At 63.9% G+C, this 53,145-nt stretch carries 72 protein-coding genes and 2 tRNA genes (1 of these 74 only partly in view); 59 read left to right on the forward strand and 15 right to left on the reverse strand.

What is annotated here, in order from left to right:
• Positions 1-3: 3 nt before the first annotated feature.
• Both M3G19_RS08010 and M3G19_RS08015 read right to left on the reverse strand, forming a co-directional pair.
• Positions 4-80: transfer RNA gene (locus M3G19_RS08010), tRNA-Pro, on the reverse strand.
• Between the two features lie 82 nt (positions 81-162).
• Entirely contained in the window at positions 163-1,089 is a 927-nt protein-coding gene (locus tag M3G19_RS08015; RefSeq protein WP_259902093.1) for a metallophosphoesterase, read from the reverse strand.
• A 41-nt stretch (positions 1,090-1,130) separates the two neighbouring features.
• Between M3G19_RS08015 and M3G19_RS08020 the strand changes: the two genes are divergently transcribed.
• Complete coding sequence (locus M3G19_RS08020; protein WP_259902094.1) at positions 1,131-1,580, forward strand: GatB/YqeY domain-containing protein; 450 nt, start codon at positions 1,131-1,133, stop codon at positions 1,578-1,580.
• Here the strand turns inward: M3G19_RS08020 and M3G19_RS08025 are convergent.
• A complete protein-coding gene (locus tag M3G19_RS08025) occupies positions 1,577-3,970 on the reverse strand; it encodes a penicillin-binding protein (RefSeq protein WP_259902095.1) in 2,394 nt (797 codons plus the stop codon). The two genes, M3G19_RS08020 and M3G19_RS08025, sit on opposite strands and share 4 nt — an antisense overlap.
• Before the next feature lie 167 nt (positions 3,971-4,137).
• Between M3G19_RS08025 and M3G19_RS08030 the strand changes: the two genes are divergently transcribed.
• From M3G19_RS08030 to M3G19_RS08050, 5 genes are all read left to right on the forward strand, one after another.
• On the forward strand, positions 4,138-4,515 hold the full coding sequence (locus tag M3G19_RS08030; RefSeq protein WP_396121771.1) for a WhiB family transcriptional regulator: 378 nt from the start codon (positions 4,138-4,140) through the stop codon (positions 4,513-4,515).
• A gap of 10 nt (positions 4,516-4,525) precedes the next feature.
• Positions 4,526-4,678, forward strand: a complete 153-nt coding sequence (locus M3G19_RS08035) for a DUF4177 domain-containing protein (RefSeq protein ID WP_087117007.1) — start codon at positions 4,526-4,528, stop codon at positions 4,676-4,678.
• The gene (locus tag M3G19_RS08040) at positions 4,678-5,154 is read left to right on the forward strand and encodes a RidA family protein (protein ID WP_259902096.1); all 477 of its coding nucleotides are present in this window, start codon (positions 4,678-4,680) and stop codon (positions 5,152-5,154) included. The genes M3G19_RS08035 and M3G19_RS08040 overlap by 1 nt, the downstream gene beginning before the upstream one ends.
• Before the next feature lie 53 nt (positions 5,155-5,207).
• Entirely contained in the window at positions 5,208-6,020 is an 813-nt protein-coding gene (locus M3G19_RS08045) for an MBL fold metallo-hydrolase (protein ID WP_259902097.1), read from the forward strand.
• Positions 6,021-6,088: 68 nt separating this feature from the next.
• Positions 6,089-6,520, forward strand: coding sequence for a hypothetical protein (locus tag M3G19_RS08050; protein ID WP_259902098.1), 432 nt, complete (start codon positions 6,089-6,091; stop codon positions 6,518-6,520).
• An 87-nt stretch (positions 6,521-6,607) separates the two neighbouring features.
• Here the strand turns inward: M3G19_RS08050 and M3G19_RS08055 are convergent, their stop codons facing one another.
• Complete coding sequence (locus tag M3G19_RS08055) at positions 6,608-7,675, reverse strand: HNH endonuclease signature motif containing protein (protein ID WP_259902099.1); 1,068 nt, start codon at positions 7,673-7,675, stop codon at positions 6,608-6,610.
• 125 nt (positions 7,676-7,800) lie between these two features.
• Positions 7,801-8,484 (reverse strand): CRP-like cAMP-activated global transcriptional regulator GlxR, encoded by a 684-nt coding sequence (gene glxR, locus M3G19_RS08060; RefSeq protein WP_259902100.1) that lies wholly within the window; start codon positions 8,482-8,484, stop codon positions 7,801-7,803.
• Between the two features lie 236 nt (positions 8,485-8,720).
• Here glxR and nth point away from each other — a divergent pair, with 236 nt between their 5' ends.
• The 4 genes from nth to M3G19_RS08080 are packed head-to-tail and all read left to right on the forward strand — an operon-like array spanning position 8,721 to position 11,965.
• Positions 8,721-9,521, forward strand: coding sequence for an endonuclease III (gene nth, locus M3G19_RS08065; protein ID WP_259902101.1), 801 nt, complete (start codon positions 8,721-8,723; stop codon positions 9,519-9,521).
• A complete protein-coding gene (locus M3G19_RS08070) occupies positions 9,518-10,066 on the forward strand; it encodes a TlpA disulfide reductase family protein (protein WP_259902102.1) in 549 nt (182 codons plus the stop codon). The genes nth and M3G19_RS08070 overlap by 4 nt, the downstream gene beginning before the upstream one ends.
• Entirely contained in the window at positions 10,067-10,753 is a 687-nt protein-coding gene (locus tag M3G19_RS08075; RefSeq protein WP_210575357.1) for a CoA pyrophosphatase, read from the forward strand.
• A gap of 27 nt (positions 10,754-10,780) precedes the next feature.
• Complete coding sequence (locus M3G19_RS08080) at positions 10,781-11,965, forward strand: MarP family serine protease (RefSeq protein WP_259902103.1); 1,185 nt, start codon at positions 10,781-10,783, stop codon at positions 11,963-11,965.
• Here the strand turns inward: M3G19_RS08080 and M3G19_RS08085 are convergent.
• From M3G19_RS08085 to M3G19_RS08095, 3 genes are all read right to left on the reverse strand, one after another.
• Positions 11,962-12,861, reverse strand: coding sequence for an alpha/beta fold hydrolase (locus M3G19_RS08085; protein WP_259902104.1), 900 nt, complete (start codon positions 12,859-12,861; stop codon positions 11,962-11,964). The two genes, M3G19_RS08080 and M3G19_RS08085, sit on opposite strands and share 4 nt — an antisense overlap.
• A gap of 68 nt (positions 12,862-12,929) precedes the next feature.
• Positions 12,930-13,490 carry a phage holin family protein gene (locus tag M3G19_RS08090; protein WP_259902106.1) on the reverse strand — a complete coding sequence of 187 codons (561 nt, stop codon included), beginning with the start codon at positions 13,488-13,490 and terminating at the stop codon, positions 12,930-12,932.
• 78 nt (positions 13,491-13,568) lie between these two features.
• On the reverse strand, positions 13,569-14,408 hold the full coding sequence (locus tag M3G19_RS08095) for an HAD family phosphatase (RefSeq protein WP_259902107.1): 840 nt from the start codon (positions 14,406-14,408) through the stop codon (positions 13,569-13,571).
• A gap of 308 nt (positions 14,409-14,716) precedes the next feature.
• Here M3G19_RS08095 and ssd point away from each other — a divergent pair, with 308 nt between their 5' ends.
• The 7 genes from ssd (at position 14,717) to M3G19_RS08130 (ending at position 19,291) form a co-directional block, all read left to right on the forward strand.
• Entirely contained in the window at positions 14,717-15,775 is a 1,059-nt protein-coding gene (ssd, locus tag M3G19_RS08100; RefSeq protein ID WP_259902108.1) for a septum site-determining protein Ssd, read from the forward strand.
• A complete protein-coding gene (locus tag M3G19_RS08105; RefSeq protein WP_259902109.1) occupies positions 15,768-16,913 on the forward strand; it encodes a TadA family conjugal transfer-associated ATPase in 1,146 nt (381 codons plus the stop codon). Before ssd ends, M3G19_RS08105 begins: the two co-directional genes overlap by 8 nt.
• A complete protein-coding gene (locus tag M3G19_RS08110) occupies positions 16,910-17,689 on the forward strand; it encodes a type II secretion system F family protein (RefSeq protein ID WP_259902111.1) in 780 nt (259 codons plus the stop codon). Before M3G19_RS08105 ends, M3G19_RS08110 begins: the two co-directional genes overlap by 4 nt.
• Positions 17,686-18,291 (forward strand): type II secretion system F family protein, encoded by a 606-nt coding sequence (locus M3G19_RS08115; RefSeq protein WP_259902112.1) that lies wholly within the window; start codon positions 17,686-17,688, stop codon positions 18,289-18,291. The genes M3G19_RS08110 and M3G19_RS08115 overlap by 4 nt, the downstream gene beginning before the upstream one ends.
• A gap of 132 nt (positions 18,292-18,423) precedes the next feature.
• Entirely contained in the window at positions 18,424-18,624 is a 201-nt protein-coding gene (locus M3G19_RS08120; RefSeq protein ID WP_210576092.1) for a DUF4244 domain-containing protein, read from the forward strand.
• 8 nt (positions 18,625-18,632) lie between these two features.
• Entirely contained in the window at positions 18,633-18,947 is a 315-nt protein-coding gene (locus M3G19_RS08125) for a hypothetical protein (RefSeq protein ID WP_259902113.1), read from the forward strand.
• The gene (locus M3G19_RS08130) at positions 18,944-19,291 is read left to right on the forward strand and encodes an Rv3654c family TadE-like protein (RefSeq protein WP_259902114.1); all 348 of its coding nucleotides are present in this window, start codon (positions 18,944-18,946) and stop codon (positions 19,289-19,291) included. The genes M3G19_RS08125 and M3G19_RS08130 overlap by 4 nt, the downstream gene beginning before the upstream one ends.
• Here the strand turns inward: M3G19_RS08130 and M3G19_RS08135 are convergent.
• Complete coding sequence (locus tag M3G19_RS08135) at positions 19,288-21,642, reverse strand: DEAD/DEAH box helicase (RefSeq protein WP_259902115.1); 2,355 nt, start codon at positions 21,640-21,642, stop codon at positions 19,288-19,290. The two genes, M3G19_RS08130 and M3G19_RS08135, sit on opposite strands and share 4 nt — an antisense overlap.
• 168 nt (positions 21,643-21,810) lie before the next feature.
• On the opposite strand from M3G19_RS08135, the gene M3G19_RS08140 reads away from it, so the two are divergent.
• Positions 21,811-22,014 (forward strand): cold-shock protein, encoded by a 204-nt coding sequence (locus M3G19_RS08140; protein ID WP_076598122.1) that lies wholly within the window; start codon positions 21,811-21,813, stop codon positions 22,012-22,014.
• An 80-nt stretch (positions 22,015-22,094) separates the two neighbouring features.
• On the opposite strand, the gene M3G19_RS08145 is transcribed toward M3G19_RS08140, so the two are convergent.
• On the reverse strand, positions 22,095-22,721 hold the full coding sequence (locus tag M3G19_RS08145) for a DedA family protein (protein ID WP_259902172.1): 627 nt from the start codon (positions 22,719-22,721) through the stop codon (positions 22,095-22,097).
• A gap of 219 nt (positions 22,722-22,940) precedes the next feature.
• Between M3G19_RS08145 and topA the strand changes: the two genes are divergently transcribed.
• The gene (gene topA / locus M3G19_RS08150) at positions 22,941-25,877 is read left to right on the forward strand and encodes a type I DNA topoisomerase (protein ID WP_259902116.1); all 2,937 of its coding nucleotides are present in this window, start codon (positions 22,941-22,943) and stop codon (positions 25,875-25,877) included.
• 17 nt (positions 25,878-25,894) lie between these two features.
• Here the strand turns inward: topA and M3G19_RS08155 are convergent, their stop codons facing one another.
• Positions 25,895-27,421, reverse strand: a complete 1,527-nt coding sequence (locus tag M3G19_RS08155; protein WP_259902117.1) for an adenylate/guanylate cyclase domain-containing protein — start codon at positions 27,419-27,421, stop codon at positions 25,895-25,897.
• 74 nt (positions 27,422-27,495) lie between these two features.
• Here M3G19_RS08155 and M3G19_RS08160 point away from each other — a divergent pair, with 74 nt between their 5' ends.
• The gene (locus M3G19_RS08160; protein WP_259902118.1) at positions 27,496-28,728 is read left to right on the forward strand and encodes a DNA polymerase III subunit delta'; all 1,233 of its coding nucleotides are present in this window, start codon (positions 27,496-27,498) and stop codon (positions 28,726-28,728) included.
• 79 nt (positions 28,729-28,807) lie between these two features.
• Positions 28,808-28,883 (forward strand) — tRNA-Thr (locus M3G19_RS08165).
• A gap of 193 nt (positions 28,884-29,076) precedes the next feature.
• Here M3G19_RS08165 and M3G19_RS08170 read toward each other — a convergent pair.
• From M3G19_RS08170 to M3G19_RS08185, 4 genes are all read right to left on the reverse strand, one after another.
• Positions 29,077-30,297, reverse strand: coding sequence for a tyrosine-type recombinase/integrase (locus tag M3G19_RS08170; protein ID WP_259902119.1), 1,221 nt, complete (start codon positions 30,295-30,297; stop codon positions 29,077-29,079).
• Positions 30,298-30,407: 110 nt separating this feature from the next.
• Positions 30,408-30,761: a hypothetical protein gene (locus M3G19_RS08175; protein WP_259902120.1), complete on the reverse strand. Its 354-nt coding sequence runs from the start codon at positions 30,759-30,761 to the stop codon at positions 30,408-30,410.
• A complete protein-coding gene (locus M3G19_RS08180) occupies positions 30,758-31,159 on the reverse strand; it encodes an ImmA/IrrE family metallo-endopeptidase (RefSeq protein ID WP_259902121.1) in 402 nt (133 codons plus the stop codon). Before M3G19_RS08180 ends, M3G19_RS08175 begins: the two co-directional genes overlap by 4 nt.
• Complete coding sequence (locus tag M3G19_RS08185; RefSeq protein WP_259902122.1) at positions 31,134-31,565, reverse strand: hypothetical protein; 432 nt, start codon at positions 31,563-31,565, stop codon at positions 31,134-31,136. Before M3G19_RS08185 ends, M3G19_RS08180 begins: the two co-directional genes overlap by 26 nt.
• A 454-nt stretch (positions 31,566-32,019) precedes the next feature.
• Here M3G19_RS08185 and M3G19_RS08190 point away from each other — a divergent pair, with 454 nt between their 5' ends.
• The 38 genes from M3G19_RS08190 to M3G19_RS08375 form a co-directional block, all read left to right on the forward strand.
• Entirely contained in the window at positions 32,020-32,832 is an 813-nt protein-coding gene (locus tag M3G19_RS08190; RefSeq protein ID WP_259902123.1) for an antA/AntB antirepressor family protein, read from the forward strand.
• Entirely contained in the window at positions 32,825-33,016 is a 192-nt protein-coding gene (locus M3G19_RS08195) for a helix-turn-helix domain-containing protein (RefSeq protein WP_259902124.1), read from the forward strand. The genes M3G19_RS08190 and M3G19_RS08195 overlap by 8 nt, the downstream gene beginning before the upstream one ends.
• Positions 33,017-33,045: 29 nt before the next feature.
• Positions 33,046-33,333 (forward strand): hypothetical protein, encoded by a 288-nt coding sequence (locus M3G19_RS08200; RefSeq protein WP_259902125.1) that lies wholly within the window; start codon positions 33,046-33,048, stop codon positions 33,331-33,333.
• A 222-nt stretch (positions 33,334-33,555) separates the two neighbouring features.
• Positions 33,556-33,909, forward strand: a complete 354-nt coding sequence (locus M3G19_RS08205) for a hypothetical protein (RefSeq protein ID WP_259902126.1) — start codon at positions 33,556-33,558, stop codon at positions 33,907-33,909.
• Positions 33,906-34,088: a hypothetical protein gene (locus M3G19_RS08210; RefSeq protein ID WP_259902127.1), complete on the forward strand. Its 183-nt coding sequence runs from the start codon at positions 33,906-33,908 to the stop codon at positions 34,086-34,088. Before M3G19_RS08205 ends, M3G19_RS08210 begins: the two co-directional genes overlap by 4 nt.
• Positions 34,085-34,258 (forward strand): hypothetical protein, encoded by a 174-nt coding sequence (locus M3G19_RS08215; RefSeq protein WP_259902128.1) that lies wholly within the window; start codon positions 34,085-34,087, stop codon positions 34,256-34,258. Before M3G19_RS08210 ends, M3G19_RS08215 begins: the two co-directional genes overlap by 4 nt.
• On the forward strand, positions 34,255-34,509 hold the full coding sequence (locus M3G19_RS08220; RefSeq protein ID WP_259902129.1) for a hypothetical protein: 255 nt from the start codon (positions 34,255-34,257) through the stop codon (positions 34,507-34,509). The genes M3G19_RS08215 and M3G19_RS08220 overlap by 4 nt, the downstream gene beginning before the upstream one ends.
• Entirely contained in the window at positions 34,493-35,410 is a 918-nt protein-coding gene (locus M3G19_RS08225) for a YqaJ viral recombinase family protein (protein WP_259902130.1), read from the forward strand. The genes M3G19_RS08220 and M3G19_RS08225 overlap by 17 nt, the downstream gene beginning before the upstream one ends.
• A complete protein-coding gene (locus tag M3G19_RS08230) occupies positions 35,411-35,797 on the forward strand; it encodes a hypothetical protein (RefSeq protein ID WP_259902131.1) in 387 nt (128 codons plus the stop codon).
• Positions 35,790-36,665, forward strand: a complete 876-nt coding sequence (locus M3G19_RS08235; RefSeq protein WP_259902132.1) for a hypothetical protein — start codon at positions 35,790-35,792, stop codon at positions 36,663-36,665. The genes M3G19_RS08230 and M3G19_RS08235 overlap by 8 nt, the downstream gene beginning before the upstream one ends.
• Positions 36,665-37,219: a hypothetical protein gene (locus tag M3G19_RS08240; protein WP_259902133.1), complete on the forward strand. Its 555-nt coding sequence runs from the start codon at positions 36,665-36,667 to the stop codon at positions 37,217-37,219. Before M3G19_RS08235 ends, M3G19_RS08240 begins: the two co-directional genes overlap by 1 nt.
• 3 nt (positions 37,220-37,222) lie before the next feature.
• Positions 37,223-37,603, forward strand: coding sequence for a hypothetical protein (locus M3G19_RS08245; RefSeq protein WP_259902134.1), 381 nt, complete (start codon positions 37,223-37,225; stop codon positions 37,601-37,603).
• A complete protein-coding gene (locus M3G19_RS08250) occupies positions 37,600-37,899 on the forward strand; it encodes a hypothetical protein (RefSeq protein ID WP_259902135.1) in 300 nt (99 codons plus the stop codon). The genes M3G19_RS08245 and M3G19_RS08250 overlap by 4 nt, the downstream gene beginning before the upstream one ends.
• Complete coding sequence (locus tag M3G19_RS08255) at positions 37,896-38,279, forward strand: hypothetical protein (RefSeq protein ID WP_259902136.1); 384 nt, start codon at positions 37,896-37,898, stop codon at positions 38,277-38,279. The genes M3G19_RS08250 and M3G19_RS08255 overlap by 4 nt, the downstream gene beginning before the upstream one ends.
• Before the next feature lie 259 nt (positions 38,280-38,538).
• On the forward strand, positions 38,539-38,709 hold the full coding sequence (locus M3G19_RS08260; RefSeq protein WP_259902137.1) for a hypothetical protein: 171 nt from the start codon (positions 38,539-38,541) through the stop codon (positions 38,707-38,709).
• Positions 38,706-38,933, forward strand: a complete 228-nt coding sequence (locus M3G19_RS08265; protein WP_259902138.1) for a hypothetical protein — start codon at positions 38,706-38,708, stop codon at positions 38,931-38,933. Before M3G19_RS08260 ends, M3G19_RS08265 begins: the two co-directional genes overlap by 4 nt.
• Positions 38,926-39,345: a hypothetical protein gene (locus M3G19_RS08270; RefSeq protein WP_259902139.1), complete on the forward strand. Its 420-nt coding sequence runs from the start codon at positions 38,926-38,928 to the stop codon at positions 39,343-39,345. Before M3G19_RS08265 ends, M3G19_RS08270 begins: the two co-directional genes overlap by 8 nt.
• Positions 39,338-39,973, forward strand: a complete 636-nt coding sequence (locus tag M3G19_RS08275) for a site-specific DNA-methyltransferase (RefSeq protein ID WP_259902140.1) — start codon at positions 39,338-39,340, stop codon at positions 39,971-39,973. The genes M3G19_RS08270 and M3G19_RS08275 overlap by 8 nt, the downstream gene beginning before the upstream one ends.
• Positions 39,925-40,170, forward strand: coding sequence for a site-specific DNA-methyltransferase (locus tag M3G19_RS08280; protein ID WP_259902141.1), 246 nt, complete (start codon positions 39,925-39,927; stop codon positions 40,168-40,170). Before M3G19_RS08275 ends, M3G19_RS08280 begins: the two co-directional genes overlap by 49 nt.
• Before the next feature lie 11 nt (positions 40,171-40,181).
• Positions 40,182-41,048, forward strand: a complete 867-nt coding sequence (locus M3G19_RS08285; RefSeq protein WP_259902142.1) for a hypothetical protein — start codon at positions 40,182-40,184, stop codon at positions 41,046-41,048.
• A complete protein-coding gene (locus tag M3G19_RS08290) occupies positions 41,045-41,173 on the forward strand; it encodes a hypothetical protein (RefSeq protein WP_259902143.1) in 129 nt (42 codons plus the stop codon). The genes M3G19_RS08285 and M3G19_RS08290 overlap by 4 nt, the downstream gene beginning before the upstream one ends.
• A 112-nt stretch (positions 41,174-41,285) precedes the next feature.
• A complete protein-coding gene (locus M3G19_RS08295; protein WP_259902144.1) occupies positions 41,286-41,708 on the forward strand; it encodes a RusA family crossover junction endodeoxyribonuclease in 423 nt (140 codons plus the stop codon).
• The gene (locus M3G19_RS08300; protein ID WP_259902145.1) at positions 41,705-42,307 is read left to right on the forward strand and encodes a hypothetical protein; all 603 of its coding nucleotides are present in this window, start codon (positions 41,705-41,707) and stop codon (positions 42,305-42,307) included. Before M3G19_RS08295 ends, M3G19_RS08300 begins: the two co-directional genes overlap by 4 nt.
• Before the next feature lie 96 nt (positions 42,308-42,403).
• Positions 42,404-42,694 (forward strand): HNH endonuclease, encoded by a 291-nt coding sequence (locus M3G19_RS08305; RefSeq protein ID WP_259902146.1) that lies wholly within the window; start codon positions 42,404-42,406, stop codon positions 42,692-42,694.
• A gap of 151 nt (positions 42,695-42,845) precedes the next feature.
• The gene (locus M3G19_RS08310; RefSeq protein WP_259902147.1) at positions 42,846-43,163 is read left to right on the forward strand and encodes a hypothetical protein; all 318 of its coding nucleotides are present in this window, start codon (positions 42,846-42,848) and stop codon (positions 43,161-43,163) included.
• A complete protein-coding gene (locus M3G19_RS08315; protein ID WP_259902148.1) occupies positions 43,150-44,835 on the forward strand; it encodes a terminase in 1,686 nt (561 codons plus the stop codon). Before M3G19_RS08310 ends, M3G19_RS08315 begins: the two co-directional genes overlap by 14 nt.
• A 23-nt stretch (positions 44,836-44,858) precedes the next feature.
• Positions 44,859-46,142, forward strand: a complete 1,284-nt coding sequence (locus M3G19_RS08320; protein WP_259902149.1) for a phage portal protein — start codon at positions 44,859-44,861, stop codon at positions 46,140-46,142.
• Positions 46,139-46,492: an RNase adapter RapZ gene (locus M3G19_RS08325; protein ID WP_259902150.1), complete on the forward strand. Its 354-nt coding sequence runs from the start codon at positions 46,139-46,141 to the stop codon at positions 46,490-46,492. Before M3G19_RS08320 ends, M3G19_RS08325 begins: the two co-directional genes overlap by 4 nt.
• Positions 46,489-47,667 carry an HK97 family phage prohead protease gene (locus M3G19_RS08330; protein ID WP_259902151.1) on the forward strand — a complete coding sequence of 393 codons (1,179 nt, stop codon included), beginning with the start codon at positions 46,489-46,491 and terminating at the stop codon, positions 47,665-47,667. The genes M3G19_RS08325 and M3G19_RS08330 overlap by 4 nt, the downstream gene beginning before the upstream one ends.
• Positions 47,667-48,944: a phage major capsid protein gene (locus M3G19_RS08335; protein ID WP_259902152.1), complete on the forward strand. Its 1,278-nt coding sequence runs from the start codon at positions 47,667-47,669 to the stop codon at positions 48,942-48,944. Before M3G19_RS08330 ends, M3G19_RS08335 begins: the two co-directional genes overlap by 1 nt.
• A 17-nt stretch (positions 48,945-48,961) precedes the next feature.
• The gene (locus M3G19_RS08340) at positions 48,962-49,141 is read left to right on the forward strand and encodes a hypothetical protein (RefSeq protein WP_259902153.1); all 180 of its coding nucleotides are present in this window, start codon (positions 48,962-48,964) and stop codon (positions 49,139-49,141) included.
• A gap of 13 nt (positions 49,142-49,154) precedes the next feature.
• Positions 49,155-49,685, forward strand: a complete 531-nt coding sequence (locus M3G19_RS08345; RefSeq protein WP_259902154.1) for a hypothetical protein — start codon at positions 49,155-49,157, stop codon at positions 49,683-49,685.
• On the forward strand, positions 49,682-50,050 hold the full coding sequence (locus M3G19_RS08350; protein ID WP_259902155.1) for a hypothetical protein: 369 nt from the start codon (positions 49,682-49,684) through the stop codon (positions 50,048-50,050). Before M3G19_RS08345 ends, M3G19_RS08350 begins: the two co-directional genes overlap by 4 nt.
• A 273-nt stretch (positions 50,051-50,323) precedes the next feature.
• Positions 50,324-50,704, forward strand: a complete 381-nt coding sequence (locus tag M3G19_RS08355; RefSeq protein ID WP_259902156.1) for a hypothetical protein — start codon at positions 50,324-50,326, stop codon at positions 50,702-50,704.
• Positions 50,705-50,727: 23 nt separating this feature from the next.
• Positions 50,728-51,492 (forward strand): hypothetical protein, encoded by a 765-nt coding sequence (locus tag M3G19_RS08360; RefSeq protein ID WP_259902157.1) that lies wholly within the window; start codon positions 50,728-50,730, stop codon positions 51,490-51,492.
• Between the two features lie 84 nt (positions 51,493-51,576).
• Complete coding sequence (locus M3G19_RS08365; RefSeq protein ID WP_259902158.1) at positions 51,577-51,987, forward strand: hypothetical protein; 411 nt, start codon at positions 51,577-51,579, stop codon at positions 51,985-51,987.
• A gap of 68 nt (positions 51,988-52,055) precedes the next feature.
• Positions 52,056-52,361 carry a hypothetical protein gene (locus M3G19_RS08370; RefSeq protein WP_259902159.1) on the forward strand — a complete coding sequence of 102 codons (306 nt, stop codon included), beginning with the start codon at positions 52,056-52,058 and terminating at the stop codon, positions 52,359-52,361.
• Positions 52,362-52,373: 12 nt separating this feature from the next.
• Positions 52,374-53,145: the beginning of a phage tail tape measure protein gene (locus M3G19_RS08375; RefSeq protein ID WP_259902160.1), read on the forward strand. 5,921 nt of this gene lie beyond the right edge of the window; the window shows 772 of its 6,693 coding nt (coding positions 1-772); its start codon is at positions 52,374-52,376; its stop codon lies beyond the right edge, outside the window.

Genomic DNA, 53,145 nt, shown 5'->3' on the forward strand with positions numbered 1-53,145 from the left:
AGTTGGTCGGGATAACAGGATTTGAACCTGCGACCTCTTCGTCCCGAACGAAGCGCGCTACCAAGCTGCGCCATATCCCGGTGCACTTATTGAGTACCCGGGATACTTTAGTCCACGCCCCCGCAAGCTCCAAAACGCCTGTTGGGCAGGGCTATGGCGCGCTTAACCGGCCGGCTCGTCCTCGCGAGGAGTGAGCGTCAGCAGGGCAGCGGACGGCCGGCAGAAGATACGCACGGGCGCGAATTTCGAGGTACCCAAACCATTGGAGACTTCGAGCCACATGTCGCCGTAACGGTGAAGACCGGAGGCGCGCTCACGGTCGATGTCGGCGTTGGTGACGATGGCGCGTTCGCCTGGCAGGCAAATTTGCCCGCCGTGGGTGTGGCCGGCCAAGGCCAAGGCGTATCCGTCGGCGGCGAAGCGGTCGAGGACGCGGCGGTAGGGGGCGTGTGTGACACCGATCGCGAGGTCGGCGTCGCGGTTGGGCGCGCCGGCGACGGAATCGTAATCGTCGAGGTCGTGGTGGGGGTCATCGGTGCCGGTGACGGCAAGCCGCAGGCCGCCGGCTTTGAATTCGAGGCGCTGGTGGGTGGCGTCACGCCAGCCGTGCTCGATGAAGGCGGCGCGCATGCCTTTCCACGGCAGGTCGACGTAGCTGGGTTCGCGTTTCTGGTCGAGCAGGTATTTCAGCGGGTTGACCAGGCGCGGTGCCCAGTAGTCGTTGGTGCCGAATACGAAGACACCGGGGCGCGAAAGCAGCGGGCCCAATGCGGCAAGCACGTCGGGGACGGCGCGGGCGTCGGACAGGTTGTCGCCGGTGTTGACCACGAGGTCGGGGTTGAGTGCGTCGAGGGCGGACACCCACGCGATCTTGGTCTTTTGGCCGGGGATCATGTGCAGGTCGGCGACGTGGAGGATGGTGAAGGGGTCGGCGCCTGCGGGGAGGATCGGCAGTTCGTACTGCTTGAGCCGGAATTTGGTGAGCTCGCTGACGCCGTACGCGAAGGTCGCGGCGCCGAGGGCGAGGCCAGTTGCGGCGGCGAGTCCGACGCGCCGCAGCACGGTGCGGGTTGAGTGCTTTGTGGTCATTGCTCCGAGGGTACCGCCCCTGTCGCGCTACGCTCGTGGACATGAGTGATTTGAAGAATCAGATTCGCGCTGACTTGAAAGAAGCAATGAAGTCGAAGGAGAAGGAGCGTACGGGCACGATCCGTATGCTGCTCGCTGCGATCCAGACGGAAGAGACGGAGGGCACGAAGCACGAGCTGACGGATGAGGAAGTGCTGAAGGTCGTGGCGCGCGAGATCAAGAAGCGTCGCGAGTCCGCGCAGGTGTACGCGGACAACGGCCGCCAGGAGCTCGCGGACGCGGAGCTTGCAGAGGTTGCGGTCCTCGAGGGGTACCAGCCAAAGCAGCTTGACGACGCTGAGCTTGCAGAGCTTATCGACGACGCCATTTCCCAGACCGGCGCCACCTCCATGAAGGAAATGGGTCAGGTCATGAAGCTCGCCACGGAGAAGGCCGCCGGTCGCGCCGACGGCAAGCGTCTTTCTGCCGTGGTGAAAGAGCGCCTCTCCTAGCGGAAGAGGTTCGCCAACTCGTCGGCGAGCTGTCCCAGATCGACTTCTTCGGGGGCGGGCTCTTCTTCCGCCTCGGCTGCTGGGGAAGTGGGGGAGGCAGAAGGGGTGCTGGGGGTCGTCGATACGCGTTTTTTGGAACCGTCGGAAACGACGAGCGTGATGGTCGAACCTGGCCCTGCGTCCTCGGCCGAGCGGGTGTCCACGACCTGGTCGCGAGGTGCATCCGTGTCCGACTTCGTCGTCTCGCGGACCCGGAACCCGGCGTCCTCGAGCATCTTTCGCGCATCGTCCTTATTCATCCCCACAGCCCGCTTGAGCAGCTCGTCGCGCGCCTTCGGGTCGAACAGCGGGCTCGGATCCGGAAGCCCCGCATCCTGCGCGCCCGGAATCTGGTTCGCCATCCGGAACCACGAATGCGCCGCCTCCTGGCCACCGAACAGCGACCCGTTCGAGCATTGGCGCACAGGGCCCGTGCACAGCGGGGTGGTCTGTGTGCCGTCGTTATAGATATACGTCGCGGCCGCGACCTTCTTGTTGAACCCGAGGAACGCCGACGACTGGTGCGACTCCGTCGTGCCCGTCTTCGCCGCGACCGCGCCGCGCCAGCCCGTCGCTTCCGCAGCCTTCTTCGCGGTGCCCGATACAGCGTCTTCTGCCATGCCTCCCGCGAGTCCGGCTGCGAGCTCCGGCTCCACCGCCTGCTCGCAATCCGGGCGGTCGATGGCGACCTCGTCGCCGTAACGGTCCACGACGCTCTTGATCGGATTCGGCTCGCACCACATGCCTTCGGAGGCGAGCGTGGCAGCCACGTTGGAGAGCTCCAGCGGATTCACCGCCGTCGGGCCCAGCGTGAACGAACCGAGGTTGTTCTGGCGGAAATAGTCCGCGATCGAATTCTCCCCGTCGAATGTGCCCTGGTCCTCGTACGAACGCAGGCCGAGACGTACAGCCATATCGACGGTCGGCTCCACACCTACGCTCTCGATCAGCTTCACGAACGGTGTGTTCGGCGACTTCGCCAACGCGTCCCGCAGTGTCATCTCGCCCGGGTACTTGCCGGCGTTTTCCACGCAGTACGCCCCCGCCGGGCAATTGCGCGCGCCGCCTTCGCCCATGCCGTAGACCACCGCGCGGTCCGGCACCTCGAGCTTGGACTCCAAGTTGTAGCCGTTCTCTAGTGCTGCCGCGGCCGCGAAAATCTTGAACACCGAGCCGGCGCCGTTGCCCACCAACGTCGACGTCTGAGGCAGGACCGTCTGGCTTTCGTCCTGGTCGAGGCCGTAATCGCGTGACGATGTCATCGCCAAGATATCGTGGCTTTCCTTGCCCGGCTGTACCACGTTGATGACCTCCGCCACGCCCGGCTGTCCCTTGTTCACGGCGCTCGTCGCGGCTTCGTGGGCGATCTCCTGTACCTCGGGGTCGAGCGTCGTCGTGATGGTGTAGCCGCCGCGCTCGATTTCCTCCATGCTCAGACCTTTGTCCGTGAGGTAGCGCAGCGCGTAGTCGCAGAGGAAGCCCGCGCCACCTGCGGTGATGCAGCCGTGGGGTAGGAGCGCCGGCTCGTCGAGCACGCCGAGTGGCTCGCTCGCGTACTTATCCGCGTCAGCCTGGCTGAGGTAGCCCGACCCCACCATCGCCTGGAGCACTGTGTTGCGTCGTTCCTTCGCGCCGTCCGGATTCGTGTACGGATTCAGCATTTCCGACGACTGCAGCATGCCGACCAGCAGCGCCGACTGCGGCACCGTTAGCTTTGCGGCCGACGTGTCGAAGTACGTGCGCGCCGCCGCCTCAATGCCGTACGAGTGGTTGCCGAAAGACACCAGATTCAAATACCGCGCCAGAATCTCCTCTTTGGACAGCTGCTTGTCCAGGTCCGAGGCCATGCGCATTTCGCGCAGCTTGCGTGGAATTGACTGCTCCACGGCCGCCGACTGTTCTTCCGTCGTGTCGGCGTTGACGAGCAACAGGTAGTTCTTTACGTACTGCTGGTCGATCGTGGACGCGCCTTCCTCCACGCCGCCAGCGAGAACATTTTTCACCATTGCGCGGGCGAAGCCTTGCATATCGACGCCGTCATGCTCGTAGAACCGACGGTCCTCAATAGCGACCAGGGCATCCTTCGCGGACTGGGAGATCTCGTTGGGCTCCACCTCGTAGCGCCGTTGCGCGTACATCCACGCTATCGGGACGCCGTTGGTGTCGGTGATCGTCGTGACACCGGGTGCAGTGCCGTCGGTGAGGTCGGCGAGATTGGACTGCATCGTGTCGTCGACACGCGTTACTGCAGCCCCGCCGATTCCCGCCGCGGGGGCAAGGCACAGCGCGATGCCGAGGCCCGCCGCCAACAGGCCGACGAGCAGTTTTCCCAGGGAACTTAGCGCAGACACCTCACTTACACTACGGCCTTTAGTCCGTCAGCGGAATCACCACCTACCCCCACGTGTGTGATCTATTCGACAAAAAACTGCGCGCGTGAATACACTTACATAGGGACAGCATGGTGATAGCAGCCCTGCTGATAACGCATAGGTATAACGGCCGGAAGGAGACTGTGGTGACCACTACGATCAGAAACCGCGCACTGGAAAATGCAAGCTCTGCCCTACGACTTGGGCAGCAAGTACGACAGCGCTCCTCCGTAGACTCCGAGAGGTCCTTCGAACGTGGCGAGTGGGTCACCATGGCGGTCTGCCGCTCCGGCGATCCCGACGCCCTCTTTGTCCGCGGTGCCGAGCAGCGCAAAGCCGCAGCTATCTGCCGCAGCTGCCCCGTCCAGATGGAATGCCGCGCTGACGCCCTCGACAACAAGGTTGAATTCGGCGTGTGGGGAGGCCTGACTGAACGCCAGCGCCGCGCCGTCCTGCGCAAGAACCCCCACGTCACTGATTGGGCGGAGCACTTGGCGGAGGGCCGCGAGATTATCGGCCTGTAGGGTGGTGCCCATGAAGAAATGGGAATACGCAACAGTTCCGCTGCTCACACACGCAACAAAGCAGATCCTGGACACTTGGGGTGAAGACGGCTGGGAGCTCGTCGCTGTCACTCCCGGCCCGAACCCGGAGAATGTCGTCGCCTACATGAAGCGGGAGCTCTAATGGCTGCAGCGTCGACGTCGCCGAGCGGGCGCCTCGCTGAACTGGGCATCGAGCTCCCAGCGGTCGCGGCGCCCGTCGCCGCGTACGTCCCCGCGACCCGAGTGGGAAACCAGGTGTGGACCTCCGGCCAGCTTCCGTTCGTCGACGGCGAGCTGCCCGCCACCGGCAAGGTCGGCGCGGACGTCGACCCCGATAACGCGTACGGTCTCGCATGCACCGCGCTGTTGAACGCGTTGGCTGCTGTGGATGATCTTGTCGGCATCGACAAGATCGAACGGGTGGTCAAAGTTGTGGGCTACGTGGCGTCGGACGTCGGGTTCGCGGGACAACCGGGCGTCGTCAATGGCGCTTCCGACCTTATCGGCGCGATCTTCGGCGACGCGGGCGCCCACGTGCGTAGCGCAGTCGGCGTCGCCGTCCTCCCGCTCGACGCCCCAGTTGAAGTCGAGCTCATCGTCGAGGTCGCGGGCGCCTAACCGCCCTCGCCGCCGAATTACACATCCTGCCTATTGACGGTAGGGTTGAAGGCATGCAGCATCCTGCCTACAGCCAACTGCGTCCTGTCACTCCCTCCGCCGCTGTCGTGCTGGCTCCCAATCCCAGCTACGCCGCATTGGAAGGCACGAACTCCTGGGTCATCCGCGCCCCGGAAGACGAATTCAGCATCGTCATCGATCCGGGCCCGGAGGATGAAGGCCACCTCAATGTTCTGCAGTCCGCCGCAGACAAGGTGGCGCTGGTGCTGTTGACGCACCGCCACCACGACCACGCGGACGGTGCCCAGCGCTTCCGCCAGCTCACCGGCGTTGAGGTTCGCGCGTTCGACGAGCGCTACTGCATCGGCGGCGAACCACTCGAAGACGGCGAGGTCATCGCCGTCGATGGTGTCACTCCCCGCATCAAGGTCGTGCACACTCCAGGCCACACGCGCGATTCGGTGTCGTTCTACATCTACTCGGGCGACCCGGAGTCGTCGGAGCTTGAAGGTATCGTCACTGGTGACACGATCGCCGGTCGCCACACCACGATGATTTCCGAGACCGATGGTGACCTTGGCGCCTACCTGGAGTCGCTGGCCAAGCTCGAAGAAGAGGGCACGGGCATCACGTTGCTGCCGGGCCACGGTCCGGAGGGCGCAGATCTCTCTGAGTTCGCGCGCAAGTACATCGACCGCCGTAACTACCGCCTCGATCAGATCCGCAAGGTGCGCGAAGAGCGCGGAACGGATCTGAGCATCAACGAGCTTGTCGACGCAATGTATGACGACGTCGACCCCGTCCTCCGCGGCGCCGCTGAGCAGTCCACCCGCGTCGCACTGCGTTACCTCGACGGCAAGAACTAAGCCGCATACCCCGCGACGGGCCCCTTTTTCCCAAGGGGCCCGTTTTCGCTTTTGTATATACTTCCTGCATGGAACACTATGACGATCCGGAACTGAGCTTTTCGGAGGTATCCTTACCGCCGCGCTTGCGCGACTGCGGGATACTCAAGTGGCCGACGATCGAGTTTGCAGTTGTCTTCTTCCTCGCGGTCGCCTCTGCTGTCGATATGTCGGAGACCGGTACTGATGCTGGTTTCGCCGCAGTTTTCATGTACATCCCGGCGATCGTGTTAATCACTATCTGGTGGATTGTCTTCCTGCCCCTCTTGAACGTCAAGGTCAACAATTTCAGGTGGGACATCTTCCTCGCAGTCCTCATCTTCGACGTGGCACTCGTGTGCGTTCTCGTAGAGAGTTATTGGTTTATTGTCACGCCATGCGCGCTGCTTGTTGTTGTGGCCGTGATGGTGCGCAGGTTCATCGCGTTCAGGAAGTGGAAGAAAAGGGAGACCTTCGACTAGGAATCGACTTTTGGGCGTGCGGAAGTGGCCGTGGACATGCCTGATTCACGCGATGTGCGTGGTCAGACTGTGTCTGCGGCCTTTTCGCTATTTCCCGAACAGTAGGTGCATCGCACCGTATTGGTGTGTGCTGTTCGCCACTGGTGTTCCGCGCGGTGAGATCCATGTCGGTGTCCCATCGCGCACCTGTATTCGACCCCTGTTGTTCCTGTCGGGGTCATCGTCGTTGGTGCGGTTGTGATACCTGCACAACACCGACAGGTTATTCATGTTCGTCGGCCCACCGCGGGCCCACGGTTCAATGTGGTGGACCTCGCAGTTATCAGCAGCATGCCGACAATCCGGCACAGGACACGTCGTCAGTGTTGCCCGGGCGAGGTCCCGTTGTTTCTTATTAGCGAACCGCTTCGTGCTGTACAGGTTCACCGGACCTGCCTGCGGGTGGAACAGTGCCACCTCAAGGTCTTTGGAGTGATGGTGCGCCAAGTACTCCGCACCAGTCATCGTCGTGCCATCAGATAGCCCCAGGATGGTGTCATCGCCCTGGCCGCCAAGGATCTTGATGTAATCCGCCAGCGGGATCTGGACCAATGGGCGTGGGACAGCATCAGCGACAGCACCATCGCTGTGCAGCAGGTCGTGGAATGCTTCGTACATCTGCGGACCCTCAGGACGATTAGCATCCAGGTTTCGGCGCAGGGCGTACTCAAGAGCAGCGATATCACGCGCATCACCAGTAGCACTAAAAGTGCGTTTACCTTTCCGCTCCTTACCAAACCGCACCGACGACTCAGGAGCGGGTGTATCCACCTCGGGGACGATGTCTTTGGCGCGGCGTTTCAACGTCTCGTAGTTCCCGCGCACAGACAACAACGCCAGGCGGATCTTCCACTTCTCCTTCTCGGTACCCAACTTGCGGACTCGTTGCTCAATGAGCACCAACTGATCCAGTGACTTCGCAGTCTGGCGGGCAACACGAACAGCATTAGCCTGCTGGCGGGAAAACCGGGTCTTTCCGTAGTAGACCTCGTAGACGCCTTTCCAATCGGCAACGCGGGTGGGGTTGGCGCCGGCGTCGACAAGCTGCTGGGCGTTGAAACTACCCAGCAGGTCGATAGCATTGCCTGCGCCCACATGCGCCGCGAATTGGTTCATGACACAAACGTTAAACGCCCCGCAACCCATCGTCTACGAAACGATGTCTACTTCAGTAGACATCGCCTAAACGGGCAGGTCACAGGGTGTGAAAAACGGGCGAAAACCAGGGAAAGCGGCGTCGATTAGCGTGCGCGGCGCGCGAGGTGCTCGGTGTTGACGATGACGACGGACTTACCCTCGAGGCGAATCCAGCCGCGCTGGGCGAAGGTGGCGAGGGCCTTGTTCACGGTCTCGCGGGAAGCGCCGACGAGCTGGGCGATCTCTTCCTGGGTGAGGTCGTGGTTGACACGGAGGCCGCTGCCTTCCTGGATACCGAAGCGGTTCGCGAGCTGCAGGAGCGTCTTGGCGACGCGGCCGGGGACGTCGGTGAAGATGAGGTCGGCGAGCGACGCGTTGGTGCGGCGCAGGCGGCGCGCGAGGACGCGGAGGAGCTGCTGGGAGATCTCCGGGTGATCGTTGATCCACGTGCGGAGCATCTCGGAGTCCATGGTGGCGGCTTTGACCTCGGTGACGCATACGGCGGACGAGGTGCGGGGGCCCGGGTCGAAGATGGACAGTTCGCCGAACATATCGGAGGGGCCCATGACGGACAGGAGGTTCTCGCGGCCGTCGGGGGCGTGGCGGGCGAGCTTCACTTTGCCCTCGATGATGATGAAGAGGGTGTCGCCGGGCTCACCTTCGTCGAAGATGGTGGTGCCGCGGGGGAACGACTCCGTCTGCATCTGTGAGATCAGGTTGACCACTGCATCGGGGTCTACTCCCTGGAAGATCCCGGCGCGGGACAGTGTTTCCTGCACGCTTTGCATCGAAGCTCCTTGTATTTTTTGGTCCGTGTGGAGTTGGTCACCGGAATCTCAGCTCGCGGGCCATGTCACAATGGTCCACCCTAGCATCTCGCTATGAGTCGTTTGGCGTAGTTATGCGTCGGTGTGGACGACGGCGATTTCGAGGCGTTCCATGCCGACGAGGAAGACGGCGAGGAATGCGGGTGCGAGTAGCGCGAGGAGAGTGCTCAACATATGTGCCCAGTATAGTGAACGCCATGTCTGCTTCTGCTTCGAGGACGCCGCAGCGGTTTCGTCGGCCGGGTTCGCATCCGGCGGCAAAGGGTGCGGAGACGGACTTGGGGCGTACGCGTCGCGCGCGGAGGATCAATCGGACGTTAGCGGCCATGTTCCCGGATGCGCATGCTGAGCTGGATTTTTCGACGCCGCTCGAGTTACTTATGGCGACGATGTTGAGTGCGCAGACGACAGACGTGCGGGTCAACAGCGTCACGCCCGAGCTTTTTGCACGCTTTACGACGGCCGCGGCCTACGCCGCGGCTGACCCCGCCGAACTGGAGAGCATCATTAAGCCGGTCGGGTTTTACCGTGCGAAGGCGGGGCATTTAAAGGGGATCGGGGAGAAGCTGGTGGCCGAGTTCGGCGGCGAGGTGCCAGTGGCGATCGAGGACTTGGTGAAATTGCCTGGCGTGGGCCGGAAGACGGCACACGTGGTGCGGGGCAATGCGTTCGGGTTGCCGGGCTTGACGGTGGACACGCACTTTCAGCGGTTGGTGCACCGGTTGGGGCTGACGGACGAGAAGGATCCGGTGGCGATTGAGGAGGCGATCGGGGAGATGATCGAGAAGCGGGAGTGGACGATGTTCTCGCACCGGATCATTTTCTGCGGTCGACGGGTGTGCCATGCACGGAAGGCTGCGTGCGGGGCGTGCCCGTTGGCATATGACTGTCCGTCGTTCGGTCAGGCGGGACCCATCGGGTGGACCGAGGCGGAGAAGCTGGTGACGGGCACGGAGCGCGACCACATCCTCTCGATGGTGGGGGAGAGCCGCGAGTGAAAAAGCAGGTCTGGCTGAGCGTTGTGGTGCTGGCGGCAGTGACGGCACTCGTGGTGGTGGCAGCGGTGTCGTTGTTGCGGCCTGCGGACGAGCCGGCGGAAGAGGCCGTGGGAGAACATGAGGTTCCGGCTCGCCCGGACTGCCCAGGCGGGAGCGTCGGCTCGGTGGATCTGCCGTGTCTCGGGGGAGGGGACAGCGGGGACACCGCACAGGAAATCACGGTCGCGAATGTGTGGGCGTGGTGGTGCGAGCCGTGCCGGGAAGAGCTGCCGGCACTCGAGGAATTCGCGAAGGAGCACCCGAAATACACAGTGGTGGGGGTGCATGCGGACACGAATGCGGCGAATGGGGCAGCACTGCTGAACGATCTCGGAATCGACCTGCCGAGCTACCAGGACAGTGAGAATGCTTTCGCTGGGGAGTTGGGGTTGCCGGGGGTCGTTCCGGTGACGGTCGTCTTCCGGGGAGAGGAGAAGGTGGGGGTCGTGGGGAGGGCTTTGTCGTCGTCAAGCGAAATTGCGGAAGCTGTCGAGGAGGTGCTGTAGATGGCGCAGTGGCTGGATGGGCTGGCTGGCGTGCTGTCGGCGCCGGGCAACGCGAAGCTGGTGAACAAGATGCAGGGGCACATGCGGCTCGCGTCGCGGAAACCGCGCAGGTCGGCGGTGCTGATGTGTTTCACGGGCGATGCGCAGGCGCGGGAGCTGCCGCAAGACGCGCGGATTCTGCTGACGCACCGCACCCCGACGCTGCGCAATCACTCGGGCCAAATGGCCTTTCCCGGCGGACGCCTGGAACCGGACGACGCAGGCCCCGTCGACGCCGCGCTGCGTGAAGCGCACGAGGAAACGGGCCTGGAACCGTCGCGCGTGGAGACGCTGGCCGTGCTCGAGTCCATCGCCGTCGGCCCGTCGGGCCACCCGGTGAATCCGGTGCTCGCGTACGCGGAGGACCCAGGCGACGTGTGGTGCGCCAGCCCCGAGGAAAACGACGACGTCTTCTTCGTGGACCTCGAGCAGCTGATCGACCCAGACAACCGCTTCCGCGTCGCGCGACTGGGCTGGTCGGGGCCCGCTTTCGACGTGGGCGGCTACGTCGTGTGGGGGTTCACGGCGTCGCTGCTCGCAGTGATGATCCGCGAAGCGGGCTGGGAAGAGCCCTGGGAGCATAAGGACGCCGTGGATCTGCGGAAGGCGCTGCGTGCGTCGCGCAACGGCGAGGGACATGGGTTTTAGCGCGCCCGGCGCGTAGGGTGACTCCCCATGACCGCTCTCATCGTCGACCTCGTTCTCGTCGTGCTCTTTGGCGCGGCGCTCGCGGGCGGCCTGCGGCAGGGGGCGTTTTCGTCGGTGTTCGCGGTTCTCGGCGTTGTGGCGGGGCTCGTGGTGGGCCTCGGGGCGGCAGGGCTTTTGGTGAGCGTGTCCGATGTGGCGAGCATGCGCGTGCTGCTCCTTCTCGCCACGGTCGTCACGTTCGTCGGCGTCGGCAATATTGTCGGCGCGACGGTGGGTGCGGCGCTGCGCGACAGGTTGCGCTCGAAGTCGACGCAGGCGTGGGATTCGGCCTTGGGGGCGCTGCTGCAGCTCATCATGGCGGTCGTTGTGGCGTGGGTCGTGGCGGTTCCCGTCGCGGCGAACGTCGGCGGGCCGCTGGGTAGCGCGGTCCGAGGTTCGCGCATCCTCGGCGCGATCGACAGCGTCGTGCCCGAGTGGGGTAATAAGGCGCCGGAGCACATTGCACGGCTTATCGACGTCACCGGCCTTCCCCCCTTGGTTTCTCCCTTCCACGGAGGCGGCGCGGAGGTGGAGGCTCCGGACCCTGCGAGCATCGACGAGGGCGTCGTCGAGGAGGTGCGCGCCAGCATCGTGCACGTGGTGGGGGATGCGGAGAGCTGCCGACGCAGGTTGTCGGGGTCGGGATTCGTGTCGGCGCCGGATTATGTGGTGACGAACGCGCACGTCGTCGCCGGCACCGAGACCGTGGAGTTGGACACGGTGCTGGGGCTCAAGCGCGCGACAGTGGTCCTGTACGACCCGGAGGTGGACATCGCGGTGCTGCACGTGCCTAACCTGGGGCTCGAGCCGCTGCGGTCGTCGCCGGGTACAGCGAAAAGCGGCGACGACGCGATGGTCGTGGGCTTTCCCGGTAACGGGCCGTTCACGGTTTCGCCCGTGCGCGTGCGCGAGCGGCTCAATATTTCGGGGCCGAATATCTACGCGACAGGCCGCACCGAGCGAGAAGCGTTCACGCTGCGCGGCAGCATCCGCCAAGGTAATTCGGGCGGGCCGCTGCTTTCCCCGGCGGGGGAGGTCCTCGGCGTGGTGTTCGGCACGGCCGTCGACGGCCATGAGACGGGATATGCGCTCACGGTCTGCCAGATGGAGCTGGTCGTGGGGGAGTATGAGGGGCTGACAGAGCCCGTCGATACGCAGGCGTGTGTGTCTTAGGGCAAGAATGCGGCGAGTGCAGCCACGAAACCCTGCGGGTTCTCCACGTGCGGCACGTTTTTCGTACCCGCGACAGTGCCGGTGGTAGGTGGGGTTGCCAGGCGTTTTGCGGCCCGGGTGTCGATGCGCGCCCAGACGGACTGGCGGGGGTGGAGGAGGAGAGTGGGGGCGTCGATAAGCGTGCGCGTTTGGCGTGAGGCGGTGAGCATGCGCGTGTTGCGGACGATGCCACGCAGGGCGTTGTCGATGCGTGCGGCGCGGATGCGCAGCTGTAGCGCGTCTTCGAATTCGGATGTGCCCGCGAAACCGGGGGTTGTGTTGAGCGCCAATTCGCGGCGCCACACCCGCGGGAGGAGTCGGGCACAGGCGTGGTGCACCCCGATCGGCAGACGCCCCACAGCCACGCGGACCAGCATGAACATCAATTCCCACGGCCGGGCACGCAGATGCGCGCGCATATCGCCCGGGTGCGCCGCGGAGACGGATACGAGGCTGGCCGTGCGTTCCGGGTACATGCCCGCGAACACCCAGGCGATCGCGCCGCCCGTGTCGTGGCCGACGATGTGCGCGCGGTCGTGGCCTAGCGCCGTGATCGCCCCCGCGATATCGCCCGCCGCGATGCGCGTCGGGTCGCCCGCTCGAGCTGGAGGTTTGTCCGACATGCCGTAACCGCGCATGTCCATCGCCGCCACGCGGAAACCGCGTTCGGCGAGCGGTGCGATGACGCGGCGGAAATCCACCCATGCGCCGAATGTCCCGTGGACGAGCACGACGAGGGGGTCGCGCGGATCACCTGCTACCGCCGCATGCAAGCGGATGCCGCGCGTGTGCAGCCAGACGTGCTCGTATGGTCCGTCGAGGGCGATCGTCTTCGGGGAAACCGGCTGGGAATTCATGGTTCATGAAAAAGCGCCCGGGACGCGTTGTCCTGGGCGCTTGCCATGCACGCGGTCGTGCGCGGCGCTTAGTTGACCTTCGTGGAGCCGCCCGCGGTGCGCGGGACGGTGGAGCCGGTGCCGTAGGAGGTGTAGAGCTCCGAGGTGTCCTTCTCCAGGTTCTTCTGCGCCTGGCCCGGGACGAGGTTCTTCAGCTCGTTGACGGAGTTGATGGTCTTTTCCGGCTTGCTCATGGCCTTGAAGCGCTTCACACCGATCAGGGCGAGGATGCCCGCGGTGATGATCATGATCAAAAAGACGATGCCGAAGCCCCAGGCGTCATTCGTCCACAGGGCAATCAGCTTGGCCAGGAAGAAGAAAAAGAAGAAGGACGAAAATGCTGCCACGACACCTGCGGCAACGAGCATGCCGGAGCCGATCGCGGCTTTCTTCGCTTCGCCGACGACCTCGGTCTTAGCCAGTTCGATTTCGCTGCGGACCAGGCTGGAGACCTGCTCGGTCGCGTTGGACACCAGGGTGCCCAGGGAGTCGCTTCCCGGCTGGGTCACGTCTGTGTCGCGGAGCGGGATGGAATCGACCTTGGCTTTGTAGCTCGTCGACCCGCTGGTGTACAGACCCTTGTCGCTCATTTCTGAAACCTTCCTCAGTGCGCAGGGTGCGCAGCTTAATCGTCAGTTGTACCGGATCTTATAGTAACGCACAGCACATTATGAGGTCGCCCCGCCGCGGCCTCGTTGCGCCAGCCAAATCCCAAAGGCGGTCAATGCGGTCACGGTGACGACGACACCTGCGCCGATACCGATTTCTTTCGCGCCGGGCGGGTCGAAGAGAGGCTCGGGGTTTTTGAATACACGCGTGTCCCAGCCATGTTCGGCGGCGTGCTTTTTCAAGCCGCGTTCAGGGTTGACGGCGACGGGGTGGCCGACGAGGGAGAGCATGGGGACGTCGGTAAGCGAATCTGAGTACGCGTAGCTCGCCGCAAGGTCGTAGTCCTGGCTTTCGACGAGCTCCCGCATCTCCTCCGCTTTTTGTTCCCCCTTGAGGTAGCGCGTGATTTCCCCGGTGAGTTTGCCGTCGACGATTTCGATCTCGGTGGCGACGACCCGGTCGATGCCCAACTCCTGCGCGATGGGCTCCACCAGCAGAGACGCCGACGCCGACAGGATGACGATGTCGTGGCCACGGTCGCGGTGCCATTCGATGAGTTCGCGCGCCTCGCTGTAGATGGCGGGGGTGACCACTGTGTTCATGGTCTCGGCGACGACGCGCCGCACGTCGGCGACGGGCCACCCGGAGACCATATCGGCGAGGCGGTCGCGCGTGGCGTCCATCTTGGAGCTCGACTGCCCGTTGAGCAAGTACGACGTTTTTGTGAGGAAGAGCTCGAGCGCGTCGGTGCGCGTGATCATGCCGTTGTCGAGGAACCCGCGGCCGAATGCGAATGCGGACGAGGTGGCGATGATCGTTTTGTCCAGGTCGAAAAACGCCGCGACGCGACCGGAATCTGCTCCGGGTGAGACGCGGTGTTCGGCACCTGAATCTGTCATGGGGATAGTCTACGCCCCCAGCACATGTGCCCGGTCGAAGAATAGTTCGATCATCGCCGAGTCGTCATTGTGTTTGGTTGTGCCCGTATGCCATAATTATCCGCGCACGGCCCCGATATACAGTGCGGCCGGCCCCGGCCCTACCCCCCCTTGTGGCCGGGTAACGGCGGCCCGCGCGCACCCCCCGATAGCGCGGGCCGCCCCCTATTTCCACAGCTTTTTGGTGACGTGTCCCGCTAAACCGGGGTTATCCACAGGGTTGCCACCTGTCCCTTGAGCAGGCGTGTGCGCTGGGCGAAGGTGAAGCCATGACCAGCGAAACAGCACCTATTCTCATTGCCGTCGATGACGCTTTGCTCCACCCTGAAGCCACGCACCTCGCGGCAGCGACAGGCCGCCCGATCATTGATTCGCGGGGCCCGGACGACCTCGTGCGTCATTATTCGCGCGCATTCGCCGTGCTTATCGACGTCGCCCGCGCCCCCGACCTCGACGCCCTTCCCCCGCGCTCTGGTGTTTTCCTCCTGCGCGGCGACACTGATGCCGATGCCGGCGCTGATTCGGATGCGTTCATTCTTCCCGCGCAGGCGGCCGACCTGCTCAAGGCGTTGGGAAGGCTCGCGCTGGCCGCGAGGAATGAAAAGCACGGGGCAGCAGCACCCCAGTCGCGGTCAAGCGCGGGCACTGTCCTGTCGTTCGTGGGCGCTGCCGGCGGTGTTGGAACGTCCACGTTCGCGGCGGCGGTAGCCCGGGCGGCATCGCAGGACGCAGACCCGGTGGTGGTGGATGCCCACCGTTATTCCGGCGGGCTCGATCTGCTGCTGGGCGTGGAGGAAGAGATCGGTGCGCGGTGGGGCGAGATCGAGATCGGGGAGGGGTCCGTCGACCGGGCACAGCTCCGCCAGGCGCTACCCCGAACCAGGGACGGGATCGCGGTGCTCACCTGCGCGAGGACGACGGTGCCTGCCGCAGCAGCGAAGAGTCTTCGTACGGAAGTGGACCGTGTGACCACGGTCCTGGGCGCCGGCGGGCTCACAGTGGTGGACGCACCACCGGACGCGCTTCCGAACCGGTGCGACCACACCTTCGTCGTCGTGCCCGGGGAAGTGCGGGCAGCGGCGGCAGCGGCGCTGATCAGCGCGGAGTGCCGTGCGGCGAATACCCCGGTGTCGCTGGTGCTGCGGCATCGCGGTTGGTCGGGGTTGAGCGCGCAGGAAGTCGAGCGGGTGGCTGGCGCGGATGTGGTCGCGGAAGTCAAGCACCTGCCGCGGCTGGTGCGCACGTGCGAAGTCGACGGGCTGCCAGTGCGTTTGCCTTCTCCGCTGGCCGCCGCGGCGGAAAAGGTGCTGGAGGCCGCCAATGGATAAGGCATCGATTGTGGCGAAGGTGCAGCGCCGCCTCGCGGAAGATCCGGCGCAGAATTCCCCGGCGGAGCTCGCGGCACTGATCCGCGAAGAAGCGGTGGTGATCAGCGACCTCGACGTGTTGGACATTATGAGGGCACTACGGGATGAGACGGTCGGGATCGGCCCGCTCGAGCAGGTGCTGGCCCAAGACGGGGTCACGGATATCTGTGTCAACGGCCCCGACGACATCTTTTTCGACCGCGGCCGCGGACTGGAACGCGCCAGTCTCACACTCAGTGGGGAAGCGGAGGTCAGGCGTTTGGCGACACGGCTCGCTAGCAGTTGCGGTTGCCGTCTCGACGATGCGCGTCCCTTCGCCGACGGCCACATTTCGCGTGACGACGGCACTGTTCTACGTTTCCACGCCGTCCTTTCCCCCACCGCGAACTGCGGGACCTGCATGTCGTTGCGCGTGCTCCGGAATAAGACAGCCACCTTGGACCAGATTCAGGCCTCGGGAGGAGTGGACGGGGAAAGGGCGGGGGTGCTTAAGGGGATCGTCGATAAGCGGAAAGCTTTTCTCGTTGTCGGCGGAACCGGAACGGGCAAGACGACGCTGCTCGCGGCGATGCTGGCGGAGGTCGCGGCGCACGAGCGCATCGTGGCGATCGAGGACACCGTCGAGCTCACGCCCGCGCACCCGCACGTGGTGAATCTGACCTCGCGCGGCGCGAATGCGGAGGGTGCGGGCGAGATCACCATCGCTGACCTGCTGCGACAGTCGCTGCGCATGCGCCCCGACAGGATTGTGGTGGGGGAGATCCGCGGTGCCGAGGTCGTCGATCTGCTCGCGGCGCTCAATACCGGGCACGACGGCGGCGCGGGCACCGTCCACGCGAATTCGATTGAGGAAGTTCCTGCGCGCCTGGAGGCACTCGCCGTGCTCGGTGGCCTCGGCCGTGAGGCGCTGCACTCGCAGCTAGCCGCCGCCGTCGATGTCGTCGTGGTGATGCGTCGTGGCTCCGACGGGGTGCGGCGCGTCCACCAGATCGGCGTGCTGGACGGCAACCCCGTGGTCCCGCGTGTGGTGTGGGATGCCGACACCGGCCCGGGCGACGGTTACGACGCGCTGCTGCGCGAACTGGGGGTCGCCGCATGACTCCGCTGCTGCTCGCTGCCGCTTTCGCCCTCGCTCCCGCGCACCCGGTCCGCCGCGTCGGGCCCGCCGAGTCCGCTCCCCGCGCACGGAACCTCGCCGCATTGCTGCCTGTGCTGTCCGCGCTGGCGGCCCCCATTGTTCTGGCCACAGACCGGCTACTCGTCGTCCTCGCCGCGGGCGTGGCGTGTGCGACATGCGCACACACTGTCGTGCGGGCACGACGCGCGAAAGCCGCCGTCGCCCGACTCGAAGCGACCGCGACGTACCTCGGCCACCTCGTCGCCGCCCTCCGCGCCGGGTCCACGGTCGCCGACGCCTGCGCCCGCGCCGCCGACCAGCTTCGCGACAGCACCCCCGCTGACCTCGCCCGTGAACTCGGACGCGCCGCCGCCCACGCGCGCCGCGGCGGCAACGGTGCCTCGGTGCTCGCCGACTCGCCCGTGGCTGAACTCCGCGACGCCGGCACCCTCTGGCTCTTATCTACCCGCCTCGGAATTCCCATGGCTGACCTGCTAGATAGCGCCCGCTCGCGCATAGACAATGCCCTGCGTCACCGGCAAACGACGTCCGCGGCCCTTGCCGGACCACGCGCCACCGCCGTCGTGCTCTCCGTTCTTCCCCTCGCCGGAATCCTCATGGGCCAGGCGATGGGTGCCCGCCCCGTCGCGCTGCTCACCGGCGGCGGCCTCGGCAGCCTGCTCCTGCTCGGCGGCACAGCCCTGGTGTGCGCCGGGTTCTACACCTCGCAATTCATCATCGGGAGGGCCGCCGCATGATCAGCCTATCCACCGCCTTTTTCCTCGGTGCCGCCCTCGCGCTACCGCCTGCCGCTCGCCCGCACAGCCGCCTGACGCCGCACACCACCGCGGCCGCTCACACCCCGAAGGCCCCGCGCGACGGCCCGCCCGACAGGCACCGCATCGCCAGCGACATCGAGCTGTTCGCCGCGTGCTTCCGCGCCGGGCTGCCCGTCTCCGCCGCCGCGGGGGCGGTCGCCGACAGCTACGGCACAGCGGGGCACGTGGGCGGGGGCACGCCCTCGCCGCTCGCCGACAAATGGCGGCGGGTGGTGGCGTACCACGACCTCGGGGTCGAACCCGAACGGGCGTGGTCCCCGCTGGACGGAGTGCCCGGGTGCGAGGAACTCGCATCGCTGGTCACCTTGTCCCACACATCCGGCTCAGCTGTCGCCGACGGGTGCGACCGCATCGTGGCCGACCTCCGCGAGGAGGCCGCCTCTGATGCGACCGCAGCTGCCGAACGCGCAGGGGTCCTCATCAGCATCCCGCTCGCCGCATTCTTTCTCCCGGCCTTCTTCGTCCTTGGGCTCGCGCCCGTGGTCATCGGCCTCGGATCGCAGATGTTCGGCGGGCAATGAATAAGGAGGGCGCTCGGAAAACACCTTGACCATCCGTCCCGACTATCTAACTCACTTTAAAAAACACTCACAAAAAGGAGAACAACAATGACCGCAGCAATCAGGAACACGACCGAGTCCATCAACGCTTTCCTGACCCGCCTGTACATCAAAGCCGCAGCTCGTGCGGCTGCTCTGCGCAGGGACGACGGGATGAGCACAATCGAATACGCCATGGGGAGCCTGGCCGCGGCAGCGCTCGCCGCGGTGCTGTACATGGTGATCAAGGGCGACGGCGTCGTCGACGCGATCGAGGGGATCATCACGGACGCGTTGTCGAATACGCCGTCGTAAGGCACGGCATGTCGCGACGCATTTCGCTTATCGACGACCGCGGTTCCGTCACCGTCGAAGCCGCCCTCGCCCTGGCCGTCCTGGTCACGGTGGCGGCAGCGATCGTGGCGGGGATAGCCACCCTGGGGGCGTATATCGCCGCGGTGGACATCGCCGGTGCCGCCGCCCGGTCGCATGCCATCGGGGTGCCGTACGACCCACCCCGCGAGGGCGTCACCGTGACTGTCGCTGAGCAGGCCGGAGTCGTGCGGGTGACCGCGCGGGTTCCTGCGCCGGTGCGCGCGATGAGCGCCACCGCGGCATTCCCGGTGGAGACACCGTGACATTCCGAGTCGCGCGCACCCAGCTTGGGGACGACCGCGGCTACGCCACCATCGCGTCTGCCGGAATCATCGCGGCGGTGGTGGCGTTGGCGCTGGTTGTCGCGGCTGCAGTCAGCCGGACCGCGGACACGCACCGCGCGCAGGTCGCGGCGGATCTCGCTGCTGTCGCCGGGGCGACTGCCCTGCATACTGGCGACGGCAGCGGTGATGCATGCGCCGTCGCGCGCGAAACTGCGCAGCTCAACGGCGCGAACCTTGCGGACTGCGCGATCACGGGCGTGGATGTCACTGTCGCAGCGGAAATCGGCAGGGCGGAGGCGGTCGCGAAGGCAGGCCCGATCTAGGCAGTCATGGTGACGAGGGCACCGAGGAGCTTCAGTGCGCCCGCCTTGTCGAGGGGCTGGTTGCCGTTGCCGCACTTCGGCGACTGCACGCACGACGGGCAGCCGGTCGCACAGCCGCAGGATTTCACAGCCTCAAAGGTGGCGGTGATCCATTCGTGGAAGCGGGCGTAGCCTTCGTCGGCAAAACCTGCGCCGCCGGGGTGGCCGTCGTAGACGAAGACGGTGGGCTGCATGGTGTCGGGGTGCAATGCGGTGGACACACCGCCGATATCCCACCGGTCGCAGGTGGCCAGCAGGGGCAGCAGGCCGATGGCGGCGTGTTCGGCGGCGTGCAGGGTGCCGGGGATCTCGCCGGCGGTCACACCCATTTTCTCTAGGGCCAGCGGGTCGATGGTGTAGGCGACGGCGCGGGTGAGGAGTTTCTGTTCGGGGAGGTCGAGGGGGATGTGTTCGGAGGTGGTGCCGTCGGCAAGCGTGACCACGTAGCCGGTGACGCGGTCCGTGACCTCGACGTCGACGCTGGCCACCCACAACCCGGGCGAGGGGTTGTGGCGCGCGTGCGCTTCGCCGATGACCCGGATGTCGGTCGTCGAGCGCGCCATCGTGCTGTAATCGGGCACTTCGGGGTGGGCAAGCGCGACGTAGTTGTCCAGGTCGAGTTCGTCGATGATGAAGTATTCGCCCTGGTGGATGTACACGGCGCCGTCGTGGACCTGCGCGGCGGCGCGCGCGGAGTCGACGGTGCCCAGCAGCCGGCCGTCGGTGGCGTCGACGATCATGACTTCCTCGCCGGCACCGCCGCGCAGCGACACCGCGCCATGAGCGGTTTCCGGGGAGAGCTCGCCTTCGAGCTGGGGGACTGCGAACCAGCCGCGCGCACGCTTGCGGAGCAGACCGCGATCTACCAGCTCAGCGATGACATCCTGCGCGCCGAAGACCTCCACCTCCCCTTCGGTCAGCGGCTTCTCCACGGCGGCGCAATAGACATGACCGCGCAGGATATAAGGATTGCCCGGGTTGAACACGCTGTTTTCCACCGGTTTGTCCAGCAATGCCTCGGGGTGGTGGACGAGGTAAGTGTCCATGGGTTCGTCGCGGGCGACCATCACGACCAGGGACGACTGCCCGCGGCGCCCGGCGCGGCCGGCCTGTTGTTTGAAAGAGGCGACTGTTCCGGGAAAGCCCGCCATGACCACAGCGTCGAGCCCGCCGACGTCGATGCCGAGCTCGAGTGCATTCGTGGTGGCCATGCCGAGCAGGTCGCCGTTGTCCAAGGAGCGTTCGAGTGCTCTACGGTCCTCGGCGAGATAACCGGCGCGGTACGAGGCGATGCGGCGGGCGAAGTCGGCGCGTCCGGCTGCGACGAGGTCTTCGGCCGCGTGCATCGCGACGGTCTCGCTGGCCCGCCGCGACCGCACGAAAGTCAAGGTCCGCGCGCCTGCGGCGACGAGATTCGCCATCATCGCGCCCGCTTCAGTGGTGGCGGCGCGACGGACGGGAGCGCCGTTCTCGCCCTCGGCGCCTTCGATGAAGCCGGGCTCCCACAGGGCGTAGGTGCGCTCGCCGGTCGGTGCTCCATCGTCGGTGACGGCTACGACGTCGCGTCCGCACAACCGCGAGGCATGCGCAGCTGGATCAGCGGCGGTGGCGGAGGCGAAGATGAAGGTCGGGCGCGCACCGTAGGCTCGCGCGAGGCGGTCTAAGCGACGCAGCACCAGCGCCACATTCGCGCCGAACACACCGCGGTAGGTGTGGCACTCGTCGACCACCACGTATTTCAGGTGGCGGAGAAACCGCGCCCACCGCACATGCGACGACAAGATGCCTGCGTGCAGCATGTCCGGGTTGGTGAAGGCGAAACGGGTGGTCTCCCGGATCGTCGCGCGGGCCTCAGTGGGGGTATCACCGTCGTAGGGGGCGGCGTTCACACCTTTCGGCCCGCTCAAACGGGGATGCCCCTTGGTCAGGGAGCTTGCGGCCAGCAATTGGTCGGACCCGAGGGCTTTGGTGGGGGTGATGTACAACGCGCAGGCAGTCGGGTCGTCAGCGAGGGTACTCAAGACGGGCAGCTGGTAGCCCAGGGATTTCCCGGAGGAGGTCCCCGTCGCCACGACGACATCGCGGCCTTCCCACGCCGCGTCCGCGGTCAGGCGCTGGTGGGAATAGAGGTCGCGGATGCCGGCGTCGATAAGCGTGCTTTTGAGGTCGGGGTCCACCCACTCCGGCCATGGCGCGGTGCGCGACGGCTGCGCAGCAACTGTCCGCACATGGGTGAGTGTCGCGGCCGGAAGCGCGCGCGTGAGACCGTCGATGAGCTCGTCGGCGAAACCGCCGTATCCGCTGCGCGCCATGCGAACTCCTTGAAGCCAAAAAACACGTCCGACGTAAAAGACTAAAGCATGGCAAAATAGCAGTGGTCGCAGATTTTGTGTGCGCCTTTCACGGGGTGCTCGCGAGTTTTGCCAGCACGACCGCGAACAATCCGGCACCGGCCGGAAAACACGAAAGGTTTTATCACAATGGCTACTGGAACAGTGAAGTGGTTCAACGCCGAAAAGGGCTTCGGCTTCATCGCCCCGGACGACGGCTCCGCTGACGTGTTCGTCCACTACTCCGAGATTCAGGGCAGTGGTTTCCGCACCCTCGAGGAGAATCAGCAGGTTGAATTCGAGATCGGCGAGGGCAGCAAGGGCCCGCAGGCACAGCAGGTCCGCGCGCTTTAAGCTTATCGACGACGCAGCTCACCCCGGCCCCGCGCCGGGGTTTCGTCATGTCGCGACCCCCGCTCCTTAGTCCGGCTGCGCTAAATGGCAGACATGCCGCGGCGCACGTCGTTCCACTCCGCCAATCTGGATTGGAGTTTCTGGATGCCCAAGCCCACGAGCGATCCCAGCGTCACGCCGACGAGCATTGCCAGCAGCGGGAAGTCGGAGAGGATGGAGCCGCCGATGTAGCCCACGCCGATGCCGATGGTGACCCAGAGAAGGACACCGATGGTGTCGTAGATGAAGAACAAAAACCAGTTGTAGCGCACTGAGCCCAAAAGGATCGTGGCTACCCAGCGCGCCCACGGCAAAAAGCGGGCGACGATGATGGTCACCCCCGCGCGCTTGTTCTGGTTTTCGCGCACCCACTCGATGGTCTTGCCGGCCCGCGATTCGGGGTCGAGCTGGTTGACCACCCGGATCAGACGGCTGCCCAACATGAAGCAGAGGTTGTCGCCGATAATCGCGCCGATCAGCGCTGCGGCGAAAATCCACCGCACATCCGGCACGCCCTGCGAACCGGAGAACGCGCCCGCCAGATTCAGCACGGTTTCCGACGGCAGCAGCGGACACAGCGCGTCCAAGGCGATGACCAGGCTGAGCAGCGGGTAGAACAGCGGGGTGGTCATGAGCTGCTCCACAAACCCGACCAGCGAGTCGACCACGTCAGTCACAGCTTTTCGTCCTTCCCTTTTGCCACGGCGCATCCGGCGCACCCGAGACGCGACCTCTGGCGGAAAGTGTAGTGGGGCGTCAGGGGTGGGGGTGGGCAGTGTTAACGTCGATAAGCGAAAACGCTACCCCTCGTTTACGCGCAGCCGCGAAATTAGTGGTAGTTGTCTTTGAGAGAATCGTTGACGCGAATATTTAAGGAGTCACGCGGCGTGGCTGAGCAGAACGGACAGGGCAAGACCCTGGTGATTGTGGAGTCGCAGACGAAGGCGAAGAAGATCCAGAAGTACCTGGGTGACGCGTATTTCGTCGAGGCGTCTGTGGGTCACATCCGCGATCTTCCCGGCCGCGCGGCGGACATTCCCGCGAAGTACAAGAAGGAACCGTGGGCGAAGCTCGGCGTGAACCCGGAGGCGGAGTTCGCGCCGATTTACGTGGTCAGCGCCGACAAAAAGAAGAAGGTCACGGACCTTAAATCCAAGCTGAAGCAGTCCGACAAGCTGCTGCTCGCCACAGACCCGGACCGCGAGGGCGAGGCGATCGCGTGGCACCTGCTCGAGGTGCTCAAGCCGAAGGTGCCCGTCGAGCGCATGGTGTTCAACGAGATCACCGAATCCGCGATCAAGGAAGCCGCGGAAAACACGCGCGAGCTGGACATGGACCTCGTCGACGCGCAGGAGACCCGCCGCATCCTCGACCGCCTCTACGGCTACGAGGTCAGCCCCGTGCTGTGGAAAAAGGTCATGCCGCGCCTGTCCGCCGGCCGCGTCCAGTCCGTGGCCACGCGCGTCATCGTGGAGCGCGAACGCGAGCGCATGGCGTTCATTTCCGCCGAGTACTGGGACCTCACCGCCTCGCTTGAACGTTCCGACGAGACCTTCGACGCCAAGCTCACGCTTATCGACGGCTCCCGCATCGCCCAAGGCAAAGACTTCGACGACCGCGGAAAGCTCAAGAACGACGAGCTCGTGGTGGTCGACGAACAAGGTGCCCGCGCCCTCGCGGATGCCCTGACCGGCCAAGAAATGAAGGTCACCGACGTGGTGTCCAAACCGTACACCCGCCGGCCGTACCCGCCGTTCATGACTTCGACGCTGCAGCAGGCCGCCGGAGCGAAGCTGCACTTCACTTCGGCCCGCACCATGCGTATCGCGCAGCGCCTCTACGAGAATGGCCACATCACCTACATGCGTACGGACTCGACGTCCCTGTCCAAGCAGGGCATTGCTGCGGCTCGGGCCGCAGCAACGGAACTATATGGCGCAAACTACGTCTCCGACGCCCCGCGCCGCTACGACCGCAAGGTGAAGAACTCCCAGGAGGCACACGAGGCGATCCGCCCGGCCGGCGAACGCTTCGCCACTCCCGGCGAGCTCGCCCGCTCACTGGACGCTGAGGAATTCAAGCTCTACGAGCTGATCTGGCAGCGCACCGTCGCCTCCCAGATGGAAGATGCCCGCGGCACGTCGGTCACCGCGACGATTGAGGGCAGCGCGACGACCGGCGAGAACGTCGAACTGTCCGCCTCCGGCCGCACCGTCACCTTCCCCGGTTGGCTTCGCGCCTATTCGGACACGCAGGACAAGAACGAGAAATACCTGCCGCAGCTGTCCAAGGGCGATGCCCTGGCCACCCGCGACGTCACCGCCGACGGCCACTCCACCAACCCGCCGGCACGCTACACCGAGGCCAGCCTGGTGAAGAAGATGGAAGAGCTCGGCATCGGGCGCCCGTCGACGTACGCGTCGATCATCAAGACCATTCAGGACCGCGGCTACGTCGCCCCGCGCGGCAACGCGCTTGTTCCCACCTGGGTCGCGTTCTCCGTCGTCGGGCTCATGGAGCAGAATTTCGACGCCCTCGTCGACTACGAATTCACCTCGTCCATGGAAGACGAACTCGACGAGATCGCCCGCGGCACCGAGAACCGCACCCAGTGGCTCACCGGCTTCTACTTCGGCGATGCTGACGCCGATGAGTCCACCGCCGAGGCCATCGCGCGCCGGGGCGGCCTGAAAGCGATCATCGAGAACAACCTCGAGTCCATCGACGCCCGCCGCGTGAACTCCCTCGAGCTCTTCCGCGACGACGAGGACCGCCCGGTCTACGTCCGCGTCGGCCGCTACGGCCCGTACCTCGAGCGCCAGGTCGGTGTCACCGACGAGGGCGAGCCCGAGTACCAGCGCGCCAATCTGCCCGAGTCCACCACCCCGGACGAGGTGACCATGGAGATGGCGGAGAAACTCTTCGCCACCCCGCCGACCGGCCGCGAGCTCGGCTCCAACCCAGCTACCGGCCGCACCGTCGTGGCCAAGGAGGGCCGCTACGGCCCGTACGTCACCGAGCTCGTTCGCGACGACGAGCGCGCCACCGCCGAGGCCAAAGCCGAGGAGATCATTGCGCAGGAGCGCGCCGAGGAGGATGCCCAGCGCGCCGCCGAGGGCAAGCGTGCGAAGAACTGGGAGACCAAGACCGCGGCCAACCAGAAGGCGAAGCGGATCGAGCAGCTTATCGACGAGCAACTCAAGCCCGCCACCGCCTCCCTCTTCTCCTCCATGGAGCCGTCGTCTGTGACCCTGGATGAGGCCCTGCAGCTTCTCTCCCTGCCGCGCGAAGTCGGCGAGGATCCTGCCGACGGCGAGATGATCACCGCCCAGAATGGCCGCTACGGCCCGTACCTGAAGAAGGGCAGCGACTCCCGCTCCCTGGCGAATGAGGAGCAGATCTTCTCCATCACTCTCGACGAGGCCCGCCGCATCTACGCCGAACCCAAGCGCCGCGGCCGCGCCGCCGCCAAGCCGCCACTGAAGATGCTCGGCGACAACGACGTCTCCGGCAAGCCCATGACCGTGAAAGACGGCCGTTTCGGACCGTATGTCACCGATGGCGAGACCAACGCCTCCCTCCAGCGCGGCGACACCCCAGAGACCATGACCGACCAGCGCGCGAACGAGCTGCTCTCAGCACGCCGCGCCCGCGAGGCAGAAGACGGCGCCGGCGGCGGTAAGAAGGCCACTAAGAAGAAGGCAGCGAAGAAGTCTGCCAAGAAAACGGCGAAGAAGACGGCCAAGAAAACCGCCAAAAAGACCGCGAAGAAGCCACCGCAGACCACGAAGCGCGTGGTGAAGGCCGGCTCCCGCCGCAAATAATCGGCCGAGACTGAAACCTAGTACTTGTCCGCCATTGTCGGGCGGACGGGGCGGGCCAGTTGGGTCATCTTATTGCGGCCGCGCAGCTCGATCGACTTCATCACGGTCCAGCGGGCCTGCTCGATTTCGTTGGCGCCCTTGAGCGTCGACAGGTTGGTCAGGACGCGGCCGGGGGAGTCCTTCGCGAGTTCGGTGAGGCGCGCCGCGGTGTTCACGGCGTCGCCGATGACGGTGTACTCGAAACGGTCCTGGCCGCCGATGTGCCCGGCGACGACGTGGCCGGAGGCGACACCGATGCCGGCCTCGAGCTCCAGTCCGTCGAGTTCCTGGCGCAGCTCGCGCGCGGCGTTGAGCGCGTGCGAGGCGGAGTCATTGAGCGCTAGGGGCGCGCCGAACACGGCGAGCGCGGCGTCGCCCTCGAATTTGTTGATCACGCCCTTGTTGCGGTGCACGACATCCACGACGATCTCGAAGAACTCGTTGAGGGCGTCGACAACCTCCTCCGGGGTGTGGTTCACCGCGAAATTCGTCGAACCGATGACGTCGACGAACACGACGGCCACCTTGCGGTCTTCGCCGCCCAGTTCGGGCTTCTCCTCGAGAGCCTTCTGGGCGACTTCGCTGCCGACGTACTGGCCGAAGATATCGCGGACGCGTTGACGCTCGTTGAGGCCGCGCATCATCTCGTTGAAGCCGGCTTGGAGTACGCCGAGCTCGGAGGCGTCGTAAATGTCCACCTGGGTGTCGGTCTCGCCGCGGCGGACCCGGTTGATGGCTTCCTGCAGCTCTTTGATGGGGTCGACGACACTCATGGTCGCGAAAGCGGTGCCGGCCATGCCCGTCACGATCGCTGTGACAGCGAGCGCGGAGACGGACGGCATGAGCTCGCCGGGAGTGTCGCCGAAGAAGCCGTTGCGCTGCGCGGCGAGTAGGAACAGGATGCCGATAAGAGGCACACCTGAGGTCATGAACCAGGTCATGTACAGGCGTTGTTTGATCGGCGGCTCGAGCGTGGTGTCCGCGAAACGCTTGGAGAGGGTGTTCGCGGCGATGGGGCGGACGAGGCGTTCAGCCTGCACATAGGTGAGGACGCAGGTGACCAGGCCAGCCATGAGCGTCGACACAGCGACTACGAGAGCGAGGCTGCCCGCGACGCGTGAGGCGGCAGCGGTGGCGATGAGGATGCCGATGAACCAGATCATCGCCACCACCAGCGTCTGCAGCACCGGGATGCGCAGCACGAGGTTGCGCACCACGTAAGGGTCGACGTCATCGGGTCGGCGCTGGTAGAGCAGCACGGACCTGAAGAGCATGTACGACACGAGGCCGCCGACGATCACCGCAAAGATGAGGTACAGGATGCCGACGGGCGCGAAGCCCGCGGCGACTTCCCCGAGCTGCCGGGCTTCCGGCATGGGGATGAGGTAGCGCACGAATGCCATGATCGCGATCGCGGCTGCCACGTTGGTGAAGAGCAGGACGGACGCGTACAGCGGCCATGGGGTGCCCATGAGCCAGCGGAAGCCGCGCCAAAACTTGTTCACGTTCCAATACTCTACGTGGCGCAGTACCGACGTAGTCCCAATACCGTCAACCATCGCGAAGTAGGGTGGTGTCTGTGACTGTCCCGACGACTCCTACTCAGCAGGCCGCGCCGCGGAGCGTGGCTGAGCGGCTCGCCGATATTCCGACGGTCCGCGACACGATCATGTCGGCGGCGGCTGCCGCACGCGGGGTCGCAGGGGCGGACGCGCACGCGATGACGCACTCGTGGTTGTTCACGGGGCCCCCAGGGGCGGGGCGTTCGACGTCGGCGCTCGCTTTCGCGGCTGCACTGATGTGCACGGACCCCGAAGAGATCGGGTGCGGGCGCTGTCGGGCGTGCCGTGACGCGTTGTCGGGTTCGCACACGGATGTCGTGCACATTGTGCCTCAGGAGTTGGGCATCAAGGTGGACACGGTGCGCGGAATCATTGCGCAGGCAGCACGGTTGCCGTCGGTAGGCAAGTGGCGGGTCGTGATCATCGACGACGCAGATCGCTTTTCGACGGCCGCCGCCGACGCCTTCCTCAAGACCGTCGAAGAGCCGCCCGAATCCACCGTGATCATCATGTGTGCCCCGTCCACAGATCCGGAGGATTTCTCGACCACGCTGAGGTCGAGGTGCAGGCATATGTACGTGCCGGCGCCGTCGACAAGCGAAATTGTGCGTCTGCTCGTCGAAGAGGAAGGTGCCTCCGAAGCTGATGCGCGTCTGGCGGCCGCGACGTCGCTGCACCATGTCGGGCGCGCGCGGCGCCTGGTGCGCAGTGAGGCCGCGCAGCGTAGGCGCGCAAGTGCGATCAACCTTGCTGAGCTCGTCTTCCACGGCGACCAGGCGTTTCAGGCTGTCGCCGCGCTGGTGAAATCCGCCGATGCCGAAGCGAAGGACGCCTACGCCGAAGCCGATGAGGAGGAGCGCGAGAAACTTGAAAACGCGCTCGGCATGGGCGCGAAAGGCAAAGGTGCTGCCCGCGCCTTGAAGGGGGCGTCCGGGTCGCTGAAGGAGCTCGAAGCCAAGCAGAAAGCGCGCGGTACGCGCCGGCTTCGCGACGTCCTCGACCTCACCCTCGTCGACCTCGCCGGCATCTACCGCGACGCGATGGTGCTCGGCGCTGAGAGCGGGCTTGAACTCATCCACCCCGATTACGAGGGGCTGTCCCGGGAGATCGCTGGCCGCGTGGATCTGGCCGGGCTCACTGAATGCCTCGACGCCATCGCGCAGTGCCGCGAGCGCCTCGACCAGTCCGTCCTGCCCGTCATCGCGTTCAACGGCATGCTTGGCCGCATCCGCAAGGCTTGCCGTGCCTAGCTGCGGTTTTTGTGGGGGCGCACTCGTCGATTAAGCTATCCCCTCGGAACAAGTCGCGCTGAACTGCGTGCTGATCCGCGCCGCCTTAGCTCAGTCGGTAGAGCATCTCACTCGTAATGAGAAGGTCGTGGGTTCGATTCCCACAGGCGGCTCCACCAAAACCCCAGCTAGAACAGTGTTTTAGCTGGGGTTTCTTTTCGTCTCTTCTGCCGCGAGTTGTCCCAAGTTGTCCCAGGTTGTTTCATTTATTGGCGCACACAGAGCGCACACAGAGCGCACACGCGCGCCGGGCACAACGAAGCCCCTCCGGCCGACAACCGGAGGGGCGAGCGCGCGGCCGCCGGGCGACTAGCCGACGTCCGGCACCGCACGCAGACCATCGCGCCGGGCGGTGCGTTCCTCGCGGCGTTTCGCGCGCGCCGCGTCACGCTCGCGCTCGGCAGCGAGGTAGGCATCCATGGCGTTCGGGATGGCGTCGAGCCCTTCGTCCCAGAGGTGCCCGTATACGTTGAGGGTGGTCGAGGCGTCAGCGTGGCCGCACATGCGCTGTACCGCGTACACGTCGGCGCCGGCGGCGATGGCCATGGAGACGCCGGTGTGCTTGAGGGTGTAGGTGTCCACTCCCTCAAGCCCGGAGTCTTTGCACATCCGCGCCCAGATGCGGCGCCAGCGGGCGGTGGTCCAGATGTTGCCGTGCTCGTCGGTAAGTAGCGGGTCGGTGGGGGACTTGCCGGCGCATTCGTCTTCGAGGTCCAGGAGGAGCTCGCCGCCGACGGGTACATCTCGGCAGAGGTGGTTCTTCGTATCGCCGGCGTGGCCAAGCTGATCGACTGAGCGCCGCACGATCAGGCGCCGGCGGCGGTAGTCGAAGTCCTCAACGTGGAACCCTTTGGCCTCACCCGGCCGAACAAGCGTCAAGAGCAGCACCCGAACGAAAAGCTCGGCCTGCGGAGTCGGCGCCGCTTCGAGGAGCCGGTCGACTTCCGCGACGCGCAGCGCGCGGCGCCGGCCCTTCTCCTGCCGCACGAGGTCGCCGGATTCGAGGGGGTGTTCGTAGATGATTTTCTGCTTTACCGCCAGCTTGCACAGGGAGTTGATCACGATACCGACTTTCCGCTTCTGACCACTACCGAGGGGCTTGACTTCCTTCTGGTGCGGGCGGCGCGACTGCAGGCTGTCAATCCACGTCGTGATCGTGGGCCCGTCGAGCTCACAGACGGGTGTATCGCCGAATACCGGGTCGACATGCGCCCACGCGGACTTGTACGAAGCCACTGTCGATGCTGCTTTGCCTTCTTTGGACTTGATCCACGGGTCCCACAGGTCTGCGAGCGTGATGTCGCGCTTGTCCTTTGTGATCCAGGTGCCCTGCGCCTGTCCAACCTCAACGCGCGCGCAATGCGCCTCCGCCGCGTCCTGCGTAGCGAAGCTCTTCGACACTTTGCGGCCGTTTTCCTCCCACACCGCACGCCATCGGTTCCCCTTGCCCCACCGGGCACTACGCACCCGCGCTTTACGGCTCGACTTATCTGGATTTGGCTTCGTCCAGTCATCACGCACGTGAGCCATGTACGATTACTCCTTGTCTGATCACTTGCCCCCAAGTGGTTAGGCACCCGGAAAAGTCGCCCCGCGGTCGCAGCTCGCCAGCTCCCGCGGGGCGCACCTATTCTTTGTGCCTAAAGCAGCGTCGCATCGATCTTGGCGGTGTCCTCATTCTCAGGCCATACTTCGCACACAACTTCGGTGCGCGAGCTGGCGCCAAGGGCGTTATCGGAATCGACGTGGGTGCGGATACCCCACTTTTCGCCGGTCGCGTCTTTCTCGATGGTGGCGCCGGTGACGGACTGCCACTTCGCTGAGTCGGGCGACGCCAACTGCTTCTCAACGTTCTTTTTGCACAGCGCGAAAGCCATGGCCCTGTCCATGCCGTTGATGTGGTCCTCGTCGTTTGGATCGGCACTGCCGCAGGCGGTTAGAGCCAGCGTTACAGAGAGCGCGGCAGCGGCGGAAGCTAGTTTCGTGATGTTCATGCGTACCTCAGTTCGTGGTGGTCTCGCCAAGTGGTGAGTAGAGAAACAGTGACGCCGAGATCGGCAGCGATCGCGCCGACCTGGCCGTCATACATCATTTCAAGTTCTGCGTACTCCCGCTGGTCAATGAGGAGATTCGCGGCGTAAAGGTCTGCTCTGTGTTCGTGGCGGGGGTGGTGCCCGGGCGGGTCGCCGTGGGCGGCGTGTCCGAGTTCGTGCGCGAGCGTGTGGACGCGGTTGCGTGGTCCGAGTGTGGGGCACAGGACGACGAGTTTCTCGTCTGGGAACCAGCCGCCGAGGTCCCCTGGGTGGAGGCGGCCTGCGTGGTCGTCCTCGACGCGCACGCCCAGGCGCTCGGCGTGCTCGAGGAGTTTAAGCTCCAGGTCCGTAATCATCATCACCTTCTTCCGGTTCTGCTTGTCGACGGTTCGCAGCGTAGCCCTCGACCTGGACACCTGGTTCAGAAGTGTTCGAACGCCGCTGCGCGAGCTCGTCGACTGGAACGTCCTCGATGAGGCGGAGGCGGCGGAGAAGCTCGTCAGTGAGCTGTTCGTCGGTAGCGCGCGAGAGCGCGGTTACGACGCCTGGCTCGGTAATCCAGCGCGCGGACATGAATCCGAGATCGACGAGGGCGATCACCGGGGACTCTTCGTAAGCCTCTGCGATCTTGATTACGAGCTCTGGGCGGAGTTCGCCCGCGCGCATTTGGTTCGCGAGGGTGCGGTCATTGACTCCGGCAAGTTCGGCAACTCGGCGGTAGCTGTCGCCGCGGGTTACTCGCTTCATCCATTCGGTGTGTTCCATGACTTAAACGGTAATCAAAACCCACAAAGTGCGCAACTTTTACGCACCATGTGACCTGCCTAAAAAGAACATTTATGTGATTTAACTTGCGTAACTTGCGCGTGACGCGTAAAACTAAGTGCAGCGCGTAAAAATTGCGCGCCGCACTCGGAAAGGAGCACGGATGGCTACACGACTAGACCCCACCGTGATTGATCAACTCCGGGAAAAGCACGGACTCACGAACTTCGAGCAGGTCGGTTCGAAGCTCGGCAGAACTGCCCACACGGTTCGCAAGTGGTACCACGGCCAGTCGGCACCAAGCGCTTCTGACCTGGTGAAACTGCAATTTCTGACGGGGCGGCCGTACGGAACGATGCTGCTAATTCCCGAGAGTGAGCAAGCCGCATAAGAAAAGCCCCGCGCTGCAACGCGGGGCAAGGGATCAAGAAGAGATCAAGAAAGAGGTTACACGATGAATGAACTGATTCCACTCACCGAGCGTGAAGGGGTGCAGGCGGTCATGGGCCGCGACCTCCACACCTTCCTCGAGGTGAGGACGCCTTACGACAAGTGGATGCCTCGCATGCTCGAATATGGCTTCGTTGCAGGTCAGGACTTTTCGACAAAAATGTCGGAAACCTCCCACCTGGGCGGTCGCCCGCGCACCGATCACATCGTCACCCTGGACATGGCAAAAGAGATCGCCATGATCCAGCGCACCGATCGGGGTAAGCAGGCGCGCCAGTACTTCATTGAGGTCGAGAAGCGTGCGCGCCAGGTCGAGGAGCTCACTCCGGAGCAGCTGATGGCGAAAGCTCTGCTGCAGGCGGAGTCGACGATGAAGGACCTCGAGGTGCGCGCCGTGACGGCGGAAGCTTCGCTCGAGGCCGCCGCACCCGCACTGGAATACCACGAGAAATTCGTCGCGGAAGACGATGACCTGACCACGATTGATGACTTCGCCCGCGTGTACGGGACCACGGGCCCGAAGGTGCGCGCGCTGATGACCGAGAAGAACGTCGCGTTCCGCCAGAAGGTTGGCGCCCGCTGGTCGCGGTCTAAGGGCTGCATGGTCGACGAGCACGAGTGGCGAGCGCGCGCGGACCGCGCCTCCTACGGATGGTTCAAGCTGGGCCCGCAGCACAACGCGCCCCGGCTCCACAACGGGCAGGTGCGCCAGACGCTGTACGTGAAGACGTTCCACATGCACGACCTGGCGAAGCGCCTTGGCATCGACCATTTCGGCGACGCACTGATCGGTTACGGAGGACCTGTCGATGAGTGAGTTCATCACGGTCCGCGACTTCGCTGCGCGCACGGGCTACTCGGAGAAGACGATCCGCCGGCTCGTCCGCCGCGGTGAGATTCGCTCGGGGCGACGCCGCGGGCAGAAACCCGGCAAGGGCGTGAAGATCCTGATCCCCATTACAGAAGTAGACCGGTTTGTCCGCATGGACACAGCCGCATAACCCCCACCACTTGAAAGGAAACCTCAACCATGACCAACGGAAACCGTAATGAGCTCGCGGATCTCCACCACACGCTGACTACTCCGCTAACGAAAATCCTGCTCTGCATGTCTCTAGTAGACGATCTGCAGGAGGCGAAAAGAGACATTGATCAGAAGTCCGCCGCAGCCGGTGCATACGCAGCGATGCAAGTGATCGGCCAGCGTCTCGAAGACATCCTCGCCCCGGACGGCGAGGACGAACCGGATTCGTTTGACGATCCGGAGGAATCGGACGCTGACTCGATTATCGCACTGTTGCTGAAAACCCTGCTCTAGATGCAGGTGGCCCCGCACTGGTTGTGAATCGCGCCCGTTCGATTCGGCGCCGGGGCACGAGGGGCGGGTGTTCGGGCTGGCTAGGGCAGCACGCCACCCCGCAAGGGCAACCCATGACGGCCCTGCGTAGCTCGAGGTTGCACCTGCACCCGCTCCGAAAACCCAAAGAAAAAGGCCGCCCAGCTTGCACCTAGGCGGCCACGATCCTGAAAGGAAACGCACATGCAGAATAACAGGCCGAAAAGACACCTGGTCTACACCTACGATCTCGACACCCGCGAGGCCATCACCTACGACACCACCACCTACACGCCGGTGCTCGAAGCACCTGAGGCCGGGTGGACCTATCTGGACAGGCTGGCCCTTGAGCAGGAAGCGAACGCACAGAACCTGATCTTCGCCCGCACAAAGAAAGGGCAGGTGTGGAAGATCGCTCCGTACGCCTTCAACAAGAAGTCAGTGTCGCTCAACGACACACGCACTGCTCCACACGGCGGCACCCAGCGTCTGCGCTATGAGGAGCTCGAATCCTTCGGCACCTGCGCAACCGTCGAGGCGGACGGAGACGCAGCATGATCACCAAGAAACGTGATGACGTTGTCGAAGACTTCCTGCACATGGCCTCCATCGTCGGCCAACCGTGCGCACTGTACCGCCTGGCGAAAGTCCACGGAGTGGCACCGTCCGCGATTCAGAAGCACCTCCGTCTCGCGGGAGTCCAGTACCGCACCGACATGCGGGAGATACCAGCATGACCAACCACGACCTGACCGCTATCGCACGTGCCACGGGCGTCCTCGACGACCCGGACGCAGAGGAGGAAAAGACCGACCCGTCGGAGCTGTTCTGGGCTGCCGTGACCTTCTGCTCCGCGATTTTCTGCCTGATCGCTGCCGGCATCGCACCTCAAGGAGCCCCGCTATGACCCTCCATGTCGTCTTCCTCTACCTGGCCTTCGTCGGGATCCTAATAGCCATCGGGTGGCTCACCTCCCGCATTCGCCAGCACGAAGACTTACTGCTCGACCTGCGGTTCAGGATCAACGACATCCGCGAAGCCATGGCGAGCAAGGGCGGCTCGCCCGTTTTCCCGCAGAATCGCACGACCACAAACGACGAAATCGCTCGATACATCGACCAGCTTGGAAAGGAGACCCACCGTGGGCACGATCGTTAAATCCCCGGCCGCGCCGGGCACGCCGGAGTGGCGCCGCATGATCACCGCATCGAAGGTGCCGGCGATTCTCGGGATCAGCCGGTATACGTCCCAGTACGCGATCTGGCATGAGATGGCCGGCCTTGTGGAGCCGGAGGAGAAGCCGCGCGACCGGATGACGTGGGGGCACGTGGCGGAGAAGTCATTGTCGGACTGGTGGCTGTACAAGAACCCCGGCTGGCGTTTGAACCCGCGGCGCAACGGAACCTACGAGATCACTTACACGGACGAGTCGTTGCCGTTCGCGAATGTGGCCACGATCGACCGGCGCGCGTACCGACCGGACGCGCCGCGGGGCCAGAAATTCCGGATCCTCGAGTGTAAGACCGCCGCGAACCTCCGCGATTGGGGGCGGCCTGGTGAGGATGATTCGGTGCCGATGGATTACTACGCCCAGGTGCAATTCCAGATGGGTGTCTCCGGGATTCACACCGCGTCGGTGGTTGTGCTCGGCCCGTCCCCGGAACCGGAAATCCACGACATCAAGTTCGACCCGGACGAGTTCGCTCGCATCGTCGATGAACTCGTCGCGTGGCAGGCGTCGCTTGAGATGTTGTTGCCGCCGGCGCTTGATGACGAGCCGACAACCTACGAGACAGTTCGGGGCCTGCACCCGGACATCCACGTCGACGAGACGATCCAGGTAAGCCGCCAGGATGCGGCGCGGTTCCTTGACGCCGCTAACGCGGTCGATGAGGCGGAAGCTACCGAGCGCGCGGCGAAGATCGAGGTCATGGAGCTGATGGGGACTGCGAAGTACCTCAAGTGTGGTGACGTGAAGGTCGCCGACCGGCGCGCGCGCAAAGGCGGGAACCCCTACGTCCAATTCGAAAAGCGCGCGGACCTCGGGGAGGTGGCATAGATGAGTGAACTCTGTGACGTCATCGCATGGGACCCAGATATCGAGTGGGATACAACGCTCGCGCAGCGCTACCACTACTGGGTGCCCATCGCCGGGCTCGCCCAGGACCGCTCCTACGAGTTCTACATTGTCGCGGTGTTCTGGGACCCGCTGGGCAAGTGCTACAAGGTCGGCCGCACGTCCGGCTGCTCATGCCCGTCCCCGTGGGACGAAGCGCAGACAGAAATCAAGACCGCCCGCACCCCGCGTGAAGCCATCACCTACCTCACCGAATTCGTCGACAAAGGCAACGAATATTCGGGCTACGGAGATCAATACACCGCCGCGAAATTCCTCGACGCCGTCGAAACTATCCGAAACCACAAAGGAGAGACCACCAATGTCTGAAATTTCACCCATCACCCAGAACCAGGACTTGCAGCTCATGCCACAGGCGGATCCTGTTGGCGGTGATGTCCTGGACCAGCTCAAGGCGTACGCCGAATCGTGGGGTGCGGCAGCGACTATCGCGGAGCAGATGGCGCGCACTGATTTTGCTGGTCAGTTCAAAGGCAAGACTGCGGACATGGCCGCCGCAATCCTTAAGGGTGCGTCTGTGGGTATCCAGCCGGCTGACGTCGGCAAGGCGATCTACGTCGTGCATGGGGCGCCGGCGCTGTACGGCAAGACGGCGATGCAGATCGCGCGCTCGCATGGGTACAAATTTGAGCGTGTCGAGTTCGGCCCGCAGAAGGTGCACCTGCGATGTATCGCCCCGGACGGTGACGCTGATGAGTCGATCTACACCTACGAGCGCGCCACCCGCGAGGGACTGGTGAAGGGCAACAAGGTGCAGTACGAGACGCGTCCGGAAAAGATGCTGTTCTGGAAGTGCGTCGGTGAGCTCGCGGACCAGTTCTTCCCGCACCTGACTGGTGGGATGGGGATTAAGGAGGACGTGGAGCAGTCGCCTGTGACGATGACGGCGACGCGGAAGGATCGACCGTCGCGCGGGTCCGCAGGTCTGCGTGCCGCGCTTGATGGTGGCGCCGCTGTGCAGGACGAGCTCACCGAGGAGGACTTGTCGGAGGAGGCCGCGCGCGCGAAATCTGACATTGATAACGCCCCTGATCAGGACCAACTCAAGGCGATCATGCAGCAGATCGACGGCGCCTTCGACGAGGCCGAGTACGCCTTCCTGCGACAGGCCGGCACTGCCCGCTGGCATGAGCTGACCGCAGCGCCGCAGGACCCGGTCGAGGAAGCGGTGGACTAATGCGTAACCGTGAGAAGCTCGCCCGCGAATGGGCGGAGGATTACCAGAAAAACTATCCGGAGCTCGCGCCGGAGACACAGGCCGCCGAGCTAGTCAAAAGAGCTAAGGCCGCTGCCGAGTACATCATGGAACACACGGCCCCGACGATGGCGGACGTGGACTGGGACCACGAAACCATGCCCGGCACCGGCGCACTAACCGTGAACGGCCGCCTATGGATCATGCGCGACGACGCAGGCGACGCAATCGACTGCATCAGCACCGACCTAGCCGAAATCGCCTTCGTCGCCAAGGAGGGCCTCACCCCGAACGGTAAGCGCTACGAACTCCGCGAGAAGCCGGACCACCCGGAGGTGCTGGAAACCGTGGAGGACTATGAGAACGCGCCGGAGGGGACGATCGTTGTCACCCCCGGTGAGGATTCGGTGGCCGTGCAGAAACTCGATGATGGTAAGTGGGGAATCATTGGTTTCAAGAAGCTGGTCGATGCAGAGGATTGTTCCAGGGCATCCGCAGACCACGGCGCGACCACGGTCCTGCGGTGGGGGTGGTGAAGCATGACCCCGGAGAAAGCACAAGAACTGCGCAAACGAGCCACCCCGGGACCGTGGGAGCGGCACCCGGACAACCCGCGAATGCTGTGCAACCTGGACCGCAAGTTCGCGGTGCACGCGGAACTCGTCAAAAACCGTGGCCTGGAACCGGACCCGGAGGACGTGGCGAACACTGAACTGATTGCCGCCGCCCCCGAGCTTGCGGAAATCGTCGCCGGGCTGCGGTACGAATACGCGGTGCAGGTGAAGTGTGATGGGGCCTGGGTGATGGAGGAGGACTCCTACTGGGGGACTTACTCCGTCGCTGCCGTGCGCTCTTGCCGCACCTATGAACCCTCCCGCATAGTCCGTCGTCTCGTCGGAGAACCGGAGGTGATCTCATGACACCGGAAGAAGCGAAAGCACTAGTCGATAGAGCAGCGACCTACGGCGACGACGACATTGAATCAATCATCGCAGAAACCGTAGACGCTGGCATGCTCGCAGAGGCTGTCATCGCACTCTCGAAGATGGTCCCACGGTACGACTATGAGGTGTCGTACCACGGCAGGTTGTGGGTGGTGCAGGGGCACGAATTTGAGCGCCTGGAAGAGGTACGTGAGTGGCTAAAAGACAGGGATCGCAGCTACCCAGCACGAATCATTGCCCGCTACGTCACAGACTGGGAGGTAGTGGAATGAGCGAACATAACACTCAACTTCCCACAAGTGTTGAGTTATGTGGGAAGTCAAAGTGGGAAGTCCGCCAAACTAAGACGCTGGGGGACTGGGAAGTATGGAACCCGAACACCTTGGAGGCCACGTACTTCCTCGACTGGCGGGAAGCGATGGACTACATCGACGAACAAGCACGCACCATCACCGTCACCCTGCCACGCGCCACTTACGGCGACCACGTCGTGGCAGACAAAGGGCTGTACTCGCTGCATGTTGAGTACGTGAAGCACATGACCCACATCTTCCTCGGAGGGTGGGACGGTATCACCGTCGAAAACCGGCACCTCATGGACCTGGCGGTGTACCTCGCAGCCTGCGCACAACACTGGGAGGGCAACCAATGAGAGAACCGTTATACGCCCGCGTTATCGGGTGGGCAATAGGGATATTTCTCACATGCGCAGCTGTTGTGTTTCTCCTGTTGGTAGTCGGTCTCGGCTACGAAATCGTTAACACCTTTTTCCTGGACAGCTACCCAGAGTCCACCGAGGACTGCCCACCGGGGCATGTCTACATCGACTACGGAGAAACACCACAAGCAGGGTGCTGGCCAGAAGGCGTGGCTAGGCAGATAGGGGTCTACCCGGAACCGGAGGAACCGTAATGGGAACTGACATCGAACCTATCAACCTTGAAGACGGCACCGTCTACGTCGATACCGGCGACGGGCGTTGGCAGGAACTCAAGTGGCTGACGGAACCGCTGAAAGTTATCGATCCGACACCGGTCTACACCGAAACCGCTCAAGAACTAGGAGTGTGGCCGGAACCATGAGACTGCACGACGTTGAAATCACACCGCGCAGCGTCCGCATCGACGGACAACGCCTCACCGTCCTCGAGGACATACCGCTCATCGAACCCATCGGCCTAGACGTGAGCATCGTCCACCTACCCGTGATCGCCCGCACTGTCACCGTCACAGGCGACACCCACGACCCGGACGAAGAAACCCCCATCTACGACCAACTAGTCCAGGAGGTGACCACCAATGAATAAGTGGGAGGTCTACCGGTGCTCGTTCCCGAACGGGCGCCGCAGGTGGTGCGCGATGACCCGAGCGGACTACTGGTCCGACAGGTACTTCGATACTCATGCGGAAGCCATGAAGTACGCCGACGCGCGGGCCCGCACCGTGGAAGTGAATCTTCTGAATGTTGCCGACCGTCTTAGCTTCGCTCCTTGGCGTTATTGGCGGGATTCGTGGTACGCCGTGGACTGCGGACGCTATTTCCTCGCTCCTGCGAACAAAACGGAAAACCACGTCGCAGTGCTCTGCTCCGATTACGGGGAGCAGAAAATCTACTACGACGAAGCGCTCAAACTAGCCCAGGGGCTCCTATCATTCGCCGCGAGTCAACGAGACCGAATCATTAACGAACAAGGGCAGGAGGGGTCTGGCCGTGGCTGATCTGTTCTACGAATCGCCGGACGTCACCTTATTTCATGGTGACGCCTTCAGTGTGGTCCGCGGTCTTGAAAACGAATCCGTTGATTGTGTGGTGACCTCACCGCCGTATTGGCGTCAGCGTGATTATTCCGGTCACCCGGATCAGTGGGGGCAGGAGAAAAGCCTCGGCCTGTACGTCGATAAGCTCGTCTATCTTTTTTCGGCGATCATGCCGAAGCTGAAGCCGCGCGGCGTGGTGTGGCTGAACCTCGGGGATAAACGTGTCGATGGTCAACTATGCGGCGTGCCCTGGATGGTCGCTAAAGACATGCAGTCCGACGGCTGGCACTTGCGGTCGGCGGTCGTATGGGACAAGCCCAACGGAATGCCTGAATCCTGCACTGACCGGGTGTCGCAGAACTACGAGCAGGTGTTCATGTTCACCCGGTCTGTAGATCATTTCTTCGATCTGGATCCTTTGCGCGTGCTCTACGACGGGGACCGTCGCCTTCGCGCCGGGCACGCTCTGGTCACACGAATAAGGGGAATTCCGCGACCGGGGCGTGGTCCGGTGCGCACAACGGGCGGAACCCGGGGAGTGTGTGGTCGATTCCTACACAGCCGTTCCCGGGGTCACATGAAGCTGTGATGCCGCCGGAGCTCGCTCGCCGCTGCATCGTTTCATCGTGCCCGGCCGGCGGTGTCGTGTTCGACCCGTTCCACGGTTCCGGGACAACGGGGAAGGTCGCAGTCGAAACCGGCCGGCGGTATATCGGCGGCGATATCAACGAGTCTTATTTGTCTTTGTCGCTTCGCACCCGCCTGCAAAACGCGACGCTGTTTTAGGAGGTGATTTCATGTCCTGGTTTCGTGTAGATGATCAGTTGGACGCGAATAAGAAGGTGAAGTCTATCCCGCGCCGTATGCGGGCTAAGGCTCTCGGGTTGTGGGTGCAGGCCGGGGCGTGGTGCGCCCGCGAACTGACCGACGGACACGTCCCCAAATACATGCTGGAGGACTTCGCAGTAACCCCCGCTGTTGCTCAGGCGCTCGTTGACGCGGACATGTGGGAGAAGGTGAACGACGGTTGGAAGTTCGTTCATTGGGACGAGTTCAACCCGAGTTCGACCAATGTTCGCGCCCGGAGGGCTGCTGCGAGAAAACGACAAGCTGAATTTCGGGAGAAGAAAAAACAGGAGCGTGAAAACGCTCGTGCCAGCGAAGATGAAGAAATGTCACGGCGTGACAACGGCGTTAGTAACGGCGTTAGTAACGCTGCTACTAACGGGGGTGTAACGGCCCCCCGACCCGACCCGACCCGACCCGACCATATAAATAAAGGGAGGGAGGAACCTTACGGTAGTAGCGAAACCGGCGACCAAACCCCGCCTGAAGAATTCGTCGGCTCGCTCGATGAGCTCGCCGCGCGCCAGTTCCGGCGCGAAAAGGCACCCGGGGTCTACGGCTCACCCGAGGATCCGCGCTGCGCCGATCACGTCGCACTGGTCACCGCCCCGCAATGCCGGGCGTGCGCCCGCGCCCGCGCCTGGTTCGAAGAAAACGCCGCCGCCGAAATCGAAAGCGCCCGCGCCCAACGCCGCGCCACCATCGACGCCTGCGACCTATGCGACGACAACGGAATCCGCACCGTCGCTGGCGGTGCTACCCGCTGCGACCACACACCAGAAGACGACGACCTACCGCCCTGGGAGAAGCACGCATGAACGACCTCCAAATCTTCCTCGCAGGCATGATCGTCGGTCACCTCACCGCGATCAGCAACTACCTTCACGACCTCCTCCGAACCTTGAAGGACGAACGACCCATTCGGAAAGACACCCGCCAGTGACCAAACTCCTGCTAATCATCGCCGTCTACATCGTGATCTTCCTGACCACCTACGGCGCACTCACACTCACCCACCACATCCGCACCTACCGCACCGCACGAAAGCAACAGCATTGATAACCTTCACCGTCCCCGGCGTCCCCCAAGTCCAGGGCAACCACCGCGTCTCAAAACATGGCTACACCTACGACACCAACAAAGACCTCGCACCCTGGCGCCGCACCGTCGCACTCGTAGCCCGCCAAGCCATGACCGCAGCAAACGCCAAACTCATCACCGGACCCGTCCAGCTCGACATCGAATTCGCCATGCCCCGAACCAAAGCCATGCGCACCGACCCACCACCGCCAATGATCCAACGTCCAGACAGCAGCAAACTCCAACGAGCCATCGAAGACGCCCTCACCGGAATCACCTACAACGACGACTCCCAAATCACACACCTCACCGTCCACAAACGACGCCACCTCCTCACCGAACAACCACACGCCACCATCACCATCACACCCGCACCGAAAGGCCCCAACCACCAATGACCCACCCAGACCAGGACACCCACGACCTCCACACCGCCGCCACCAACCTCACCCACGCCCTGGTCCTCCTCAACGCCACCAAAACCACCCGCGGACGCACACGTACCGCCCGCGTCATGAAAGCCACACCAGGACCACAACTACCCGGCAACCACACCGCCATCCTCCTCTCCATCGAACTCGACCAATTCCTCCACGAAATCACCACCGACCTCCGCAACACCATCGCCCCCGGACAACCCCTCACCACCCACGGCCCCGCCCTCACCACCTGGATCGCAGACAACGCCCACACCATCACCCACACCATCGACTGGACCGACGACCTCATCGACGCCCTCACCAGCTACACCCACCGCACCCACCGCGCCATCGGATACACCAAAACCCACCCACAAAAAGAACCCCGACAAACAGCCACCACCATCTGCCAACGACTCCACACCGACTACCAAATGAACGTCACACCCGACCTCCTACGCCTCTGGACACACCGCTCAAAAGGCCACATCACCACCGAAAAACGCGGCGGAAAAAACACCTACCTCTGGTCCGAAATCGAAACCTGGATCACCCGCCAAGCACCCGAACAGGTGTAAACCCACAACCACTGAAACGGCATTTGCTACAATCGACGCGACGACACCGCACGCCCACAAACGGCTGCGGTGTTTCACATTCCCAGGAGCACCCACGTGACCACCGACCTCTGGCGCACCGGCGAAGCAGTCCAACTCCGAAAACGCTACCGCCAACAATGCGAAAACACCCACGCCCCCTGCTGGCTATGCGGACAACCAATCGACTACCAAGCCGCAGCACTCCACCCCAACTCCTTCGAAGTCGACCACTACCTCCCACGCCGCGACTACCCACACCTCGCCCTCGAAGAAACCAACCTCCGCCCAGCACACTCCTCCTGCAACCGCTCCCGCGGCGCCCGCGACGACATCCTCCAAATCGGACCCACCACCACCACCTGGTAACCACCACCAGAGGGGGAGGGGGCCTGACAATCACGGCACCACGAACCGCCGAAAACTGGAGGGGGGCGGAGGCAATCTCTCCCCACGCGCGGTGAGGGGCCCATCGCGCGCACGCGCGCGCGTAATCCGGACGATGGAAGGAACCCCAAGCATGGAGTCAACACTGTGCGCCTCGGTGCGCGCCAGCGTCGCCGCCGCCGGCGATGCCATCGGTGACAAAGACCAGGCCGCTGTCGATCTGGCATTGCAATACGCGACAGCCATTGACGCTGCCGCCGAAGTCGGCGGCCAAGATCTGACCAAAGCGCTCTACCTTGGACCCCATCTGCTCAAAGCGCTCGTTGAGCTGGGACTGACGCCGGTGAAGATACCGTCTGGTGAAGGTGATAAAGCTGCGGGTGAGACCACGCCCACACAGCGTGTAAGCGACGAGTTGTCCGCACTGCGGTCTCGCCGTGGCAGGGCGTAAAGGGAACCCAGAGCCACGCATCTTCACCCCGCCGCTGGTTGAACTGACTCCGGCGACGTCACTCGGTTTCGAAGTGATCGAGTTCGCCGAGAACATCCTCGGGCTGACGCTACGTCCATGGCAGAAGTTCGTGTTGATTCATGGGCTCGAGCTGGACATGCGTACGGTGCCTGGTTCTGACTGCTTCGACCCGGAGACACCGCCGCAGCGGTACTACGACTACCGGTTCCGCCAAGTGGTGGTGCTCGTGGCCCGCCAGAACGGCAAAACCGTGGTCATGGACCTGTTAGGTCTGTGGCGGCTGTTCGCCGATGGTGCCTCGGAGATCCTGTCGTCAGCTCAAAACTTGTCCAACGCGGAACGGTCGTTAGGGGACTCGTTCAAGATGGCGGTGCGGTCACCGGTGCTGGCGAAGTACTTGCCGTACAGGATGGAGCGTGGCAATTGGGTGCCGTACATGCGCACGGTCAACGGCGGAAACCAGATCGAGTTGGCGAGCGTGCCCCCAGGTTTAGAGGGGGTGCTCGACATTTCCGGGGCGATGCCGTCGTGGTATGTCGTGGCGGCAGGCGGCGCTGGTCGCTCATATTCGGCCGACCTCGCAATGCTCGATGAGCTGCGTCAGCACCGCACCTCGGAGATGTGGGACGCGATCGAACCGACCACGAAGGAACGCCCACGCAACCAGATCTGGACGTTCTCGAATGCAGGCGATGTCCGCTCAGTTGTGCTGCGGAGACTGCGCAACCTCGCGCTGAAAGCGATCGAGGAGGGAACCACCGACCGGGAGAAGCTGTGCTTGATGGAGTGGTCCGCTGAACCGGACCGGTCGATCTTCGACCCCGATGGCTGGTTCGAAGCGAACCCGTCTCTCGGGTGGGGCAACGCTACCGAAGAAGACATGGCCGCGCTTGCACGTGCAGCACTCGATCCGGAGGACCCGGACGCCGACGAGTCCTCGTTCCGCACCGAGTACCTGTGCCAGTGGGTTGAATCCACCGAGCCCGGCAAGTTCACGTCCGCCCAGTGGGAAGCCTTGGCAGATCCGCTCGAGGAACTGCCCGAGGGGGCGGAAGTACACGTCGGGATTGACTGCTCGCTCGAAGCGCGCCGCACTCATATCGCTGTCGCCTTCGCGCGGCCGGATGGGATGTGGCACGTCGAGGTAGTCGCGTCGCGCGCTGGTTTCGGGTGGGTGCCCGAATGGTTGAACGAACGCCGCGGCGGGTGGTTCACCGGCGAAGTCGGGCTGCAGTCCACCGGCAATGCGCCGGCGACTGTGCTCGTTCCGCTGCTCGCGGAGGCCGGCATCGACGTCGCGGAATGGCGCGGCGCCGCAATGACCGGTTCTGTGCTCGCCTACACCTCCGCTATCCGCGATGGTCTTATCCGCCACCCGGGGCGCGCTGACGGAATGGACGAACCGACCTTGCTCGAGTCCTCAGCGCTCGGTGTGCGCGACCGCAAGCTCAGCGACGTCGCGCTGTGGGACCGGGAGCGCTCCACCGGTGACGCCGCACCATTCATCGCCACGAACATCGCGTGGTGGATGGGGCACCGGGTAGAGGACCAGTTCGTGTCGGCATACGCGGACGAGGACTGGGACGACGAGCTCGAGGAGTCGGGCGAAGACACCGACTCGGGTGATGACGACGGCTTACTGATTGTGTGACTGATTGAAGGGAGGGCACCTGCATGGGCATCTTGGAACGCCTAGGGCTGCGCCGGTCGGCGCTGAACGCGCCCGCCGACACCAACTACGAGACCCATATTGACTTCGTGGATCTCGCAGCCGCAGTGCCGGAAATGACTGTCGAGCAGCTGTGGCATGAACAGCCCCATCTGCGCACGGTCACCAGTTTCATCGCCCGCATGGTCGCCACGGTGTCACTGCACGTCTATGAGCGGATGGACGATGGTGGGCGCGCCCGCGTCCGCGACAGCTATCTTGCGGCATTGATGCACAAGCCCAACGAGTTCCAGACCGTTTACCGGTTCTTGTTCGACTCGGTCATGGACTTCTGCCTGTACGACGAATTCGTCTGGTACGTCGACGACGACCCAGCGCGCCCTGACCGGTTCCGCATGTACCGGATTCCGCCGGCATGGATTGCCCACACCAAGTGGTCCGACCCGTGGCACCTGACGCATGTGGCGGTGAACTTCCCGACCCGTGAACCGTTGGTGTGGTTGCCGGGGGAGCGCATCATCCGCTCGCACGGGTACTCGCCATCGTCAGTGCGTTATGGCGACTCGCCGATTAACGCGTTGCGTGGTGTGCTTAAAGAGCAGATCGAGTCTGCGGCGTACCGAGCACAGCTGTGGCACAACGGGCCACGTCTTGGTGGTGTGATTACCCGTCCGCAGGACGCGAAGTGGGACGCGGTTGCGCGGCGCCGTTTCAAGCAGTCGTGGCAGTCCACCTACGCCGGATCTGGTTCCGGTGCCGGCGGGGTGCCAGTCCTGGAAGACGGCATGGAGTTCAAGCCGTTCCACCTCAAGGCGCAGGACGAACAAGTCGCGGAGATGACCAAGTTGTCCCTGTCGACGGTGGCGCAGGTGTACCACATCAACCCGACGATGGTGGGCCTGCTTGATAACGCGAACTACTCCAACGTTAGGGAGTTCCGGCAGTCGCTCTATGGAGATTCGCTCGGCCCGATGATGAAGCAGATCGAGGAGCTGATCAATTTCGAGCTGCTGCCGCGCCTAGCCGCGCTTGACCACACCATTGATCCGGACGAGGTGTACGTCGAGTTCAACATCGAAGAACGCCTGCGGGGCCGGTTCGAGGAGCAAGCCGCGGTCACCTCGACGGCTGTGGGTGGCCCGTGGATGACGCGCAATGAGGCCCGCGTGATGAACAACTTGCCGAAGGTCGACGGTGGTGACGAGCTCATCGTCCCGCTGAATGTCTCCACCGGACCCGACGACGGATACACCACTCCAGCTGATGCTGACGAGGAGGCGCCACGATGATCCACTTCGTGTCCTACGGCATCACCAACGGTCCTCCGATGCCGTTTGATGTGCACATCGACTGCATTGATCTTCCCGACCCGTCCCCGATTGTTCACGACCTTCCAGGTGTGGCACCGGCGACGGCCGAGGTGATCATGCAGGCTAACCCGCTCGTCGAGTCCTGGCTGCAGCTCGCAGCCGCGATGATCTACGAGCGCGCCAAAACGTCACCGTCGTTCACGGTCGCGTTTGCCTGTTCCGCCGGGTGGCACCGCTCACCGTTCGCAGCCGAACACATCGCCGCCATGATGCGCCGCACCGGACTCGAAGTCTGCGTCTGCCACCGTGACTTGGAGGTGGAGCCATGACCGTCCATGTCGTTGTCGGCCCACCCTGCGCCGGCAAATCCACATTCGTAGCCCAGGCTGCCGCACCTGGTGTGCCACGGTTCGACTTCGACCACATCGCTGCGGTGATCGCCGGCAGTGACGACCCCGCTCACCGGGATGCAGCGGTTGAAGCAACGCTCGCGCTGCGACGTGGATTCATGGGGTGGCTTCTCGATCCGGAGACAGAACCGGGGGAAGTCTGGCTGATCAACTCCCACCCGTCGGCCGTGACCATCGAGCGTCTCGAAGGGATCGGGGCTGTCTTCCACGTCTGCGACCCAGGCATCGACGAGTGCCTCGCCCGCGCGGTACGCGACAGCGCACCCGAGGGGACCGAAGCCCGTATCCGCGCCTGGTACGACAACCCGCCGGAGATCCCCGGCCACAACTCGAAAGGAGGGGCTATGCGCCTGAAAAACTTCAACGCCGACATCACCGTCAAAGCACCCGCCCCTGACACAGCTGCAGCGTCAGAAGCGGTAGCCGAAGGCACCCTGCCACAGGGACGCATCGAGGCGTACGCCTCCGTCTTCGACACCGTCGACTCCTACGGTGACGTTGTGCGACGCGGTGCTTTCGCCGACACCCTCACCGACTGGGAACAGCGCGGGAAGACAATCCCGCTGCTCTACGGCCACGACTTCAACGACCCGTTCAAAAACATCGGCGGCGTCGTCGAAGCCATCGAAGACGACCGCGGACTCAAGATCACCGCCGATCTCGACATGGACAACCCCACAGCTGTTCAGGTATTCAACCTGATCAGCAAGGGCCGACTGTCGGAGATGTCCTTCGCGTTCAACTACGTCGATGCCGGCATGGCCACAGTCGACGGTGAAGAGCTCTTCGAGGTCCGCAAAGTGGACCTCTACGAAGTGTCCGTCGTTCCGATCGGGGCGAACCGCGACACCGAAATCGTCTCCGCGAAATCCGCGCGTGAACTATTGACCGCTGTGAAGCAGGCCAATCTCGACGCCGCGACCGAAGCGGTAGTTGTCGACGCGCTCGTCAGAGCCGCCGACGAAACCGACCACCGGGAGGCGTCTCCGCCCCCCACCCCCACCCCTGACGAATCCGGCAGGGACACCACAACCGACGCGCTCGCGCTCCACGCCCGGGCGCGTCTTGCACTTATGGAAAGGATTGGCTCCTAATGACTACGTCTCTCATCGAGCGCCGTTCCGCCCTGCTGGCGGAGGCGCGCAACCTGATCCCCGCCGACGGCGAGAAGATGACCCCGGAGGTCTACGAGAAGACCACCGCCCTCATGGACGAGTACGACAAGGTCGACTCCGAAATCAAGGAGGCCGCCAAGGCCGGCAACCTCATCGACCGCGTCAAGGGCGCATCCGTCGAGGACCGACCAGAGGACACCCCGGCAGATCGTGCCGCAGCGACCCTTGGCGAGCACTTCGTCAAGCACGCCGGCGACCTCATCACCCGCCAGGCTGGCGGCGCACAGCTGCAGACTGCCACCCCGGATTACGAAACCCGCGCGGCGGACGACCCGTTCCGCACCCCGCTGGCAACCGACTCCGAAGCAGGCGCCTTCGCCCCCTGGGTGACCGAGTACCGCCGCAACATCGTCAACGCCAAGCGCGACAAGCTTGTCATCGCCGACCTCATGGGCTCCGCCCAGGTCGCACCCCAGACCCAGGCAATCTCCTACCTTGTGGAGAAGACCCCGCGCCTCGCCGAGGGAGCGCCGGCTACCGTCGCCGAGGGCGCGCGCAAACCGTACGTGCGTTTTAACCTCTTCGACATCGAGACCGAGCGCATTACCAAGATCGCCGCGCTTACCAAGATCACCGACGAGACCGCACAGGACCTCACCTTCGTGCGTTCCTGGATCAACAACAACTTGATCTACGAGCTGTCCGTCGTCGAGGAAGCCCAGCTTCTCAACGGCGATGGCGCAGGTACGAACCTCACCGGCCTGCTCAACCGTGAGGGCGTCCAGCAGCACGACATCGCCGGCGACCTGTTCGATGGCATCTTCATCGCCTCCCAGAAGGTTCCGGAGTTCACCGACCTCCAAGCCGACGCGCTGGTGATGAACACCGCCGACTACGTTCGTGTGCGCCTGGCGAAGGACGGCAACGGCCAGTACCTCGCCGGCGGCCCGTTCATGGGGCAGTACGGCCAGGGCGGCATCAAGCTCAATCCGGAGATGTGGGGCCTGCGCACCGTTGACACCCCGGCCATCCAGCGCGGCACTTACATTCTCGGAAACTTCCGCCAGGGCGCGACCGTGCTGCGCAAGAGCGGCCTGCGCGTCGACTCCACCAACACGAACATGGACGACTTCGAGAAGAACCTCATCACTCTGCGCGCCGAGGAGCGCCTCGGCCTGATGGTTGAGCGTCCCGCCGCCTTCGTCACCGGCTCCCTTGCCGGCGCGGAGATTCCGGGTGTCCCGGCAGCAGCCTAACCAGGAGGTGAACAAACATGGCAACGCTTAAGCCATACCGCGTCAACATCGGCGGCCGGGAAACAGTACTGCGACTGACGGAAGAAACCGTCAACCGCAACTACCCCGATGCCGTCGAACTCAAGATCGGCGCTAAGCCGACCACACCGGAGCAGCCGAAGGCGACTCCACGCTCCCGCACAAAGTCAACGAAATAACAGGAGGTGACCCGTGACCGAACCGAACACGATCGCAGAGGATCACGGACTCACCCCCGAATCGTTTCCCGGTGCGTCGTCGCTGACCCAGGAAGCGGTCAACGCTGCCGTCGAGTCCATTCGGCGGCTCGCTGACTGGCATGTGTGGCCGGAGCGCGACGAGACACTTACTGTGGATGCCCCCGGCGATCCCCTTGTGGTGCTGCCGACGAAGCGACTTGTGTCGGTCGAGTCGGTCACCGTCGATGGGGAGCCGATCGTGATCGGTCCGAATGACTGGTCGCCGGACGGCACCTTGTGGATCAGTGAGTTGCGCCCGCACCAGCGTGGGCGGCCTCGCCGTATCGCGGCGACAGTGCGGCACGGCTACGCCGGACCACCGGGAGACATTCTCACGCTAGTGCGCTCAATGGCTGGGCGTGCCGCAGCGCCAGGCCAGGCATACACCGTGGGGCGAATCAATGTGGGTGCACCTGGTGCCGTAACGCCGCAGTCGACGGAATGGCGCATCATCGACCAGATTCGTTTGGGGCCGCTGCCATGACCGAACCAGGAATCATCTTCAACCAGAGTCTGGAAGTGGCGGGCCCGCGGTATGTGTCATCGCCATACTCGTCGGAGCCGGTCGCTGACTGGTCACAACCACAGTGGGCACCAGTCGACTTTCTGGTCTCCGTCCAACCCGATTCGTCATCTGAAGATGGGGTGGAGCGCCCAACAACGGTGTCCCGCTTCATCTTGATCACCCCACCAGGCACAGACCTACCGGCCCTGGCCGCCGATTCACAAGTACGTGTCGGCGGGGTGATGGTCTGCGACGTCGTGGGTGAACCGGGCCGCTGGCCTGACCCGTTCAACCCCGGCGTTGTCCACCACGTCGAAGCAGTCCTGGAGGTGGTGCGTGGCTAAATGGCGACCATCTGAAGAGACATGGCGTGCAGCTAATGAAGCGGTCGCGAAGTCCGGGGCGCTGGACAAAGCAGCGCAACGACTCGTGGCCAGGGCCACGCAAATATCGCGAGAGAACGGCGGGAGTGCGAACTACCGGGCGCAACCTAAAACACGTCCCGGTGGGCGCGCTGTGGTCGACGTGATCTCCGACAACATCGAAGAAGAACGCGGATCAGAAAGCGTCAAGCGGATTAACGCCCTGCGACGCGCCGCGAGAGGGGAATAACCGCTATGGACATCTATCCGGCGTTAGTCGCCCATATTGCGCAGTTCGCCGGGGTCGACTCTGTCTTTGTCGAGCTCCCGCACGATTTCGCGTCTAAGCACCTCCCGGCTGTCCAGTTGGAATCCGCCGGACCAGCTCGCCGCGCCCCCTTCCTGCAGGGGCTCGGTGTCGATGCCGTTGGCGTCGACGTGAACCTCTACGTCTCCCCGGAACAGTGGCGCGCAGGGACATCGATGGTTGTGGCCCACAAGTTGCGCGCCCACCTGTATCAATTCCGGTCCGGGCGTGCCCGGGCCACCGAGGTCTCCCGGCCCGAAAAGTGGCCGGATCGAAACCAATACACCCGCCGGATCGGGCTCACCGCCGAGATCCTCGTTCCGGCTTGACTCCCTAAAGGAGGGACCAAATCATGACTTCTCCTACGTCCACCGATTTCCGCGTCGATCTGACGCAGCCGAACTACAACGACTCTCTGCTCCAGCTCGGCGTCACCGGCCAAGTAACCTACGGCCCGCTAGGCACCGACGCCCCGGAGGGCATGGCACCGTATGTCGCACCGTACGTGGCGCTTGGCTGGATGAGCGACGAGGGCCTGTCTGAGGCCATCGCCCGCGAGACCCAGTCGTTCACCCCGTGGCAGACGAACTCTCCGATCCGTGAATCCATCACCTCTGAGGAGTTCACCTTCTCGGCGACCCTGTGGACCATCGGCGGTATTGCTACCGCTATGCGCTACGGCGTGCCGGCCGAGAAGATGGAGTGGTTCGAAGACGAGGGCTACGTCGAGTTCACCCAGGGCGGCGAGCTGCCGGAGGACTTCCGCTTCCGTCTCGGCATTGACGTGCTCGACGGTGAGAAGCACCGCCGCTTCTGGCTGCCGAACGCCTCCGTCGTGGAGCCGTCCGATGTGACCTACCAGAAGGGCGAGCTCGTCGGCTACCCGATGACCTGGAAAGCCAACATCGACAACGAGTTCGGCTACTCCATCCTTCGCCGCTTCAAGGAGGGCTGGAAGCCGGGCACGGCCGGCCTGATCTCCGATTCCAAGGTGGCGAAGCACGACCTCGGCGAGTGGCACACCCCGGCCGGTGCGGGCGGTTCCGCCGCCGGTAACCCGGGTGTCGGCGATACCACCGATACCGTCCCGGGAACCTCCGGCGACACCAGCCAGTAGTTCATAGGGGCCCAGGGAATTCTGGGTTTCGCCCTGGGCCCCGCTAACCCCTGAAACCCACAAGTTTTTGGAAGGAAACCCAAAATGGCAAGTGCAAACACGAAAAAGCTTCGCGACCTCGGCTCTTTCGATGATCTGATTGCTCAGCGGTCCGAAGCGATCGGCGCGGACGGCGGCACCGTCACTATCCCTGGTTTCGGGAAGGACTGGCAGGTCGCTGCCCCTGGTCTGCAGTCTGCAGAATGGAACGACCGCCTGAACACGCTGCAGGAAGACGTCGAAGACGAACTGATCACGTTCTCGCAGTTCCGCACCGAGTTCTGCGAGCTCATGCTTGGCGACCAGGCTGAGGACTTCACGGCTGCTGCCGATAAGGCGGGCGTGGATCCTGTGGTGCTGCTTCGCTGGGCGCTTGAGAAGATCGGCGAGGAGCAGGCAAAAAACCCTTCCCGGCGGAACTCGCCGAATACCCGCGCGCGTGCGAAGCAGCGCTAAGCGCCCATTACGGCGGCGACCCCGTCGGTGACTTTCACCGCGGCGAGATTACGACTCGTCGCCTGGAGGTGCTCATCGACGGGCTCCCGGAGGACTCGGCGCTACACCGCGCGATCAACAACGGGCGCCTGTGGACTCTTGACCGGCAGATCCAGTGGCTCATCGCCGGCCAGATGGTCCGCACCGCCGCCTACACGCGCGCGTCCGCCGGTGTGAAAAAGCATCGTGATCTGCCCGCGTGGCCAGATACACCGTGGGATGAAGCCGAGAACACCCCCACCAAGTATGGGCGGGTCGCTGAATCTGATCGCAGCGCCGCTCTCGAGTACCTGTCTGGGCTCGCCCCTTCGTTCGCTCCACCTTCGTCTGCATAGGAGGCTCCTACCATGGCTTTCGGCTCCTCGATCGGCTCCGCCGGTGACGCTGTCTACGTGCCGATCCTGCCGTCCTTCAACAACTTCTTCGACGAAATGGGGAAGAAGGCCGAGAAGTCCGGCAAGGAGACCGGGGAGAAGATCGCCCGCAGTATCGAAGCCGGGGTGGAGAAGGCGCAGAAGGCGGTCGATCGGTCTGCTGAAGCGCAGCAGCGTGCGTGGAACCGTGTGGCTGATGCCGCCGGTAAAACGTCGGTGGCGCAGGCGAAGCTCGCCGAGGTCCAGGAGAAAGCCGGCGCCAAGCAGTCGGATATTCTGCGGGCTACTGAAGCCTACGAGAAGGCGAAGCGCGACGAGGAAGCCGCTCTGCGTAAAGCGGAAACTGCTACTCAGGCGCACGAGAAGGCGCAGCAGGACCTGAAGGTCAAGACTGAGGAAGCTGCGAACGCGACGAAGGTCGGGGCGGAAGCCACCGACGAGTACGGGCGTGCCGTGGCAGGTGCGGATGATTCTTCGAAAGGTTTCGAGATCTCGCTGAAGAGCGTGGCGGTGGCTGCCGCTGCGATCGGTGCAGCTGTCGGCGCGGCTGGTAAGGCCGCTTATGATCTTGGCGCCACATTCGATGAGGCTTACGACACTATTCGTGTGGGTACTGGTGCGTCTGGTGCTGCATTTGAAGGGCTGCAGGATTCGCTGCGTAACGTCGCTCGTGACTCCATCGGTGTCGGTGGCGATCTCGGGGAGATCGGTACGACCCTGGCTGACCTGAATACCCGTCTTGGTG

Origin of the sequence: Corynebacterium sp. p3-SID1194, assembly GCF_025144155.1 — a bacterium.
Classification (GTDB): Bacteria; Actinomycetota; Actinomycetes; order Mycobacteriales; family Mycobacteriaceae; genus Corynebacterium.

What these genes read in the sequence shown, in the direction of transcription:
- M3G19_RS08015 (WP_259902093.1), bottom strand. Translation starts at nt 1,089, where the DNA reads ATGACCACAAAGCACTCAACCCGCACCGTGCTGCGGCGCGTCGGACTC.
- M3G19_RS08020 (WP_259902094.1), top strand. Translation starts at nt 1,131, where the DNA reads ATGAGTGATTTGAAGAATCAGATTCGCGCTGACTTGAAAGAAGCAATG.
- M3G19_RS08035 (WP_087117007.1), top strand. Translation starts at nt 4,526, where the DNA reads ATGAAGAAATGGGAATACGCAACAGTTCCGCTGCTCACACACGCAACA.
- M3G19_RS08040 (WP_259902096.1), top strand. Translation starts at nt 4,678, where the DNA reads ATGGCTGCAGCGTCGACGTCGCCGAGCGGGCGCCTCGCTGAACTGGGC.
- M3G19_RS08045 (WP_259902097.1), top strand. Translation starts at nt 5,208, where the DNA reads ATGCAGCATCCTGCCTACAGCCAACTGCGTCCTGTCACTCCCTCCGCC.
- M3G19_RS08050 (WP_259902098.1), top strand. Translation starts at nt 6,089, where the DNA reads ATGGAACACTATGACGATCCGGAACTGAGCTTTTCGGAGGTATCCTTA.
- M3G19_RS08055 (WP_259902099.1), bottom strand. Translation starts at nt 7,675, where the DNA reads ATGAACCAATTCGCGGCGCATGTGGGCGCAGGCAATGCTATCGACCTG.
- glxR (WP_259902100.1), bottom strand. Translation starts at nt 8,484, where the DNA reads ATGCAAAGCGTGCAGGAAACACTGTCCCGCGCCGGGATCTTCCAGGGA.
- nth (WP_259902101.1), top strand. Translation starts at nt 8,721, where the DNA reads ATGTCTGCTTCTGCTTCGAGGACGCCGCAGCGGTTTCGTCGGCCGGGT.
- M3G19_RS08075 (WP_210575357.1), top strand. Translation starts at nt 10,067, where the DNA reads ATGGCGCAGTGGCTGGATGGGCTGGCTGGCGTGCTGTCGGCGCCGGGC.
- M3G19_RS08080 (WP_259902103.1), top strand. Translation starts at nt 10,781, where the DNA reads ATGACCGCTCTCATCGTCGACCTCGTTCTCGTCGTGCTCTTTGGCGCG.
- M3G19_RS08085 (WP_259902104.1), bottom strand. Translation starts at nt 12,861, where the DNA reads ATGAATTCCCAGCCGGTTTCCCCGAAGACGATCGCCCTCGACGGACCA.
- M3G19_RS08090 (WP_259902106.1), bottom strand. Translation starts at nt 13,490, where the DNA reads ATGAGCGACAAGGGTCTGTACACCAGCGGGTCGACGAGCTACAAAGCC.
- M3G19_RS08095 (WP_259902107.1), bottom strand. Translation starts at nt 14,408, where the DNA reads ATGACAGATTCAGGTGCCGAACACCGCGTCTCACCCGGAGCAGATTCC.
- ssd (WP_259902108.1), top strand. Translation starts at nt 14,717, where the DNA reads ATGACCAGCGAAACAGCACCTATTCTCATTGCCGTCGATGACGCTTTG.
- M3G19_RS08105 (WP_259902109.1), top strand. Translation starts at nt 15,768, where the DNA reads ATGGATAAGGCATCGATTGTGGCGAAGGTGCAGCGCCGCCTCGCGGAA.
- M3G19_RS08110 (WP_259902111.1), top strand. Translation starts at nt 16,910, where the DNA reads ATGACTCCGCTGCTGCTCGCTGCCGCTTTCGCCCTCGCTCCCGCGCAC.
- M3G19_RS08115 (WP_259902112.1), top strand. Translation starts at nt 17,686, where the DNA reads ATGATCAGCCTATCCACCGCCTTTTTCCTCGGTGCCGCCCTCGCGCTA.
- M3G19_RS08125 (WP_259902113.1), top strand. Translation starts at nt 18,633, where the DNA reads ATGTCGCGACGCATTTCGCTTATCGACGACCGCGGTTCCGTCACCGTC.
- M3G19_RS08135 (WP_259902115.1), bottom strand. Translation starts at nt 21,642, where the DNA reads ATGGCGCGCAGCGGATACGGCGGTTTCGCCGACGAGCTCATCGACGGT.
- M3G19_RS08140 (WP_076598122.1), top strand. Translation starts at nt 21,811, where the DNA reads ATGGCTACTGGAACAGTGAAGTGGTTCAACGCCGAAAAGGGCTTCGGC.
- M3G19_RS08170 (WP_259902119.1), bottom strand. Translation starts at nt 30,297, where the DNA reads ATGGCTCACGTGCGTGATGACTGGACGAAGCCAAATCCAGATAAGTCG.
- M3G19_RS08175 (WP_259902120.1), bottom strand. Translation starts at nt 30,761, where the DNA reads ATGAACATCACGAAACTAGCTTCCGCCGCTGCCGCGCTCTCTGTAACG.
- M3G19_RS08180 (WP_259902121.1), bottom strand. Translation starts at nt 31,159, where the DNA reads ATGATGATTACGGACCTGGAGCTTAAACTCCTCGAGCACGCCGAGCGC.
- M3G19_RS08185 (WP_259902122.1), bottom strand. Translation starts at nt 31,565, where the DNA reads ATGGAACACACCGAATGGATGAAGCGAGTAACCCGCGGCGACAGCTAC.
- M3G19_RS08190 (WP_259902123.1), top strand. Translation starts at nt 32,020, where the DNA reads ATGAATGAACTGATTCCACTCACCGAGCGTGAAGGGGTGCAGGCGGTC.
- M3G19_RS08195 (WP_259902124.1), top strand. Translation starts at nt 32,825, where the DNA reads ATGAGTGAGTTCATCACGGTCCGCGACTTCGCTGCGCGCACGGGCTAC.
- M3G19_RS08200 (WP_259902125.1), top strand. Translation starts at nt 33,046, where the DNA reads ATGACCAACGGAAACCGTAATGAGCTCGCGGATCTCCACCACACGCTG.
- M3G19_RS08205 (WP_259902126.1), top strand. Translation starts at nt 33,556, where the DNA reads ATGCAGAATAACAGGCCGAAAAGACACCTGGTCTACACCTACGATCTC.
- M3G19_RS08210 (WP_259902127.1), top strand. Translation starts at nt 33,906, where the DNA reads ATGATCACCAAGAAACGTGATGACGTTGTCGAAGACTTCCTGCACATG.
- M3G19_RS08215 (WP_259902128.1), top strand. Translation starts at nt 34,085, where the DNA reads ATGACCAACCACGACCTGACCGCTATCGCACGTGCCACGGGCGTCCTC.
- M3G19_RS08220 (WP_259902129.1), top strand. Translation starts at nt 34,255, where the DNA reads ATGACCCTCCATGTCGTCTTCCTCTACCTGGCCTTCGTCGGGATCCTA.
- M3G19_RS08230 (WP_259902131.1), top strand. Translation starts at nt 35,411, where the DNA reads ATGAGTGAACTCTGTGACGTCATCGCATGGGACCCAGATATCGAGTGG.
- M3G19_RS08235 (WP_259902132.1), top strand. Translation starts at nt 35,790, where the DNA reads ATGTCTGAAATTTCACCCATCACCCAGAACCAGGACTTGCAGCTCATG.
- M3G19_RS08240 (WP_259902133.1), top strand. Translation starts at nt 36,665, where the DNA reads ATGCGTAACCGTGAGAAGCTCGCCCGCGAATGGGCGGAGGATTACCAG.
- M3G19_RS08245 (WP_259902134.1), top strand. Translation starts at nt 37,223, where the DNA reads ATGACCCCGGAGAAAGCACAAGAACTGCGCAAACGAGCCACCCCGGGA.
- M3G19_RS08250 (WP_259902135.1), top strand. Translation starts at nt 37,600, where the DNA reads ATGACACCGGAAGAAGCGAAAGCACTAGTCGATAGAGCAGCGACCTAC.
- M3G19_RS08255 (WP_259902136.1), top strand. Translation starts at nt 37,896, where the DNA reads ATGAGCGAACATAACACTCAACTTCCCACAAGTGTTGAGTTATGTGGG.
- M3G19_RS08260 (WP_259902137.1), top strand. Translation starts at nt 38,539, where the DNA reads ATGGGAACTGACATCGAACCTATCAACCTTGAAGACGGCACCGTCTAC.
- M3G19_RS08265 (WP_259902138.1), top strand. Translation starts at nt 38,706, where the DNA reads ATGAGACTGCACGACGTTGAAATCACACCGCGCAGCGTCCGCATCGAC.
- M3G19_RS08270 (WP_259902139.1), top strand. Translation starts at nt 38,926, where the DNA reads ATGAATAAGTGGGAGGTCTACCGGTGCTCGTTCCCGAACGGGCGCCGC.
- M3G19_RS08285 (WP_259902142.1), top strand. Translation starts at nt 40,182, where the DNA reads ATGTCCTGGTTTCGTGTAGATGATCAGTTGGACGCGAATAAGAAGGTG.
- M3G19_RS08290 (WP_259902143.1), top strand. Translation starts at nt 41,045, where the DNA reads ATGAACGACCTCCAAATCTTCCTCGCAGGCATGATCGTCGGTCACCTC.
- M3G19_RS08300 (WP_259902145.1), top strand. Translation starts at nt 41,705, where the DNA reads ATGACCCACCCAGACCAGGACACCCACGACCTCCACACCGCCGCCACC.
- M3G19_RS08310 (WP_259902147.1), top strand. Translation starts at nt 42,846, where the DNA reads ATGGAGTCAACACTGTGCGCCTCGGTGCGCGCCAGCGTCGCCGCCGCC.
- M3G19_RS08320 (WP_259902149.1), top strand. Translation starts at nt 44,859, where the DNA reads ATGGGCATCTTGGAACGCCTAGGGCTGCGCCGGTCGGCGCTGAACGCG.
- M3G19_RS08325 (WP_259902150.1), top strand. Translation starts at nt 46,139, where the DNA reads ATGATCCACTTCGTGTCCTACGGCATCACCAACGGTCCTCCGATGCCG.
- M3G19_RS08330 (WP_259902151.1), top strand. Translation starts at nt 46,489, where the DNA reads ATGACCGTCCATGTCGTTGTCGGCCCACCCTGCGCCGGCAAATCCACA.
- M3G19_RS08335 (WP_259902152.1), top strand. Translation starts at nt 47,667, where the DNA reads ATGACTACGTCTCTCATCGAGCGCCGTTCCGCCCTGCTGGCGGAGGCG.
- M3G19_RS08340 (WP_259902153.1), top strand. Translation starts at nt 48,962, where the DNA reads ATGGCAACGCTTAAGCCATACCGCGTCAACATCGGCGGCCGGGAAACA.
- M3G19_RS08350 (WP_259902155.1), top strand. Translation starts at nt 49,682, where the DNA reads ATGACCGAACCAGGAATCATCTTCAACCAGAGTCTGGAAGTGGCGGGC.
- M3G19_RS08355 (WP_259902156.1), top strand. Translation starts at nt 50,324, where the DNA reads ATGGACATCTATCCGGCGTTAGTCGCCCATATTGCGCAGTTCGCCGGG.
- M3G19_RS08360 (WP_259902157.1), top strand. Translation starts at nt 50,728, where the DNA reads ATGACTTCTCCTACGTCCACCGATTTCCGCGTCGATCTGACGCAGCCG.
- M3G19_RS08365 (WP_259902158.1), top strand. Translation starts at nt 51,577, where the DNA reads ATGGCAAGTGCAAACACGAAAAAGCTTCGCGACCTCGGCTCTTTCGAT.